The organism is Pseudomonas sp. 1L-E-NC-VB-C3, from assembly GCF_057291535.1.
The window spans coordinates 346,029-402,115 of sequence record NZ_JBXAWD010000002.1 but is presented as its reverse complement, the minus strand read 5'-3'; the positions used below and the strand labels follow the sequence as shown (position 1 = coordinate 402,115).

The following is a 56,087-nucleotide window of genomic DNA, read 5'->3' as shown; positions in this document are numbered from 1 at the left end:
GGAATGTCCTTATTCGGATTGCCTAGGGCGAACGCCATCCTCTCTGGGCAGCCGCCACCGGTCAAGCTGATACACCAGCGTCTCTCGGAGCACATGATTTCCCTGTGGGAGCGAGCCTGCTCGCGAAGGCGGCGGATCAGTCACCTGCTATGTCGCTGACATACCGTATTCGCGAGCAGGCTCGCTCCCACAGGGTCTGTGTAGCTCACAATTTGCAATGACTCCCACAGGGCCAGTTCAAGCCACATCCGAAGCCGCGGGCCACTGCCGCAAGGTGATCGGCAACTTGCACGATTCACCGCGCCCCATCGGGAAATACTGAAAGCCATTGCGCGCCAGGCGCTCGGCGTCGTACAGGTTGCGGCCGTCAAAGATCACCGGGCTGTTGAGGCGCTGTTTGATCAGCTCGAAATCCGGGGCCTTGAACTGTTGCCATTCGGTGCAGATGATCAGCGCATCGGCGCCGCCCAGTACCGATTCCGGCGTCCCCATCAACATCAGCTTCGACTCATCTGGATAGAGCTTTTGCGTTTCGACCATGGCCTCCGGATCAAACGCGCGCACGCTGGCCCCGGCAGCCCATAAATCTTCTAGCAGAACCCGGCTCGGCGCGTCGCGCATGTCGTCGGTGTTGGGCTTGAACGCCAGGCCCCATAGGGCAAAGGTCCTGCCGCGCAAGTCACCACGGTAGAACGCGTTGATGCGTTCAAACAGCTTGTGCTTCTGGCGCTGGTTGATCGCCTCAACCGCTTGCAGCAGATCACTGGAGCAATGCGCCTGTTCGGCACTGTGAATCAAGGCGCGCATGTCTTTGGGAAAACACGAACCGCCGTAGCCGCAACCCGGATAGATGAAGTGATAGCCGATCCGCGTATCGGCACCGATACCCTGGCGCACTGATTCGATATCTGCGCCGAGGTGCTCGGCGAGTTCGGCGATCTGGTTGATGAAGCTGATCTTGGTCGCGAGCATGCAGTTGGCGGCGTATTTGGTCAGCTCGGCGCTGCGCAGGTCCATGAACAGGATGCGGTCATGGTTGCGGTTGAACGGCGCATACAGATCGCGCATCACATCGCGCACTTCAGCGCCTTCGCAACCGATGACGATGCGATCCGGTCGCCGGCAATCAGCAACCGCTGAACCTTCCTTGAGAAATTCCGGGTTGGAGACAATATCGAACTGCAGCAGGCGGCCAATCTTGATCAGGGCCTTTTCGATGTGGCTGCGCAAAGCGTCGCCCGTGCCCACCGGCACCGTGGACTTTTCCACCACGATCAATGGCTGCTGGCGATGCCGGGCAATCGCGTCGCCAACCGAGAGGACGTAGCGCAGATCCGCCGAACCATCCTCGCGTGACGGCGTGCCCACCGCGATGAACGCCACCCGCCCATGCAACACCGCAAACCGCTCATCGGTGGTGAATTGCAGGCGTTTCGAATCCAGGCCTTCACGCACCAGACTGGCCAGCCCCGGCTCGTAAATACTGACGTGCCCCTGGCCCAATTGCTCGATCTTCTGCGCGTCGACATCCATGCACACGACGTCGTGACCGACCTCGGCCAGCACCGCCGCCTGCACCAGACCGACATAACCACTGCCAAACACCGTGATCTTCATGCCGCACTCCTGCTCGCAGTTCCCTGCACTGAACATAAGAGCGCGATGTTTCAGTTCGCCTACTGCTGAAGAATCAGCAAACAGACCGTTCGGGGAATGCCCGATTGACTTTTACCGCCTCGAACGGCAGGTTGTGGGCCTTTCGCGGTAACCCTTGTCATCGAGTCATGCCGTTTTTTGCGTTTCATTTCATGCATTTATTGTTTTTGTTGAATCGTTTTTTATTTCAAGGCCGTTTCGTTTGAGTGATTTGTCGAGTACCCAACCTGCACCGTCCAACAACAATCCGCTGACCGTTTACCTGGCGCGACTGGCACCTTCCAGCCAGTTGACCATGCGTTATGTGCTGCAAGACGCCGCTGACCGCCTCGGTTTCGAGGACGTCGATATCGAAGAAATCCCCTGGCACGGCCTGCAACCGGAAGACGTGGTGGCGCTGGTCGCCGCTTTGCGTGCCGATGGTTATGCACCGAACACCTCGTCGCTGTACGTGAACGCCGTACGCGGGGTGATGAACGAAGCATGGCGCATGAGCCTGATCAGTCAGGATCACCTGCTGAAGATGCGGTCGGTCAAGGGCATAGCCGGCACGCGGCTGTCCCAGGGGCGCAACCTCAAGCGCACGCTGATTCATGAACTGATGGAGGTCTGCGCTGCCGACCCGCGCCCGCAGGGCCTGCGTGATGCGGCGGTGATTGCGCTGCTGTACGGCACCGGCATGCGCAAGTCGGAATCGGTGGATCTGGATCTGAGCCAGGTCGACTTTCACGAACGCAGCCTGACGGTGACCGGCAAGGGCAACAAACAGTTGATCAAGTACGCGCCGGCCTGGGCCTTTGCCAAGCTCGACGCCTGGCTGGAACTGCGTCGTTCACAGCTCAAGGAAGGCGAGAGCGACGATGCGTTTCTGTTCAACCGTATTCGCCGGGGCAGCCACATCACCCGCGAGCGCATCACCAAACACGCGATTTACTACATTGCCCGCCAGCGCGGTACGCAGGTCGGGGTGAAAATCATGCCCCATGACTTCCGTCGTTCATTCATCACCCGGGTGATCGAAGAGCACGACCTGTCGATCGCACAGAAACTGGCGCATCACAGCAATATCCAGACGACTGCCAACTACGATGTGCGCGATGACAACGAGCGGCGGCGGGCGGTGGATCGCTTCGATTTGTAAACGGTGTCAGGTCTGCGGCGGGCAGCGCGAGCCGCTGGCACCCTGCGCGATGTGCGCAGCGAGGCGTTTGATGTTGTTCTGTTGCGCGGTTACCAGTTCGTCGATGCTCGGCCCTGAAGGCGTCTGCAACACCGAGCGACAGCTCAGCAGGGCCGCGTCCGCCGCACCTAATGGGCGCACTCGCCATTTCACGTCGATCAAGGCGTACTGACCGGGAATCGAATCGAAGCGCTGCACGTCGATTCGCACGGAAGCGCGCTGCTGGCCGACGCCGCCGCTCAATTGATCGACCAGCGCACCGCGCAACTCATCGGCAAGGGTGGCGCTCCACCAATCGGTATCCAGGATGGCCACGCCGCTGTTGCCTTGGCGAATCACGATCTGCGCGCGATCGACCTGCGGCGGCACACTGATGCTTTCGATGGCGATGTCGGCGCCGTTGCGGCTGGCACCCGGTTGCGCCGGGGTCAGCGTATGGAAGCTGATCGGGTCGCTACGGCACGCGGCCAGCAGCACGAGCGCAGCGAGCAGGGAGATCTTCAACGGTAAAACCATGGATGCAGCTCCTGTGCTCAATTGCGTGGCGGTCCTTTGAGGTCCAGCGGCGCGGCGTTGTCGGGGCGTCCGCGAATCAGCGACTCAGGGTGGCGACCGAGGTAATCCGACAGCTCTCGCAACGAGCGCGACATGCGCCCGAGTTCGTCGAGGGTTTCGGTCAACTGCTCACGTTGCGGTGAATCCTCGGCCAGGGTCGAATTGGCGGACTGCAAGGTCTTGCTGACGTCGGCGAGGGTGCTCTGTACACCCGGCAGAGTCCTGGCGTTGAACTGCTTCAGGCCCTTGCGCAGCTCGACCAGATTGCCGTCGAGGTTGCTGGCGATGCGTTCAACCGGCAATGCGTTGATCTTGTTGACCATCGCCTCGAGTTTTTCCTGCAATTGCTCGAGGCTGCCAGGGACGGTCGGAATGGTCACCGGCCGTGCCGTAGGGTCAAAAGCGACTTTCGGCGCTTTGGGGTAGAAATCCAGGGAGATATACAACTGACCGGTGAGCAGGTTGCCGTTGCGGGCCTGGGCGCGAAGGCCGTTTTCGATGAACGTGCCGATCAGGCGCGCGCCGGTGGCCTCATCGTTTTCGTCGCCATGGTAAGCCTTGAGCATTTTCGTGTGAGCGCGGCCCAGACGCTGCGGATAGATGACGATGCCGACATTCACCGGGAAGGTGCGCTTGACCTCGTCGAAGTCGAGATTGACTGCCACCACCCGGCCGATTTCAACTCCGAGGAACTCCACCGGCGCGTCAACCTTGAGCCCGCGCAAGGCTTGATCGAAGCGCAGCGCCAGATATTGTGCCTTGCCGTTTGGCGGGGCGAGGGCGGTGGCCTGGTCGGCGAACAGTTCGAAACCCTTGTCTTCACTGGCTGGCGAATCGTTGGGACTGTAATCCGGAGCGCGGAAAGCGATGCCGCCCACCAGCAGGGTCGACAGCGACTCGGTTTTCACCGCAAAGCCGTTGGCACCGACATTGATGTCGATGCCGCTGGCGTTCCAGAAACGGGTGTTTTCGGTGACGTAGGCGTCATTTGGCGAATGCACGAAGACTTCGATGTTGACCCCTTTGCCGTCCTGGTCCAAGGCATAGGACACCACTTGGCCAACCGGGATCTTGCGGTAATAGACGGGGGAGCCGATGTCCAGCGAGCCGAGGTCGGCGGTGTGCAGGGTGAAGCGCTTGCCCGGTTCGCCGTAGGTGATCGGCGGCGGGTTCTCCAGACCCTTGAAGTTTTTTGAGCGGGTATTGGCCTGGCCAATGTCGGCACCGATGTAGTCGCCCGACAGCAATGTGTCGATGCCCGATACCCCGCCGGCGCCGATGCGCGGACGTACCACCCAGAATTGCGAGTCCTCGCGGGTGAAGGCTTCGGCCTGCTTGGCGAGTTTGATCGTGGCGTTGACGTGTTTATGGTCGTTGGCCAGTTCAACATCGGAGACATGGCCGATGACTACGTTGCGGTACCTGACTTCGGTCTTGTTGGCGGTCAGGCCATCGCCGGTCTTGAAGGTGACGGTGATCGTCGGGCCTTCCTGGAGGATGTTGTGAATCACCAGCGAAATGCCCACCAGCACCGCCACGATCGGCACGATCCATACCAGCGAGATACCGAATCGGCGGGTTTTGACCGGCGCCTGACCGGGTGCTCGCGGCTCGTCGCTGGCTGACGACTTCATCCATGTCCTCCTCAATTAATCGGGCACTGAGCGTCAGGAACGCAAAAGCACTTCATAAATATAGAAGTGCTTGGCGATAGAGCAAATGTGTATAGCTGGCGTGGGACGCGATTGCAGTCCAGGAGCTGCCGAAGGCTGAGATCTTTTGATCGAGTTTGGGACGCGGAGCGTCCCGGGCTGCATTCCCACGCAGAGCGTGGGAACGATCAGTGTAAGCGCCTGTTAACCGAGCATTTCGCGCAGGCGATACCAGAACATGCCCAGCGCCAACAACGGCGAACGCAACGCCGGGCCGCCGGGGAGGGTCATGTGCGGCACGCTGCTGAACACGTCCATGCCCTGGCTATGCCCGGCGTGAATGGCTTCGCCCAGCAATTTCGCGCACCAATGGGTGACGTTGAGGCCATGGCCGGAATAGCCCTGCGCGTAAAACACGTTCGGGTGCTGTTTGAGCCGGCCAACCTGGGGGAAACGATTGGCGGTAATACCGATCTTCCCGCCCCATTGGTAGTCGATGCGCACGTCGGCCAGTTGCGGGAACACCTTGAGCATTTTCGGTCGCATGTAGGCGGCGATATCCGCCGGATCGCGCCCGGAGTAATGACAAGCACCGCCGAACAGCAGACGTCGATCCGCCGAGAGACGGTAATAATCGAGCCCGACTTTCTGATCGCACAGCGCCAGGTTCTGTGGAATCAACTGCGCGGCACGGCTTTCGTCCAGCGGCTCGGTGGCGATGATGTAACTGCCGGCGGGCAGCACTTTGCCGCTGAGTTTCGGCTCGAGGTCATCCAGATGCGCGTTGCAGCCAAGCACCAGGCTGCCGGCGCGTACTGAACCGGTGGCGCAGCGCACCTCGACGGTCGGGCCATGGAGGATTTCCAGGACCGGACTCTGCTCGAAGATCCGCACGCCCAGCGACGCGGCGAGACGCGCTTCGCCCTGAACCAGATCAAGCGGATGCAAATGGCCCGAACCCATGTCGATCAATCCGCCGGCGTACACACCGGCGTCGACCACTTGCTGCCGGATCTGCTCCGGCCCGACCAGCCTCGTTGCGTGGGCATAGTCGAGTTCGGCAAGGCTGTCCTGCTCTTGCTGGAACGCGGCAAATTGCGCGGCGGTGTTGGCCAGTTCGCAAAAGCCCCAGCGCAGATCACAGTCGATGGCGTTGTCAGTGATGCGCTGGCGCACCAGCTCCACCGAATCGATGCCGGCGCGCTGTAAATAGCGCACGCCGTCCTGGCCAACGTAACGGGCGAAACCCTCGACTTCATGGCCGATGCCGCGAATCAGCTGCCCGCCATTGCGCCCGCTGGCGCCCCAGCCGATACGTCGCGACTCGAGCAACACCACCGACAAACCGCGCTGGGCCAGCTCAATCGCCGTGTTGACGCCCGTGAAGCCGCCGCCGATCACGCAGACATCGGCAATCAAATCTCCGTCGAGCGCAGCGTAGGCCGTGCTCGCCCGCGCAGAAGCGGCGTACCAGGAGCGGGCGTGCTGTGAATTGTGCTGATTCATTTGTTCGACTTCACTTTGCTCCACGACCGGGTCATCAGACGCATGATCGCCTGGGGCGGGGTCGAGGAAATGTAGAGTTTGTCGAGCACCGACTGCGGCGGATAAACCTCAGGGTTGTTGACCAGTTCCTCATCCATGAACGGCTTGGCCGCCGGGTTCGGGTTGGCGTAGCCGACGGTGGCGCTGACCTTGGCGATCACCTGCGGATCAAGCAGGTAATTGATGAAGGCATGGGCCTCTTTGGCGTTGCTCGCGTCGGCCGGAATCGCCAGCAGATCAAACCACAGGTTGGCGCCTTCCTTGGGGATGGCGTAAGCGATATTCACACCGTTCTTGGCTTCCTTGGCGCGGTTGGCCGCCTGGAACACATCGCCGGAGTAACCGAACGCGACGCAGATGTCGCCATTGGCCAGGTCCGACACGTACTTGGAAGAATGGAAATAGGTGATGTACGGGCGGATGCTCAGGAGCTTGGCTTCAGCCTTTTTGTAGTCTTCAGGGTTTTCACTGCGCGGGTCCATGCCCATGTAGTTGAGGATGGCGGGGAAGACTTCGTCGGCGGAATCCATCATCGACACACCGCACTGGCTCAGCTTCTTCAGATTCTCCGGTTCAAACAACACGGCCCAGGAATCGATGTGGTCGATGCCGAGCACTTGCTTGACCTTGTCGACGTTGTAACCGATGCCGTTGGTGCCCCACAGGTAAGGCACCGAGTGCGCATTGCCGGGATCATTTTTCTCTAGCAATTCAAGCAATTTCGGGTCCAAATTCTTCCAGTTTGGTAACTGTGAACGGTCGAGCTTCATAAACGCGCCGGCCTTTACCTGACGGGCGAGGAAGTGGTTGGACGGCACCACCACGTCGTATCCGGTGCGGCCGGCGAGGAGTTTGCCTTCAAGGGTTTCGTTGGAGTCGAAGACGTCGTAGATCACCTTGATCCCGGTCTTGCTCTGGAAGTCTGCAAGGGTGGTTTCGCCGATGTAGTCGGTCCAGTTGTAGACGCTGACCTGGGGCTCGGCGTGGGCTGCTGCACTGAACAGCACGCTCAGCGCGACCGGGAGTACGGATTTCAATAGACGCATATCGACACCTCTTCTTGTAATGATCGTTCCCACGCTGTGCGTGGGAATGCCGCAACGGACGCTCCGCGTTCGGCTTTGGATGGGACGCAGAGCGTCCCGGGATGCATTCCCACGCGGGAGCGTGGGAACGATCAAATTCTCAGGCGCTACACAATCCCATGTGGGAGCGAGCCTGCTCGCGAAAGCGGTGTTTCAGTCGACATCTATGGTGAGTGTGCCGACGTCTTCGCGAGCAGGCTCGCTCCCACAGGGACGGCTGCGCCGTCAGACGCTCAGCAGCAGGAACTCTCGCTCCCAGGAGCTGATCACGCGCTTGAAGTTTTCATGCTCGGCGCGTTTGACCGCGACGTAACCGCGGACGAATTTGCTGCCCAGGTACTCGGCAACTTTCGGGCAGTCTTCCATCTGCGTCAGGGCTTCTTCGATGGTGATGGGCAGGCGCAGATTGCGCCGTTCGTAGGCCCGGCCTTCGACCGCCGCGCTCGGCTCGATCTTCTCGACCATGCCGATGTAGCCGCACAGCAGGCTCGCGGCAATCGCCAGATAGGGGTTGGCGTCGGCGCCGGGCAAGCGGTTTTCCACGCGCATCGATTCCGGCCCCGATGTCGGCACCCGCAGGCCCACCGTACGGTTCTCTTCACCCCATTCGACGTTGACCGGCGCCGAGGTGTCCGGCAGGAAGCGGCGGAACGAATTGACGTTCGGCGCGAACATCGGCAGCACTTTCGGGATGTACTTCTGCAGGCCACCGATGTGATGACGGAACAGCTCGCTCATGTTGCCCTCGGCATCGGCAAAGATCGGCTGACCCGTCGCGATCTCGACCACACTCTGGTGCAAGTGCATGGCGCTGCCGGGCTCGTCGCCGATCGGCTTGGCCATGAACGTCGCGGTGACGTTGTGCTTGAGCGCCGCCTCGCGCAGGGTGCGCTTGAACACGGTGATCTGGTCAGCCAGATCCAGCGCATCGCCGTGGCGGAAGTTGATTTCCATCTGCGCCGGGCCGTCTTCGTGGATCAGCGTGTCGAGGTCCAGACCTTGCAGTTCGCACCAGTCGTAGACGTCTTCGAACAGCGGATCGAATTCGTTGGCGGCATCGATCGAGAATGACTGCCGACCGCTTTCCGCACGACCCGAACGACCCAGTGGTGCCTTGAGCGGCAGGTCCGGGTCTTCACACCGTTGGGTCAGGTAGAACTCCATTTCCGGCGCGACAATCGGCTTCCAGCCCTTGTCGGTGTAGAGCTGCAGGACTTTCTTCAGCACGTTGCGCGGCGACAGTTCGATCGGGTTGCCGAATTTGTCGAAGGTGTCGTGGATGACGATGGCAGTCGGCTCGATTGCCCAAGGAATGACGTAGACGGCGTCGGAAACCGGCTTGCAGACCATGTCGATGTCAGCCGGGTCGAGCAGGTCGTAGTAGATGTCGTCGTCGACAAAATCCCCGGTTACCGTTTGCAGCAGCACGCTCTCCGGCAGGCGCATGCCGCGCTCATGCAGGAACTTGTTGGTCGGTGCAATCTTGCCGCGGGCGATGCCGGTCAGGTCGCTGACCACGCATTCGACTTCGGTAATCTTGTGATCTTTCAGCCAGGTGAACAGCTGATCGAAAGGGGCGTTCATAAAGACCTCGTTATTGGTTTTGTAGACGCCGGGGAGGGCGGGTTTCATCTTCCGCCCCTTCCCCTGTGGCGCGTTGGGGACTATCTTGGGCGCGGCTTGCGATTCCATCTATCCACTTTCAGCAGCACCAAAGCGCACCAAAAGAGTGCGCAGGGTCACCCCATGACAACGTGCAATCCGCTTCAGGTTCAAGCGTTCAATACCGCCGATGTGGCCGAGCAAATCCGCGCTACACCGGGCTGGGTCCAGCATTACCAGCAGATGTCGCCGGGGCATTTCGCCGGGCAGATTCGCTATCTGGATCTGCAGGGCGTCGAGGTTTACGAAGAACAGATGAACACCCGGGTCGAGCAGAATTTCAGTGCGCCATCCGGGGCTCTGGCGTTCTGTTTCGATCGCAGCGACAACGCGCTGTATCTGCTCAACGAAGAGAGCCGCAACATCTGGATCACCCCGGAGAACTACCGGGAAATCGCTGTGGTGTTCGGTCCGGATTTCGTCCGCGAGCACGGTTTGCAAGTGGCAAAGCTCGAAGGTTTGTTCATGGCGCCGCTGAACTGCGGACAGAACGCTTTGTTCAGCGGCTGGTTAAGCTCGATTCTCACGAAGTTGTCGCAAGCTGCTGATCCACTTGATAAAGATCGCCTGACTCAGCAGTTGCTTGAGGACTGCCTGTTCATCCTCGACAACGCTCAAACCCGTCTTGATCGTGGAGGATTGCGGCAGCGCAACAACGAACGCCAAATCATGAAGCGAGTAGGGGAGTGGGCGGCTGATTCGCCGGAAGACACGGTCAATCTGCTCGAACTTTCCCACGTTGCCGGCGTACCCCTGCGCCAGTTGCAGCAGGCTTTCAAGGCCTACACCGGGATGACCCCGAGCCATTGGTTACGCCTGAGGCGGCTGAACAGTGCACACCGTGAATTGCTCAAGCGCAGGCCTTGCGAAACCACCGTTGCCGAAGTGGCGATGCGCTGGTCGTTCTGGCATCTGGGGCGGTTTTCCAGCAGTTACCGCGCGCTTTTCAAGGAGCTGCCGAGCGAAACGCTCAAGCGCTGAGCAGAAAAAGGCTTTGTGTCCTCGCAGAAGTTAAATAGAATCAGTCTCATTTGAATCTACCTTCGCGCAGGGTCTCTTGAGATGATTGAAGCCACGTCACCGTCGGAGCAGAGCCTGCAGCAGTTGTATCGCGAGCACCGCGGCTGGCTGGAAACCTGGCTGCGCCGGCGCATGGGCAATGCGTGGGATGCGGCGGACCTCAGTCAAGACACCTTTGTCCGCGTCCTGTGCAACGCGCCGCCACTGGCTGAATTGCGCGAGCCGCGCGCGTATCTGCTCACCGTCGGCAAACGGCTACTGAGCAATTTCTACACGCGGCGCCATCTGGAAAAAGCCTACCTCGATGCCTTGGCGCAATTGCCGGAAGCGTGCGCACCGTCGCCGGAGCAGCGCTGGTTGCTGCTGGAAACCTTGCAGGCGCTGGATGAATTGCTCGATGGCTTGCCGCGCCCCGTGCGCCGGGCATTTCTTTGGAGTCAACTCGAGGGCCTTGGCTACCGCGAGATTGCCGAACGCTTGCAGGTTTCCGAGCGCACGGTGAAACGTTACATGGCCCAGGCGTACGAGCATTGTTTGCTGGTGGATCTCTGATGCGCGTTGCACCCAATGATGAAATGCGGGAAGTGGCGCGGGCAGCGGCGCACTGGCTGGCACTGCTCGAGTCCGGTTGTGCCAGCGAGGAAGATCACGCGCGATTACAGCATTGGCGCGCCAGCGACAGTCGCCACGAGAACGCGTGGCAGAAAATTCAACAACTGCGTCAACGCTTTGCAGGCTTGCCCCCGGCGCTTGCCCTGGCCACGCTGGATCGGCCGGATCCGGCGCGGCGCGCTGCTCTCAAGCGTGCCTTGGGCGTGGCGGCGCTGGTGCCGGCGGCGTGGTTGATCAGTCGGGAGCTGCCGCTGGAGGTCTGGCGCGCCGACCTGCACACCAGCACTGGCGAGCGGCGCAAAGTGCAGTTGGCCCAGGATTATTCATTGCAACTCAACACCGACAGCGCGGTTAATGTCGATCTGGCGGCACGTCAGTTGACGCTGATTCGTGGCGAGATGGCGCTCAACGTCGCGGGCGATTCAGCCTTTATCGTCAACGCGCCTTATGGGCGGATGATCGTCAATCACAGCGACATCTCGGTGCGCCTCAATTCCCGCGATTGCCAGGTCTGCGTGCTCCGTGGTTCGGTGCAATTGCAGCCGCTGCACGGCCCGGCGCTGGTATTGCAGCAGGGCCAGCAAGTCAGCCTGCAAGCTTCGGGCGCCGGGGCGGTGACGGCGTTCGATGCGTTGATGCCCGGGTGGCGCGACGGTGTGGTGATGGCGCAAAACCAGCCGCTGGGTGATTTCCTCCGCGAGCTGAGTCGCTACCGCTCGGGTGTTCTGCGCTGGGATCCGGCGCTGGAATCGCTGCGCGTCACTGGCAGCTTTCGCCTCGACGATACCGATCAAGTGCTGGCACTGCTGGCTGCCAGTTTGCCCGTCGATGTGCATGCGCGAACGCGATTTTGGGTGTCACTGGTACCGCGTGCGGAAAAAACTGGCTGAAGCCTGTCCCTTTTTTTCGCCTCGCTGGTCATTCCAGGCAAGTGAACAAAATCGAGAGCTTCTTCCAATGCCCGCAGTATTTCCAGGTCGTTTGCGTCCGTTGTTGCAGTTGAGCCTTTTGCTGAGCCTGAGTGCCAGCCCCGTGTTGATCCAATCGAGCTGGGCCGACGATGGCAGTCGCCGCAGTTATCAGGTGCCGGCCGGTAGTCTGAGTACAGCGCTGACGCGCTTCGCCGGTCTCGCCGGCGTCAACCTGTCGGTGGATCCGGCACTGGTCAGCGGCCGCAACAGCAATGGTTTGTCCGGTGAATATGGCGTGGAGGAGGGGTTCAGCCGGTTGTTGCTGGGTTCCGGTTTGCAGCTGCAACCGGTCGGCGATCAGGCTTATACGCTGGTGCCCGCAGCGCAAGGCAGCACCTTGCAACTTGCGCCGACATCGATTCTCGGCGCGGGCGGTTCAGCGGATGCCGACGTGTTTGCTGGCGGTCAGGTCGCGCGGCGTGGCTCGCAAGGGTTGTTGGGTTCCAGGGATTTCATGGAAACCCCGTTCAGCATGACCACCTACACCAGCGAAACGGTGAAAAACCAACAGGCGCGCACGCTCGGCGATCTGATCAGTACCGACCCTTCGGTACGCGCCACCAACCCTGCCGGTGGCCGCTATGAGCAATTCACCATCCGTGGTTTCAGCCTGTTCAACAGTGATGTTGCCTACAACGGCCTCTACGGTGTGTTGCCGACTTACACGATTGATATGGAAATGGCCGATCGCGTCGACATCCTCAAAGGCCCGAGCCAATTGATCAACGGGATTTCGCCACGGGGCAGTGTAGGAGGGGGGATCAACGTCGTGCCGAAACGCGCGACCGACAAGCCGATCACCTCGCTGACAGCCAATTACGCCTCGAACAATCAAGTCGGCGGCGCGGTGGATGTCGGACGGCGTTTTGGCGAAGACAATCAATTCGGGGTGCGCTTCAACGGGGTTAAACAGTCCGGTGATACAGAATGGGATCATCAGAGTGTCGATCGCGACATGGCAGTACTCGGTCTGGATTTCCGTGGTGAACGCTTGCGACTTTCCACCGATATCGGCCACACCGAACGCGACACCGACGCACCGCAGGAACGCGTGCAAGTCGCGACCAACGCCAAGGTGCCGAACGCCAATGATGTGCGCGACAACTATGCGCAACACTGGAGCCGGGCGCGAACCAAAGACACTTTCGGCACGCTCAACGGCGAGTTCGATGTCAGCGATTCGGTCATGCTGTATGGCGGCGTCGGCGCACGCAAAAGCAATCACGACTTCTTGCGCCACGCGGTTTCAGTGACCAATGACGCCGGCGACTTCAGCGTCCAGCCGCGCGACTTCACTCGCGACGAAAACGTTCGCACGGCTACCGCTGGGGTGCGCAACTGGTTCCAGACCGGACCGGTCAGCCATGAAGTGAACCTGGCGGCCAACTACTTTTATATGGACTTCGAAAACGGCGGCGCCCGTTACGCAGCCGGGCGCAGCAATCTCTACGACCCGGTGGAAATAGCCAGACCCGGCACGCCGACCCGCAATGACGCCAAGGTCTACACCGAAAATCGCTTCAGCGGCGTGGCCTTGTCCGACACGCTCGGGTTCTTCGATGATCGACTGCTGCTGACTCTGGGTGCGCGCTGGCAGCGGGTCAAAGTCGATGACTGGAGCGACGGCATCAAGGGCGACACGGCCTACGATGAGGAAAAAGTCTCGCCGTCGGGCGGCATTCTGTTCAAGGCGACAGACAAACTTTCGCTGTACGCCAACTACATGGAGGGTCTGAGCCAAGGCAAGATCGCGCCATCGACGTCGATCAACGAAGACGAAATCTTCCCGCCATTCATCAGCCGCCAGGTCGAAGTCGGCGCCAAGTACGACGCCGGCTCATACGCCCTGACGGCAGCGGTGTTCCGCATCAAACAACCTGCCTACGAAACCAATGCGACCACACGAGTCTTCGGCCCGAACGGCAAACGCGAAAACAACGGCGTAGAACTGAGCGTGTTTGGCGAACCGCTGAAGGGCTTCCGATTGCTGGGCGGTGTGATGTACATCGATAGCGAACTGACCCACACCACCAACGGCACATTCGACGGCAACCGCGCACCGGCGACACCGAAATACAACGTCAACCTCGGCGCGGAGTGGGATGTGCCGGCTGTGCAGGGTTTGACATTGACCAGTCGTGGAATCTATTCGAGTTCGCAGTATCTGGATCAGGCGAATGATAAGGAAATCGACTCCTGGGAGCGGTTCGACGTAGGTACACGCTATGCTTTCAAGCTGGACGAGAAGACGATTACCTTGCGCGCAAATGTTGAAAACGTGCTGGGTAAACGCTACTGGAGCTCAGCGGGCGCCTCGGATGACAGCGAACCGGGATTGACGCTTTCGACGCCGCGCACGTATCTGCTCTCGGCAACCGTGGATTTCTAATGGAGCGGAGTAAATGTAGTTAACGTCGCCGATAATACGTTAACTACACTAAATGACCGTTTAGTTGAGCTAACAGAAATTAGTCGCGAAAGCGGCCGAGGTAATGACTCAGCCCACCCAGTCGCATCTCTACATGGCTTTTCGTTATGAGCGATAACGCGAACGGGCCTAAAAAACTGTTATTTCTTACAGTTTTAAAATTGCTCTGAGGCGCAAAGGATAGTCGCTACGTAATGAGCACATTCCTCCAAGGAGCAAACGCCATGACAACGTTCAGCGATGACCAGCTCTTGAACCTGACTCCAGAGCAATTGAAACAATTAACACCCGCGCAACTGGCACGCCGAAACAATTTAATCAACGAACCGGTGGATCAGCGTGCTGTTACGAAGATTATTAATGCGCAAACGACCGGGCCTATAAACCCGGTGAGTGACGAGTAAATTTTCCAGAAGTGTAGTTGAGGCGTTTCAACCAGCTCAGAAATCCCGTTACGGTAAGTAGCGGGATTTTTTCAGTTGAATGATCGGATGGGGAAATCTGCGGCAATACCGGAGGTAGAGGTTTGGCAGTATTTATCGTGGCAGTGGATTTCGATTACCCGTGACAACCACGACAACCACGCGAAGCCCGTAACATCTTGTTACGTGTAATGTATATTATGTTAAATCGTGGATGCGAACGGCCTCAGGCTTTAGATATCACATCCACCACTCCCAACCTCTCAGTCTAAGCAACGCCATTCGTTTGCAGCTTCAACAACCAATGTCTCTCGGTAGTCCATCCGATAAAAACCTGAGCACCTTCGCTTGCTTGGCGAGCCTCGGTCAACGGTGCACCAGAAGCCGCTACTCGCAATCCTCTAATCGCCGGCAGGAACCTTTCACGAAATGCACTAGGCTGAACCGCGAAATGAGCTTCGATACGTTCAATCGCGAAACGCATTTCTGCCTCATCAAGCATCGCTAGATAAAAGACCATTTGCCGCCAGGCATAAGCCGTATTTTTGATCACCACCAGGCTGGAGTGATAAAACCGCAACTTCATCTGCTGGCGTACGCATATCCATCTGAAGCATTCCTCGGCCATCGAAGCCAGGCGATGCTGCAACAGCGCCTTCAACCCGAGCTCACCAAACAACAGCGCAAGGTTTTGCGTCGTCAGGATCTGTTGTTGCTCGATGATTTTCCCGTTAGTCGCCGGTCGCCATGTCCCCAGGCCCGCATCAGCCCGCTGGGAGCACAATCTGGCCAATGCGTCCCTGGAACTAGCGTCAGGTCTGGAGCACCTTTTCCGCCTGGATTTCGGTTGATCAGGAAGCATCGCCAATTGGCTTGCATCAATGTCGTAGTAATTGGCGTATAGCGTGCCACCTGTCAAAGATGCTGCCTGCCTGGCAGCTCTTATGTACTTGTTCGAGAAAGCGCCCATGAAAATGTCCGAGGCGACCTCTTCCACAAAAGGCAGATCCAGCTTGGCCATCGCACCAAGCGCAGCAAATTCCTGAATGAGTTTGTTGGGCAGGATCGCTTGAGGAAAAGCGCAAAGAGTCATTGCTGCGGATTGGATCAGGGACTGTTTCGCTGCCTCAGCGACCACCGCGTCCGTTTCTCGCTGGTCCTCAACAGCCGCCACCCACGGCAATTCATTCATCCTGACCTGACTTTCCAGATCCAACAGCAACAATGAGCGGCGTTGTCGAAAGGCGCGATAGGTTGCTACAGAGAGCATCCGCAGCGACATATCGCGAAATCCTGCACTGCAGATCTCAGCCGTTATCGCTGGCAGCAGCCGCGCCACGGTATCCCCGGATGTAATCAATCCCTTATCGATCAGCTCGGCAATTGTGCCCGTTCGACACCGCTCGACGCGTCGACGAATATCAGTAGGAATGCCGATACCTGTTAACAGCGAATATGCGGTCGCTTCTTCGCAGGTAACGGGTTGCAGCAGAGATGAAAAGTCGGAAACTCCGTCCGAACCGGGATACCTGCTCAGACGTGCGGCAACCGCTTTAGCAAATAGATGGTGCCCGGGTGAGGACACGTGACTGCGTTGAGACTCTCTGTGCTTTTGATGAGATTCGGATTCGGGATGACCATGCTTGCGTACGAAATCGTCGACGATCCTGCGAATTCGTCCGACTTGCCGTCCCGTAAGCGACGCCGCATCGCTAGCGCAACTCCCCAGCAATGCAAACAACTCCCCTGCCCGATCCCTTGAGCTTTCAGCTTCACCTGAAGCGCTGGGGCAAGAAGCATCGAACTGCCGCTTCAGAATATTCGCCTGCTCAAACCAGCCCTCGGGGTACCGGCGACAAGGCCAATCATCCTGATACGTCAAAAGGAAAAGCGACACCGCCGCATCGTAGAGCGGCAAGCGAGTCTCGACGACATGTTTTTGCGCTGCCAGACGCGTCTGTGCTGGGCGGTTTGAAAGCACGGTTCTGACATCACCGACAGTAAAAACCTGCACTTGCCCTGCTGAAAGCGGCGAACCGTCAGAAGCCATCGGAAAGAATCGCAGCTCTTCAAAGAAAGGCGCTATCGCTTCAACCAGATCCCATGCGTTCTCTGTACGTTGCTGCCCCAGCAACCAGGCCACCGTCAGCAGTGCAGCTTCTTCTGGCACCTCGATTCGATAATCCCCGCTCGCCAGCTTCGTTTGCAGTACCTCAATCCCCTCCTCCGTAAGGTGCCAAGTGTTGAGATCGAGTCGCTCGAAGCCAGGACGGATACCAGGAATCGAAGCAGCCAAATGTCGCTCGTACTCGGTCAGTGCGCCACCGGCCATGTACTGCCCAGTGGCAAAACCACCCGTGGCGACTTCCAGCGTGACCCACTCAGGCACATCCGCGAATGGAGTTCGTGAGCCATACGACGCAGATCCCTGCAATATGTGCTCGATTACATTGTGCCAGCGCTCGATGCGCTTGCTCGTCTGTCCGTTATCGTCGAGGCCCGATGCAGCGAGTGCCCGAGACAGTTGAAAGGCTGCATAGCCGGCACCTATGCCGGCATTCGCATTCGATTCCCTATCGTCCCTGAGCATGAGTTCTTCCGAGCCTGCGATGTTGTGGGTCCGGGGGCTGGATTCGAACCAGCGCCCACCCGGTTAAGAGCCGAGTGTTCTACCGCTGAACTACCCCGGAACAGAGCGCGGATTGTCCACCAGCGCTGAACGATTGTGAAGATCGAAAACATTGCCGCTTGTGAACCTGAACGTAATCAGGTGATCTCGGGAAGAGTCGTCAAGACCAGCGCAGTCCGATCGAGTCCTTTGCACCGGCGTCGCGAACCAATACGCCTGGAGCCCGACGCCTTTATTTCGGGTTGCGGGATTGTCAGCGAGTTTAGCGCTACTGTGCGTAATCGATTACTTCGCCGTTCCAATAGCAATTGTACGGGCTGGAGCGGCCGCGATTGGTATTGCACTCAGAATTCGTTTGAGTTCGATCCCCAGTGCCTCCCCTTCTGATTCTGCACTGATTTGCCAGGCTCCGACCCCATAGTCCGCATGATAAGTCGGACTGATAAGCGCCGTTACTTTGTCTGCCCTAGGTATCAGCAGCAATGAAACGTCAGGCTTGATGCCCTTCCACTGGAGACTGTCGTGATAAATGTGCGCTGACTCCATTGCATCCAGGACGCTGGCGCGGGCGCTGCGATACTTCGCGTCGAAAACCAAGAAGCGCTTCGTCGAAGGCGAGTCCAACGTCACGACGATGTCCAGATATCGCTCTCGCGATAAGCTTTGAAAACCGCGATGCGCAGGTTGATCACTCGCTGGGCATCGGACTTGGTAACATGCCTCAACGGTCACAAGCCGCTATTCCCCGCCACACGATTTCTTTTAAACCCACCGATCGATATTCACGACTCCAGACGAGTTCAGGAAACTGACGTTGCAGCTGTGAGACTACAGTTACAAAGCACCACCGCTCATAAACCTCCCATGTTGGGCTGACCCACAGCGTCTCATCAGGATCCTTTCCCAACCAACCTGAACGCAACGCGTACCAACCAAACCGATAAGCTCGCGCGTATGCAGACGGATGCGGAGTCCAACCGCTTGACCGTGTGCGCACTCACCGACGTGCGATCACTCTTCAAGGTTGTTAACGGCCGCTGAGATATCTGTTTGAGCGCGCGGTGAAACCGATCCCCATAGCGCCTCAGCCTCGCAAACCAAGTCGTTGGCTGGCGCTCAGGCCATAATCGCTCGAACCAGAAAATCACCTTGGCCGGACACCTACCTGAGCTCTCAGTCGGCAAAGTTCATATCACTGCACATGAGTTCGTCTTTAGCATGGCCGAGAGCAATCGTTGGCGCGCTGACATGTGCCTCTCACCACACTCGCTTCGCTCTTGGGGGCTTCACCCGCCTTAAACCCGGAGAGGCTGCGGACTTCTGAAGCTTTCGATGCCTCTCCGAGTAAAGGACGAAGAAAGATATGGAAATGCATGGCATCAAAAGCTACGGCGAGAGACTTCAGTTCGCATATACCCTTCGTGGGTTTCCAAAACTCTACGCGCTGTCACACCGAATCGGTGTGACGGACAGCGCTCTTAGTCGGTGGTTTCGTTCAGAGCCAATCAGTATGGAGAACTTCGCCAAGCTGTGCGTCGAGTTGAACGTCAATGCCGATTGGCTTCTGCTCGGCCGTGGACAGCACACGCTCGGCGCCATGCATGACGCGCCGCATCGCAAAGCGCTCGCGGACGTGATTGAAAGAATGGCCGACAACGATGTTCGTAACCTCGCCAAGTTTCTTGATGAAGTGACTACTCCAGCACCTTGAGCGCCACGCAATATTTTCAGGGCAATTCGTGAGCCCTGCTCAACCGACTGAGCTTCACGAAGGGTCCGATATTGATAACTTCTAGATGCCCAAGCAATGACGCCTGGGTATGAGCTGGAGATCATCATGTGCACTAAGGAATCTGCAAAAGCTGATGTAGAAGTGAAGTTCGAGTCCCAGAAAACGTTCAGCCTTTTCGGTCGGAACATCTCAACTTGCCAAGCGGCCCTGGGGGCTGGTGCTCACGTGCAAGTCACCAACACAGAAGGCCTGAACTACCATCTGAATGTTTTCGCGAAATGCGAGTGCGACGGGCTTCTGAAGAGACTCAACGTGGCAATCGACAAGTCCATAGGTAACCCTCCCGAAGGCTTGCGTGACGTCCCTTTCACTATCGACCGCACTTCCCATCCCGACTGGCGCTCTCGTCAAGCCTATCTTCGCGATGGTGTGGGATTTACGAGCAGGATCATCACCTGCGCATGGCCTGCCCTTGCGCCGCCTAAGCTGGGCAGCGTGCTAACCGGTGGAACTACGACGACAATCGACGCCACAGCCATCGACTCGCAGTTGGTTTATGCGATGACCGATGCTACCCCGGAGCAGGTCAGCGCATACTCTCACCTGAACCTCTACGCACAGGGGGCTGCGCGTGCGGTCCTGAAAAGCAAGGGCGTGGACATCACCAATACGGACTATCTGCAGACGAAGCAATGGTTCGATGCTGTGGTTTACCAACTGACCGATCTGGGCTTTACCGTGAAGGCAGCGAGTGGCGGCCAGGTCAGGCAGGATGTCTCTTCAGGTGACGTGGACATCGGTAGTTTGCTGACCACCATCGTTGGCACGTATCTGGGAGCGACGGAACTCGAGAGCTTCAAGCAGCTCGCGACGCTCTTGGCCAAGGATCCCAACGATTCGGGCACCCACGACTTCATGACCTTCTGGTGGAACAAGGCAAGCACTAAGGACGGCCGCACGACTGTCGCCTTTGGCCCCATCAAGAACGACCAGGGCATGGCTTCGGTGACGGTGGTTTACCTCGTGTTGGATGTGGAATTCACAGACTGGCACTCACTGTTTGTCAGCTACCACCATGAAGGTGTATTGATCCGCAGCGCTGCCATTACCCTGGATCTCGACATGGAGGTCTACAGCAACAATGAAAAAGCAATCTTCGACGCCATCTCTGGCGCAGTGGCCAATCACATCAAGACTCAGGAACTGAGTTTCGACTGATAGCCCATAAATACGGGGCTCCAGCACATATTCGCAACGCTGGAGCCCCGTTTTTTTGTGCAATGGCACTTTCCGCGCTGCCTGTCTTAGTCGACCGTGATCTGCCTTGAGGGACTGGCGCTAAGGAACGCGCAGGCGGCTCATCACCCGATTAATCTCCCCTACCACCCGCCCCGTCGCCTCCTCGATCGTTCCCTCATTGCGGCAAATAAACCAACCCTGATCGGCAGCGACTTGTTCAAAAGCCTGGGTACAGTCGACATGCTCCTCCAGACCGCGAAGCACAGTACTGCTCAAGCCACGCCGTCGCGCCCCCGCCCTCGCCCACGAAATCTCCGCCGCCGTGACCACGCCAACATGCAGGTCGGGCACCTGAACGTTGCGATCACGGTTTAATTGCAGGATTTCAGCAAACGGGACTATCCGGCGAAACGCCGCATCGGATGGATACCAGCGATCGATCAGGATGATGCTGTCGGTGGGTTGTCTGGTCAGCACGTTTCGGGAAATCCAGCTGCGGCTATCAGCGAGGCGTTGGCAGACTTCCAGTTCCAGATCCCGGTCAGGATGACGGACGAGTCGGTTCACCAGATGCATGGTCTCGCCCCTGAACGGGTCGCTTTTTTTCTCGCACAGTCGGATCACTTTCTGGTTGTCTGCCCTCAGGACTTCAGTGATGGCCTCCAACAGCGAGGTTTTGCCGACGCCTTTGGGGCCATCAAGTGAAACAAACAGCGGACGAGTCATTGTTCACAGGCTTTAACGGGGAGTGGGGAACACTCTAACGGATTTTCAGGTTGAACCTCTTCTGCTCAGGCGGACTCCCAAACCTGAATTCAGGAGAAACCTATGACCCAGACAGCTCTAGTCGTGGGCGCCAGCGGCATTGTCGGCAGCGCCATCACCCAGTTACTCATTGACAACCAGTGGCAGGTCGCCGCCCTTTCGAGGCATCCGTCGCAAGCGCCAGGCGTGATCCCTGTCGCGGCGGACCTTCAGGATCCAGCCTCTTTGGAACAGGCGCTGAGGGATGTGAAACCCACTCATGTGTTCATTACCACATGGTCGCGGCAAGCCACGGAGGCCGAGAACATTCGCGTCAATGCCGCCATGGTGCGCAACGTCCTCGCCGCCATTCGCCCAGCCAAAAGCGTCAAACACGTAGCACTGGTTACCGGCCTGAAACACTACCTTGGTCCGTTCGAAGCCTATGGTAAAGGCAGCCTGCCGCAGACACCGTTTCGCGAAGAGCAGGGTCGTCTGGATGTCGAGAATTTCTATTACGCTCAGGAAGACGAACTCTTCGCCGCGGCTGAAAAGGATGGCTTCACGTGGAGCGTTCATCGCCCGCATACCGTCACTGGGGTGGCCGTGGGCAATGCGATGAACATGGCGACCACCCTCGCCGTCTATGCCTCGATTTGCAAGCACACCAATCGCCCTTTTGTGTTTCCCGGTTCCAGGGTGCAGTGGGACAGCCTCACCGACATGACCGATGCGCGGCAGTTGGCGAAACAACAACTGTGGGCGGCCACCACACCGGCTGCGGCGAATCAGGCATTCAATATCACCAATGGCGATATATTCCGCTGGAAATGGATGTGGAGCCGAATTGCCGAATACTTCGACCTGCCTGCTGCCGATTATCCCGCTTCAGCCTCACCCCTTGAAAAGCAGATGGCTGACGATCAAGCCGTTTGGACGCAAATAGTCGCGGAGCACGGTTTGAAAGAATCCGATATCGATCGCCTGATTTCCCCATGGCATACCGATGCAGATCTCGGTCGCCCTATCGAAGTGGTCACGGATATGTCGAAAAGCCGCCTGATGGGCTTCACTGCCTACCAGGCGAGCGATCAGGCATTTTTCGACGTGTTCGACAAACTGCGGGAGATGCGCTTGATCCCCTAGGCGGTTCCAGACAGATAAGGTGGGCACCTGGCGTGCCCCCTCATTCAACAGTAATTTCCACGCCCTCGCCCCCCACATCTGCGACTTTCATTCGCCCTGTGAAATCCTCCTGCCAGTCACCGGCAGAACGCAGCCAATCGTATAGCCCAACTCCAAAATAGCGCCTTCGACAGGCACTGCTCTGTATCCAAGTGTGTACGGACGCAAACACGTTACACAACATTGATCTTCCCGCCCCCTCAGACACAAGCGAGATACACCAACAGGATGAACTGCGCCCACGGCCAGCGCAGTGCTGCTGTGCCTGACACCTGTCATTGGGAGCACCTTAACGGCTTCCACTTTCTTGACGACAAGTCGGAGGATTAAACCCATGCAAACAAACGCGTCATCGGTCTTGAATCGGCTCCAGCATAACCTCGATCGCGCTGGAGACTGGGTCGCCCCTTTAAGCCTGCGCGTGTTTCTGGCCTGGGAGTTTTTTGAAGCGGGATGGGAAAAGTGGAACGGTGAGAACTGGTTCCCGAGCATTCAAGGGGCCTTTCCTTTTCCCTTCAATCAGCTGCCGGCTACGTTCAATTGGCAGTTATCCATGTGGGCAGAACTGCTCTGTTCCATCGCTTTGCTTGTAGGCCTGGGAACTCGGCTATCGGCGCTCATCCTCATAGTGGTAACCGTCGTGGCAACTGCCGCAGTTCACTGGCCAGCAGAGTGGTCGACGTTGAGCGAACTGGCTATGGGCTACTCCATCAGCAACAAAGGCTACGGCAATTTCAAGCTGCCGTTGATCTATCTCGTCGCACTTCTGCCACTGGTATTCACAGGCGCCGGCAAGCTAAGCCTGGATGCATTCATCGGTCGGTATCTCAAGCGTTTGAATGCACGCTGAGTGTTATCGCGTCACCGAGGTTATCGCTCTCAACCCCCGCTAGTTAATCAGGAGTTTCACCATGACCCATATTGATAAAGTGCTGTACACCGGCAAAGTCCATACCTCTTCGGGTGGACGCAATGGCACCGCCCTCAGTGACGATGGCCGACTGGATATAAAGCTGTCATCGCCTGGCACCTCTGGCGCCGGTACCAACCCAGAGCAGTTGTTCGCCGCAGGTTGGTCGGCCTGTTTTATCGGCGCGATGGGGATTGCGGCGAGCAAGCTGAAAGTCACCCTCCCGGGTGACCTTGCCGTCGACGCCGAAGTGGATCTAGGCACAACAGATGGTGCGTATTTCCTCCAGGCTCGCCTCAACGTCTTCCTTCCCGGGCTGGATCGCAACGTCGCCCAAGACCTGATCGATACCGCACACCAGACATGCCCGTACTCCAAAGCGACGCGGAACAACATCAACGTGGTGATCAACCTCGTTTGAGCAGAACCGTGGCGGGTTTCAACCGCCCGATCCATGCCCGCCCGGCTGCCATAGGTGACCGTGGAGGTGGCGTGGATCGGGCGTTTCAGACGTCGAATCGGAGTATTTAGCTCATGCAAACGAACACTTCATCATCAACGCATTTAGATCCACAGCTTCCCCCTGCGGCGACCGTCGGGCTCGGGTTGCGCCGTGCGCTGCTCAACACGCTTCGTGACGCTCCAGTCGGTGATTTCGATTTTCTAGAGGTTGCTCCAGAGAACTGGATCGGCATCGGCGGCGCGCATGGAGCGGCCCTGCAGATGCTAGCTGAACGTTATCCGCTGTCATGCCACGGCTTGTCACTGTCGCTGGGTGGCAGTGCACCGCTGGACGAACCTTTTCTTGAGCAAGTCCGCGGGTTCCTCGATCGCTTCAACGTGCCGTTCTATAGCGAACATCTGAGTTACTGCAGTGACGATGGCCATTTATACGACCTGCTACCGTTGCCATTCACTGAGGAGGCCGTTCATCACGTTGCTGCGCGCATCCGCCGTGCACAGGACATTCTCGGTCGTCGTCTTGCTGTAGAGAACGTCTCTTACTACGCCGCTGCTCATCAGGACATGGACGAACTCACTTTTACCAATGCAGTGCTTCGCGAGGCCGATTGCGACCTGTTGCTCGACGTTAACAATGTGTACGTCAACTCGGTGAACCACCGCTTTGATCCAGCGGTTTTCCTCGCCGGCCTGGAACCAGAACGCGTAGTCGCCATGCATGTGGCTGGGCATTACGACGAAGCCGAGGACCTGATCATCGACACCCATGGTGCGTCGGTCAAACCGGTAGTCTGGTCATTGCTGCGGCAGGCTTATGGCCTTTTCGGCGTGAAGCCAACCCTGCTGGAGCGCGATTTCAACTTTCCGTCCTACGACGAACTGGTGGCTGAGTTGAACACCATCAGGCGCTTGCAACGCGACGCCAATGCTTTGGTGCGGGTGACCGTCGATGGCTGACTCCCCTTCAAGTCTGCACAGTCAGCAGCTCGCACTGACCCGGTACCTGCGTGACCCGGACAGTTATGCGCCGCCTGCGCAGATGAATCCCGCAAGAGCGCAGGTCTACCTCAACCTGGTGTTGAACAATCTGTTGGGGTTGCTGGGTGGGACGTTTCCGGTGCTGGTTGCCGTGCTGGGTGATGCCGGTTGGCGTGCGCTGGTACGGCGTTTTTTGCGTGACTACCGCGCGCAAACGCCACGCTTCGGAGAAATAGCTCGTGAGTTTGTAGACTTCGTAGCGAGCCTGGAAGACTCGCCCGGTCACGAACACCCCTGGTACCCGTTCTTGCCTGAATTGGCTCATTACGAATGGGTGGAAATGGCGCTGCAACAGTTGGACGCTGCGCCTTTAAAGCCCAGTGATGCGGCGCATTTACTCGATCGTCCCCTCAGGCTTTCCCCGCTCGTCTGGCCGCTGGCTTACACCTGGGCCGTACATCGTCTCGGCCCAGGCCACTTGCCTTCTGAACCGCCAGAACAACCGACGTTGCTGCTGATCAGCCGTGTGCCGAGTGGCCAGGTGCAATTCTCCCAGGTCAGCCCTCTCGCGTTCCGTTTGTTGCAGCGGATCGAGCACTTCCCTGACATGGATGGACGAGCGCAGTTGCACGCTTTGGCTGCGGAGGCTGGGGCATCAGACGTGACCAGCTTCGTCGCTGACGCACTGGTGCTGCTGCGCCAACTGCATGCGCAAGCTGCCGTCGGCGTAGCCGCGACACCTGTTTTAAAGCTGTTGTCCTGACTGACGCGCAAAGGCTGAGGTCAGTTTTTGTATCTCTATGTACCCAAACGCGAAGTCTTGGGATTGGCTTACAAATGCTCCTCTCGCCGATACATCGCCGATACATGACTCCCGCTAAATAGGCCTGCCCGAATAAGGTCGCTCTGTCGAAGTGGAAGACGCTTGCGCCCTTTGCCTTGAGCTTCCTTGAGGGTCTATCCGCCCTGTGGCATGAACCGCGGCCTCGCCGCGCAAAGCATCTGGAGAAGCACTATGTACCGTAAACCAATGTCGAACAAAACCAGTCTCGGCCTGGCCGCAATTGCTTTAGCCGGTGGCATGAGCCTGGCATCGTCTGCCGCTTTTGCTGTTGAGCCATTGCCCCAAGGCTACCAACTGGCATCGGCCGATAAAACCGGCGAAGGCAAGTGTGGCGAAGGCAAATGCGGCGCCAGCGAAGCCAGCGACAAGTCCGCTACTGCCGAAGGCAAGTGCGGTGAAGGCAAATGTGGGGACGACTCTTTCGCCCGCACAGATACCGACCATGATGGCCTCGTCTCTCTTAAAGAGCTGCTGGCTGTGGCACCTCAGGGCGGTGAAGAATTCAAAGCGATGGACACCAACCACGATGGTTTTCTTTCGGAAGGTGAGGTCTACAAGTTCAGAACCAACCAGTACATCTCCAATGGCAAAAAAGTCCCAACCGAGCTATTTACCCGCATGAGCAAAGCGCAGAACTGATTCCTCCCGCCGTAGCATTCGCCCTCCCCGCGCCTGCAGCCAGGGAGGGCGATCTACTTTCTGCAAAGCGCTCAATGTTAAATGCGGATTGATTACACAGCGTTATAAGTGATGTTCTCCGCCCCTGATTTATCCCCTGAACGCAACACTCTAAAGTCGATCCCACTGCTCCCCTTCATATCGATGGGGTGCCTACAGGAGACTTATCCCATGCCTTTCATCAGCGTTCGTATCACTCGCGACGGCGTTACCAAAGAACAGAAATCCCAAGTCATCGCCGAGATCACCAAAACCATGCAAACCGTCCTCAACAAGGACCCGCACCTCACCCATATCGTCATTGAAGAGGTCGACACCGATAACTGGGGCTATGCCGGAATTACCACCACCGAGTACCGCCAACAGCTGGCGGAGTCGAAGAAATGACTTTCCCCGTCCGTATCGACTTTGTGTCGGATGTGGTGTGCCCCTGGTGCGCACTCGGCGCCACAGCGCTGGAACAAGCCATCGCGAACGTTGCCGGCGAGGTTGCCGTAGAACTGACCTTCAAGCCGTTCGAACTGAACCCGGACATGCCGGCCGAGGGCGAGCACGCCATCAAGCACATGATGCGCAAATACGGGCGCAGCGCCGAAGAAGTCGCCTCGCGCAATGAAATGATCGTCGCGCGTGGCAATGCCATCGGTTTTCAGTTCGACCTGGACAAGCGCAGCCATTTCTACAACACCTTCGATGCCCATCGCCTTCTGCTCTGGGCCGTGCAGGAAGGCCGCCAGGTCGCGCTGAAGAAAATCCTGATCGAGGCTTATTTCACCAATGGCGAGAACCCCAGCGATCACGAAACACTGGTGCGCCTGGCCGGTGAAGCTGGACTTTCAACCACCCGCGCCCGCGAGATTTTGACTAGCGAGGCATTCGCTCTCGAGGTCCGTGAACTTGAAGGTTTTTATCTTGAGCGCGGGATTAACTCGGTCCCGGCCATGGTGCTGAACGGTCGTCAGTTGGTGTCCGGATCGCTATCCGTCAAGGAATACGAACAAATCCTCAGGCAAGTCGCACGAGAGTCCGCCACTGCCTGACAAAGCGACTTAACTGCAATCTCAGTTATTAAGCATTTCGCCGGGGCTTGTTGAAGTGACCGCCCCACTTCCTTCCATCAACGTCAAGTGAACCGTCATGCCTCACGACTTGAATCAACTGGAAACTGCGCTGGCTGCTTACCCCCGAGTGGCGCTGCTGGAAGGCCCGACACCGATTCAGAAGCTGTCCCGCCTGAGCCGGGCCGCCGAGCTGCATGGCTGCGATCTCTACGTCAAACGCGATGACCTGATGGGCCTCGGCGGCGGTGGCAACAAACTGCGCAAACTCGAATTTTTGCTTGGCGAAGCATTGGCCGAAGGCGCGGACACACTGGTTACCTGGGGCGGTTTTCAATCCAATCACGCCAGGCTGACCGCCGCCGTCGCGGCCCGCCAAGGTTTGGCCTGCGAGCTTATCCTGACCCCGTCTGCGGTGCGCAGCGATGATGATTTTTGTCATAACGGCAACGTATTGCTCGATGGCCTGTTTGGCGCAAAGGTCCATCGACTGCCGCGCGGTTTGACGCCGGACAGCTACGCTGGCGAATTGCTCAGCGCGCTCAAAAGCCAAGGCAAAAAACCCTTCCTCATACCATTGGGCGGCTCCAGCCCCAGGGGCAGTCTGGGCTACGCCGCTTGTGCGGGAGAGATCCTCCGCCAGGCAGACGCGCTCGGTGTGCAATTCGAGCGGATCATCATCCCCAACGGCAGCGCAGGGACCCATTCAGGACTGCAGGCGGGTCTGGCACTGGCTCGATCATCAACCGAAGTGATCGGCTACTCGGTGTTGGCAACTGAGGAGCAGGCCACGGCCGCGACCCTGGAAAAAACTCGGGAAACCTTGCAGCTCCTGGACCCGTCCGCAACCCTTCTGCAAAGCGCAATCACTGTGGATGGCAGTCAACGTGGCGACGCCTATGGCGCCCCCACCGAATCGATGCTCGAAGCGGTTCGACTGCTGGCCTCCGTTGAGGGCTTGCTGACGGATCCGGTCTACGGTGGCAAGGCCTTCGCCGGGTTGCTCGCTGCCGTGCGCCGGGGTGACTACCCGCCAGGAAGCAATCTACTGTTTGTGATGACCGGCGGCTTGCCTGGCCTCTTTGCCTACCGCAGCGCCTTCAACTGACTTGAGCTTTTTCGTCGTCATAAAAAACTGATGCCCGGGCGAGCCCACGGCATCGGTCATTCAACTTGCGTGGAGTACATTGTCATGTCGAACGCCCCTTATCCGCTGAACCGCACCGCTTATCTGCTGGTCGATCCATACAACGATTTTCTCTCGGAAAACGGCAAGGTCTTCCCCTTGATCAAGCCGATTGCCGAGCAGGTCGGGCTGCTCGACAACCTGCGAGCCCTCGATCGCGCCGTACGGGCGCAGAACATTCCGGTGGTCATCGTGCCGCACCACCGCTGGGAACATGGCGACTACGACGGCTGGGATCATCCAACACCGACCCAATGCAAAATCATGCACATGCACCACTTCGCACGCGGTGAATGGGGCGGCGAATGGCATCCCGATTTCGCGCCGAAGGACGGCGACATTGTCGTGCAGGAACATTGGGGCTCCAGCGGCTTTGCCAATACCGACCTTGATTTTCGTTTGAAGCAGAAAGGCATCACCCACGTCATCATCGTCGGCCTGCTCGCCAACACCTGCATCGAAGCGACCGCCCGCTACGCCTCGGAACTGGGCTACCACGTCACGCTGGTGCGCGATGCGACCGCCGCTTTCCGTGCGGAAATGATGCACGCCGCCCACGAGTTGAACGGGCCGACTTTCGCTCATTCAATCGTGACTACCCAAGAACTGATTGAGGCGCTTGCAGCGCAGGTGTAATGGCGAGGAACCTCACCGATTTCGCCAGTTTGCCGTAGCGCGCTCACTCCAAGGACAACTCAGCGCTTGATCGACCGCCAATAAGAGCTGTGCAGAAATCAGCTTGAGCCACCTGTTCGTGTCGGCTTCAATGGCAGGAAAATTCGCTGATGGTCGATGTAGATCCGTCTTCCCGGCGAAACGCTTCTACAACAATTGCTCGCGTAGAAAATCGATGAACGCCATCGTCCGCGCTGAACGTCGCCGCTCGCGGCTGAGTACGGCGCTGACAGGCAGCGCGCTGGTCTGATAGTTGTCGAGTACGGTACTCACCCTGCCCTGCTCGACGTCAGCTGTGAACAGCCATTGCGGTGAGAGGGAAATACCCAAGCCGCAGAGCACCATTTCGCGGATGGCCTCGCTGCTGTTGCTGGTGACGTTACCCTGGATAACTACATCGAACGCCTGGCCGAGGTGCGTAAAGTGCCAACGGTCGTAATGCTCCAGCAACGTGAAGCCGATGCAGTTGTGATCGGACAGTTCGCTGGGCTCACGTGGCACGCCGTGCAGAGCCAGGTAAGCGGGCGCGGCATAGACACGCCGTGGGCTATTGCCCAGTGGTAGTGCCACCAATCCCTCGCTCTTCACTACGCCAATGCGGATCGCCAGATCGATGTTTTCCTTGAGCAGGTCTTCATTGTGGTCACTCAGCCGCAGGTCAATCCGCACATCAGGATGGCGTTGCAGGAAAGTCCCTATGAGCGGCGCAATGCATAACCTTCCATAACTGACCGGCGCGGCGACTCGTAAAGGGCCGGCAATCTGCTCTTGGCCACTGGTAAAGCTCCGTGTAGCAGTTTCGACGTGGCCGAGGATTTCCTGGCAGTGGTCGTAGAAGCGTTGACCTTGGTCGGTCAGGGCCAAGTGCCGAGTGCTGCGTGCGAACAATGGCCCACCCAGGTACTGCTCCAGCGCGCGCACTTGTTTACTCACCGCCGGCTGCCCCATGTTCAGTTCACGGGCGACCGCCGAGAAAGACCCGCGCTCCACGACGCGAACAAAGACATGCATGCTGTCGAACAGATCCATCGACGATTGGTTCTCTTTGGGGAATAAGTCATATGCACATTGGGTTTCTTATCGGAATGATTAAAGCGCGGCAATCTGTAAGCGTCCATCCCAACACAGGTTCCCGTCATGAAACATTCCATGCTTGCCGCCATCGCCGAATCCGCTCAATCCCCGCTGGCCATCCGTCACATCGACCGCCCTGTTCCCGGTAAGGGGCAAGTCCTGGTCAAGGTTCACGCCGCAGGGGTCAATCCGCTCGATACCAAAATTGCCGCCGGCGCAGGGGCCCACGCCCGCCAAACGCTGCCGGCCGTGCTCGGCCTTGATCTTGCCGGTACGGTGGTCGAAGTGGGCGAAGCGGTCGACGGGTTCACCCCGGGCCAGGAAGTCTTCGGCATGCCCGGCGGGATCGGCGGTGCCCAAGGCACCATGGCCGAGTACATTGCCGTGGATGCCCGCCTGATCGCGGTCAAGCCACAGACCCTCAGCATGCGTGAGGCGGCTGCATTGCCTTTGGTATTCATCACCGCGTGGGAAGGTCTGGTCGATCGCGCCAATATCCGCTCCGGTCAGCGTGTCCTGATTCATGGCGGCGCGGGTGGGGTCGGCCAAGTGGCTGTGCAACTGGCCAAGGCTCGTGGTGCCGATGTCTACGCCACCGGTTCGGCGGGCAGTCTCGACTTCATACGCTCGCTGGGGGCCACGGCGATCGACTATCAGGCACAGAGCGTTGAGAATTATGTCGAGCACTACACCGCCGGCGAGGGGTTCGACATTGTCTACGACACCGTCGGCGGCAGCACGCTGGATGCATCATTCAAAGCCGTGAAAGCCTATACCGGGCACGTGCTGAGCTGCCTGGGCTGGGGCCAGCACAGCCTGGCACCGTTATCGTTCAAAAGTGCCACCTACTCGGGGGTTTTCACTCTGGCTCCGCTGCTCACCGGCAAAGGACGCGAACACCACGGCGCTATCCTGCGCGAGGCCGCTGCGCTGGCCAATGCGGGTCAACTGACAATCCGCGTGGATCAACAGCACTTTGCGCCGCAAGACGTCAACGAGGCATTTCGCCAAGTCGCCGAAGGCCGCGGCAAGGGGAAGACGGTTATCGAGTTTGTGGCTGCATAGTTCCTTGTAATCTCTTTAGAGCGCACTCGGCCAAAAGCGTGCGCAATGGTCCGCAACGTCCTCGCCGCCATTCTCCCAGCCAAAATCGTCAAACACGTAGCACCCCACGAGTTGAACGGGCCGACCTTCGCTCATTCAATCGTGACCACCCAAGAATTGATTGACGCGCTGGCAGTGCAGGAGTAATGGCCGATGACCCTCATAGGATAGCTGATCGATCACCGGCCCATTTCTACACGGCCCAACAGGAGCAGCCCAAGGCACCAAAAAAACTTCGGGGGTCCGATACTGGAGCATTGGATCCCCATGCACCGGCATGATCGTGACCGTGCAGGCCGCAAAAGCTTGCGCAGCCGCACGAGGCCGCGACTTGGGCGCGCAGCGGAGCCAGCGAGTTTCTGCCTGCTCCGTCTGGGTCTCCCCAGGCGCCATAACCTTTAAAGGTACGCGTCGGCGACCAGTCAGGCATGGCGGGCGGTAGCGGGTTGTCGTCAAACCTGGCGAATTGGCCGGCCCCGTAAACCACGCGCCCGCCAACCACGGTCATATCGGCGGTAAGAAATGAAATCTCCTCTTCAGGCACAGAGAAGTAGTCCTTACTTGGCACAATCAGGTCAGCAAAGTGACCGGTCTGGATGCGACCACGTTTGCCCTCTTCGTTAGAAAACCAGGCGACATTCTCTGTCCACATCCGCAACGCCGCTTCGCGATCAAGCAGGTTTCGTTGAGGGTACAGATTCAGACCGCCCACCGTTTTACCGGTTACCATCCAGGATAGCGAAACCCAGGGGTTGTAGGAGGCAACCCGGGTGGCATCGGTGCCTGCAGACACTTTCACCCCTTTTTCCAGTATGCGCGCTACGGGCGGGGTCGCTTGCGCCGCACGGGCGCCGTAGCGCTCGACGAAGTACTCCCCCTGATAAGCCATACGATGTTGTACAGCGATGCCACCGCCGAGCGCGGCGATACGGTCGATCGATTTGTCCGAGATGGTTTCGGCATGATCAAAGAACCAATTGATGCCAGCGAGGGGGATGTCCTCGTTGACCTTCTCAAATACATCCAGCGCTCGGGTAATGGTTTCGTCGTAGGTGGCATGCAACCGCCACGGCCATCGGTTCTCTGCGAGGATGCGCACAACTTCCTCCAGTTCTCCCTCCATCTCGGGCTGCAGGTCCGGTCGCGGCTGGCGAAAATCTTCGAAGTCGGCAGCGGAAAACACCAACATTTCGCCCGCGCCGTTGTGACGGAAGTAGTCGTTTCCTTGCTTGTACTTAACGCTGGAGGTCCACTTGAGGAAATCCTCCTTCTCTTCCTTGGGTTTCTGAGTGAACAGGTTGTAAGCCAACCTGACCGTCATTTGCCCATCGTTGTCCAACTTCTGGATCACTGCGTAATCGTCGGGATAGTTTTGGAAACCGCCGCCCGCATCAATAACCCCTGTCACACCCAAGCGATTGAGCTCGCGCATGAAATGGCGAGTGGAGTTGACCTGATAGTCGAAGGGCAACTTCGGTCCCTTGGCCAACGTGGCGTAAAGGATCGTCGCGTTGGGCGTGGCCAACAGCAGGCCCGTAGGCGCACCATTGGCATCGCGGTAAATTTTCCCGCCTGGTGGCTCGGGGGTATCTCGGGTGTAGCCGACCGCGCGCAAGGCCGCACCATTGAGCAAGGCCCGGTCATAGAGATGCAGAAGAAATACAGGTGTATCGGGCGCGATCGCATTGATCTCGGCTATGGTTGGCAAGCGCTTTTCAACGAACTGGTGTTCAGTGAAGCCACCTACCACGCGAACCCACTGCGGTGCTGGTGTGTTAGCCACTTGGCGCTTGAGCATGTCCATGGCGTCAGCCAGTGAACGCACACCGTCCCAGCGCAATTCCAGATTGTAGTTAAGGCCGCCGCGGACCATGTGGGTATGGTTATCGACTAAGCCAGGGAGCACACAACGGCGCTTGAGATCGACAACTTTTGTGGCTGAGCCAGCCAGCGCCATGACTTCCTGGTCTGACCCTACAGCCAGAAACTTGCCGTCTTTGATTGCAACGGCGTGGGCGACTGGGTTGGCGCGATCCAGTGTAGTGATCTCGCCATTGTGGAAAATGATGTCCGGAATGGAATCGGTCATATTCGGCCCTTCCCTACTTAGAGTTTCGGAAAAAGCGCTGCGTCCAAAGACACCCCCTAACGCTAAGGTGGAGGCGGCCTGGAGAAGTTTTCGGCGCGATGTCATAGGTAGAGGCCTCACAGATATAAAGCCCGTTTCCAGGGCCTTCAGGGAATAGCGAACCTTGAGAACCGGTTACTCACGTCTGACTGGACTTTTTAAACTGCATACATCCTCATGCTCCACCTCGTGTTTTGGACAATAACGCCGATGGGTGGAGCTATCGCGTCAGCGCTGCGCGACAGCTCTTGCATAACGGATTTATTTAGCAGGGTTTGGACCGATGTGCTCGCCGTGTTGCACCCGCTCAGGCGCCTTATGCACCATGGTGTAGGCATAATCCACACCCATCCCGTAGGCGCCGGAATGTTCCTGCACGATCCCCATCACGGCTTCATAGGTCTCCTTGCGCGCCCAATCCCGCTGCCATTCGAGCAGCACCTGTTGCCAGGTAACCGGTACGATACCGGCCTGAATCATGCGGTCCATGGCGTAGTTGTGCGCGTCGATCGAGGTGCCACCCGAGGCGTCGGCAACCATATAGATTTCATAGTCTGTATCGCGCAGGCAGGACAGTGCGAAGGTCGTGTTGCAGACCTCGGTCCACAGGCCGGATACGACGATCTTCTTACGGCCGGCAATGGCGGACTCTGCCAGGGCATCACGAACGTTTTGGTCATCCCAGGAGTTCATTGAAGTACGTTCGAGGATTTTGTTCTGCGGATATACCGCTAGCAACTCGGGGTATGTATTACCAGAGAAACCCTCGGTTTCCACAGTCGTGATGGTGGTAGGTATGCCGAACGCTTTGGCAGCCTTGGCCAACCCCACGACATTATTTTTCAGCACCTGCCGATCTATCGACTGCACACCAAAGGCCATTTGGGGCTGGTGGTCGATGAAAATCACTTGGCTGTTTTGCGGGGTCAGTATTTCTAAGTACTTGTTGGACATGGCGGATTTCCTTTGGTAAGTAGAGCAATACGAAAGCGGCGTTATGCGTGGCTGCGCAAGCAGAACGCTACCCGTCCTGGTAGGGCTAAAAGCCACTTTCCGGACGAGTTCAGGGGTGCCGAAAAGCCCCTTGAATTTACGAATGCAGCATTGTTCAGCTGCGTTCGCGGGGTTCAGTTAAATGCCCGAAAAACGCTTGGCAAGCTGCTTTTGCAAGTGCACATCATCTGCGGCTAATTCGCTCCCACCTTGAAGGGAAGTGCATCTTTGGATGTCTTCACGGTCCATGAACCGGACTGCCGGAACGAACTGGCAGACGCGTAGGTATCTTCCATGAACTGGAAATAGGTCATCTTTCCATCCTGAACTTTCGCATGGATGGAAAACGGTGATGTGAACAGATGTCCGACCGCCACGGAGCGGTAGGTGAACTTACCGAAAATCGCGACATCTTCGCCGGAAGCGATTTTGGTAGTAATCGTAAAGTCTTCGATTTTCCAGTAGTTTGAGACCTGCAAAAACAAAGAGCTAAAGGCTTTGGGACCTTTGTTTGTGCCGGTCCACGGCATGATTTTTCTGAGTTCTGGATTCTCAAAGTTTAGAGAAACATAGGTGGCGTCTGGAGCTGCCAACCTCATTGCCGCGGCTTCGACTTTATCGGGTGCGGTATTGGCCAGGAATTCCACGACAACCGCTAGTGAAACAGCAGATTGCGCTTCAGTAGCTGACTGCGCCGACGCTGGAGTGATTGTTACTAACCATGAGGCGAGCGCCATTGCTGCAGTGATCAATTTGATGCTTCGAGTATTCATGAACTCTCCATTTATGAGTACGATTTTGCAATTCGCGGTCATCCAACCCATGTTGCAAATAGCTACGCGTCGAAAAGCGACAATTGGTACTGGAGCAAGGGCTATGCCAATTTTATAAAACTTATATAAATAGATATTTATCAATGACATACAACTTAATGTGATGTCGCGAGTATCGGGCTCGGAGTTTATCGAAGGGCTTGTTTGATCATTTGATGAAGTCTCGGCGAGGTTTTGTTGATTTGATCAATCCAGCTCAAGCGTGGTCCACGGTGAACCGCCAGGCGGCCACGCAAAGTCACTCAAGACTCTCGTCATGCAACAAGCCGCTTTTCTTCAGGCGATAGGCCAGTGCCGGCCGGGTCAAGCCGAGCATGCGAGCGGCTTGCGAGACGTTTTGGTGTGAAAGCTCCATGGCGCGGCGCATCAGCCGTTCTTCCACAGCATCCAGGCTGATGTTTTTATCAAAGATCTGCGTAACCCAATCGGGACAAAGTTCTTCACCGCCAGCCTGAACCAACGCGCCATCAGAGTTGAGACGATCACCGTGCGAATCGTCTGTTTTTGGGAAGACTGCAAAGAGTGCATCCTGGCCTATGGTCTCGTTGCTGTCGGTCAGGATGACGCCACGCTCAATCGTATTTTCCAATTCGCGAATATTCCCCGGCCAGGCGTAGCGGCGACACAATTCAAGAGCTTTGTCTGATAAACCCAGCGTTCGCTTGTGATATTGCAAGTGAAATTTGCTTATAAAGTGCTCGGCCAGCAGTGGCAGATCTTCAAGTCGCTCGCGCAGTGGGGGAATCTGCACCGGAAACACATTCAAGCGGTAATAAAGATCGGCGCGAAACCGGCCCGCTTCGACGGCGTCGGCGAGGCTTTCATTGGTAGCAGCGATGACTCGCACATTGATCTTGCGGGTTCGGGAATCGCCTACCCGTTCCAGTTCACCCTCTTGCAGTACCCGAAGTAATGTCGCCTGCGCTCTGGGCGTCAGCTCCACCACCTCGTCTAGAAAAATCGTCCCTCCGTTGGCCCGTTCAAAGCGTCCTGGGCGGGTTTGATTGGCGCCGGTAAAAGCGCCTTTCTCAACACCAAACAATTCGGCTTCAATCAGGTCCTGAGGAATGGCAGCGCAGTTCACTGCGACAAACGCTTGCTCGGCGCGATCACTGCGCAGATGCACGCTCCGTGCGATGACCTCCTTGCCGACGCCAGTTTCTCCGAGCAGTAGGACGGAAATTTTTCCTTTGGCAGCCTTGTCGATCATCTTGCATACCTTCAAATAGGCAGGCGAGCGCCCTACTCCATAGAATTGAGCTTCCTGCTTCTCCAGGCTTCTACGCAGAGAGCTGATCTGTGATTGCAGTTCATACAGCTCCTCGATGATTGGGTCGGCTTGAAAGTACTGTCTGAATTCTGCGGCGTTCTCCCATTCCTCGGCAGGTTTACCAATAATGATGCAGCGCTCATCCCCGCATCCGCGACAGGTGGTTTCTTGGATGATGATTTCGCGTTTCATGAATGAAGAACTGTACGCACAGGCGTAGCCCAACAAAGACCAACAGACTGGTTCCTCCATCAGGCCGACTTCAGTCAGGCAAGTCTCGACCTCAAAGGAGTCAATCCATTCGAGCTCGCAATAAAAATGGCCGCTCTCCTGATCCAGCTCTAACTGAATGGGTTTCGCATTGACCATACCTTTGAGGGAATGCAGTTGCGGGCCGACCAGAAACATCTGCAACTGCGGACTGTCTGGTCTGAGCTTGCGGGCCATTTCCGCATCCTTGAGTCCAGACTGGTAGCCAAGGCGCAAGAAGAACCCCTTGGCGCGGTCGACGCCGAGGCTATTGATGAGTTCACGGCGAAAATTAGCCATCGCCGATACCTGCATCAACAACATGCGCTGCTCGCCAAACCAGATCTTGCCTTCCGTGCTTTGAAAACGAACCTGGTCGCTCAGGTCGTGAAAGCCGGAATAGTGGAGCTCAGGGTTGTAACTGACAGCCATTGAGAGAGACCTCGATTATTGTTTTGAGCGGTCTTGATCAAGCTGTGGCGCCGAGTGAAAACACCGAAACAATCGATCGCGATATGAAGGGATTTTAGTGCATTGCTACGCAGAGCCAGCGGGCCTCCCGATGCAAAGACATGACGGTGCACGGGCTTCGCGGGCAGATGAAGGCAGTTACCAAGCGCCAAAGTCACAGCCAGGCTTAATGTTGGTGATCTGGCCCGAGCCGGCCATGTGCTGTGTTGGACTAGGTATTGGTCATTCGCAATATCCCAGCAGATTGCGAATGCACGCCTTCAGTATCGGCCGTCGATGAACGCGGGAATGGGGCCCCTCCCTGGCAAAGCGGTACTTCACTGGCCCCTCACTTCCGTGCTGATCAACCTTCAGCGGGTACCGGCGTGTCGAGCAATTGCTGCTCCCACAGATAAGCAATGCCGCTACCTGCAGCATGCTGGAGAAGCACATCGGTTACAGCGCCTGCCGTATCGAGGCGTGCCCAGTCGCGTTGCCATTCAGCCATGACTGCCAACCAGGTCATGACATTTGCCCCGGCGCCGACCATGCGTTGGATGGCGACTTGATGGGCTTCGACCGAAACGCCACCGCACGCGTCGGTGACCACGGTAACGTCCCAGCCCTCGCCTAGTGCTTGAATCGCTGGCATGGCGACGCAGACCTCAGTCCACAGGCCAGCCAGGACCAATTGCTTGCGGCCTGTTGCCTTGACCGCGTCCACTACTTTCTTGTCTTCCCAAGTATTGATGAGCGTTCGGTCAATCACCTCCTGACCGGGGAAAACGTCGGTGATTTGCGGAAAGATCCAACCGCCACGCTCGGCAATCACACTGGTCAGAATGGTCGGGACGTTAAACGCCTTCGCAGCCTTCGCCAATGCTGTCGCACAGTTGACCGCTGCGTGCGGATCGTGGCTATTGAGATTGGTGAGTTGAAAAGGCTGGTGGTCGATCAACACAAGTACGGAGTCTTCTGGACGAAGAAGCGAAGCAAGACCGTTACGAAAAGCCATTAATCCATCCTCTTGTTGTCGTGGGTTGGCACGTTTATTTGCGGGATCAGTTTCCGTGCAGCGCGCCTTATGAGCGGCGATGCCTCATGCACTGTGCAGCGCCCTCAAACCTTCGGGTAGTAGCAGCGAATGACTAACTGTGTCGCGGAATGAGGAACGCCACGGTTTTTGCTGCCATTCTCTGGCGATGGCTTCACGGCTTCATGACGACGCGCCCCAGCGGTTTGCTTCGCTCCGCGAAGTCATGCGCAGCAGCCTGCGATAGGGTAAAGGCCCGTTCAATGACAACCCGTATACGCCCCCGCAATACATCCTGTAGCAGCTTGTCGACACTCGCACGCACTGCCGGCCGCTCGAAAAGCGGCCCCATGTACGCACAGATCAGGACGTCCCCGGGAACCGCTATTGGCGCCAAGGCGCGAACTCCGTAATGTGCAGTTCAGATGTACGTTCTGGTAGTCGCATTCCGTGCGTAGCTGCGTGACAAAAAAAGGAACGTGGAAATGGATATAGAAGAGCTTGAAACCTTTGTAGAAGTGGCCGATGCCGGCGGCATTTCCCGTGCGGCAACGCGCCTGGGCACGTCGAAATCTATCGTCAGTCGCCGGCTTGCCCGCCTGGAAGCAGAGCTGGGCGTGCAACTGATGGCGCGTACCACCCGCGGTGCGGCCCTTACCGAAGCTGGGGCGACCTTCCGCGACTACGCCGCCAGAATATGCGCTGAGGCCGAGTCGGCACGCGATGCGATCTTGCCTTCCGGCGAGCTTTGTGGCCGCCTGCGGATCGCCGCGCCCCTGACTTTGGGGCCAATACATTTCGCGCCGATCCTCGCGGAAATGGCCAGGCGTCACCCACAGCTTCATGTGCAAACGAACTACACCGATCGTTTCGTTGACCTCATCGCCGAGGGGTATGACTGCGCGATACGGGTGGGCTACCTGCCCGACTCCAACATGATCGCCCGGTGTATCGGACCGATCTTTGGCCAATTGGTGGCAAGCCCCGTCTATATCAAGGCGCATGGAGCGCCCGAAACACCCGACGAAGTCGTCAGCCACCAAGCACTGATGCAAGGCAATGAATCGTGGTCATTCATGGATGGTGACACGATGGTTACGGTGCGCCCGCAGGGAACGTTCAAAGCCGACAATGGCACCGCATTGCTGGCCGCAGCTTTGGCCGGCATCGGCATTGCCTGGTTACCTGACTGGGTCACGCATGAGCATTTGGCGAGCGGCGCACTTGTAGCGATCATGACGGATTATCCGCCGCCTCCAGCAGGCGCTTATGTAGTTCGACCGCCAGGCCAGCACCCTGCGCGAAAGATAAGGGTGCTCACCGAATTGCTGCTTGAATACTGCGACCAGGCGGCACATATTCCTGAGTCGCCACAGAGCTGAAAGACCCGATTGCAAGCTCCCTTCGAGTGAGTCCTGAAAGCAAAGTATGGATACCAGGCTTACTTATTGATCCATCAGAGCTATCGCGGCTAATACGTCCAGTCCTGATCAGCGCACCCGAATATTTCTCCAAAGTTTCATTCCTCACTCGCGAATAACGCCAACACCCGGTTGGATGTTCCGATTTGTGCGACACAGTAATACAACCCACGAGACTACAAACCAAGGAACTGGATCCCTAATATCCGCCCCCGTATCGGCACGCTTGCACCATCCCTGGTGAATGCGCGCGGCCAAATAACTGCATGCCAGACAGGTGAGTAATGATCGATTTGGAAGGAAAACGTGCGTTGGTGACGGGAGGAGCTCGCGGGATCGGCGCCGCTATCGCAGTGGCACTGGCAGAGAATGGCGCCGATGTTGCGTTCACCTACCAGCAGTCGACGGAAAAAGCTGAGGCAGTGGCCAAATTCATCGCTGATAAAGGGCGTCGTGCTATCGCGATTCAAGCCGACAGTGCCAACCCGCAAGCCATTGAATGCGCAGTCGCGCAGGCCATCTCGACGCTGGGCGGCCTCGATATTCTCGTCAATAGCGCGGCTATCGGCTTGAACGGAATGATCGCCGACATTGATGTAGACGACTATCAAGCACTGATGGATATCAACGTGCGAGGCCCCGTCCTGTTCGCAAAGGCGGTCATCCCGCATCTGCCCGCTGGCGGAAGAATCATCACAATTGGCTCGGGACTGGCAGAGCGGGTGCCCTTTGCGGGTGTAACAGCCTATGCAATGTCCAAGTCGGCGTTGCTCGCATTCACCCGGGGTTTGTCACGTGAACTCGGCCCCACCGGCATAACCGTTAATCTTGTTCAGCCGGGATCGGTCGACACCGACGCAAATCCAGCCGACGGCCCCGCCGGCGACTTTCAGCGGAGCCTGTCGTCCTTGGGACGTTTTGGCGAGCCTCGCGAGGTTGCGAGTGCGGTGGTCTATCTGGCCAGTCCTGCCGCGAGCCTGATCACTGGCGCCATCCTGACCGTGGACGGCGGTGCGATCGCTTGACTAACGCTCAGGCAGCTGTCCGCAGTGGACGGCAGCCATGGACTGTTGGTCAGGGGTTGAAACGCACTAATGGCCATTTGCAGAGGCAGGAAGCATTGGATATTGATGATCTTCGAACCTTCGTCGAGGTAGCCGACGCGGGCGGTGTTTCGTCGGCGGCCCGGCGACTGGGTGTTGCGAAATCGATAATAAGCCGCAGGCTTCTGAAGCTGGAAACCCAACTGGGTGTGCAGCTATTGGCCAGGACAAGCCGTGGTGCTGCTGTCACCGAAGCGGGAGCCGCCTTGCGAGAGTATGCGGCGCGGATCGTCGCTGAGTTTGACGCGGCAAGGGACGCCATTGTTCCAGATGGAGACCTTCGAGGCCGCTTCCGGATCGCAGCACCGATCTCGTACGGCCCGACACATATTGCCCCCGTGCTTGCTGAAATGGGGCGACGCCACCCTCTCCTGCACATTCATGCAAGTTACAGCGATCGTATCGTCGATCTGATTGGCGAGGGCTTCGATTGTGCTATTCGGGTCGGCCATTTACAGAGCTCCAATTTCATCGCAAAGCGTGTGGGCAGCATTCACGGCAAACTCGTGGCAAGCCCAGGCTATGTGAGTACACATGGAGCGCCAGAGGCTCCCCACGAGATTCTTACGCATGAATCTCTTATGCAAGGTGCGGAAACCTGGCGGTTTATGGATGGCCAAAAGTCCATCATGGTTAATCCCCAAGGGCGCTTCAAGGCTGACAATCCTGTCGCGCTCGCCGCGGCAGCCGTTGCAGGTCTGGGTCTAGGGTACCTTTCTGACAGCGTCATCGACGAGCACATCAAATCTGGCGCATTGGTGTCCGTCATGCACAGATATCCCCCTGTTCCGGCGGGTATTTACATTGTTCGCCCCCAAAGCCAGCACCCTGCGCGAAAGATACGGGTGCTGACGGACATGCTGGTCGATTGGTTCGCAGATGTGAGCCCAGGCAACGTCCTCTCCCTTTAGAAGGCAAGCCACTCGGGACGGCGAGCGTTCAATCTATCCAATTGCCGGACGCATCTTCCACTCGTAGTTCCTGCACAACCATGCCATTCGCCTGCATGCAGGCGCTGAGCTGCGCATGTTTGCCTAAGATCAATCGCCTGAGTAGAATGCGATTCATTATCAATCATGTATGTCCCGGGATGCCGATGCGTAGCGACGAAACACTAGGTACTGCAGATCCAGGGCTGCTCTATCGCACCCACTTCTCGTGGTTACAGGGCTGGCTGATTCGGCGCATCGGCTGTCGCGACAACGCCGCAGATCTGGCGCAGGACACCTTTGTGCGAGTGCTCAAGCACCGCCATCAGTCCGGCGCCCTGCGCGAACCACGTGCTTATTTGAGCAGCATTGCCCGAGGGTTGATGATTGATCAGTATCGTCGTCGCGAACTGGAACGTGCCTACCTGGAAAGCATCACCTTGCTGCCTCAACACGAGGTTCCATCGGAAGAAAGCCGGCTGATGATTCTCGATGCGCTCGAGCGCATAGACCGTCTGCTTGACTCGCTTAAACCAAGAGTACGCCAGGCGTTTTTATTTGCCCGACTCGACGGTCTGACCTGCGCGCAAATCGCCGAAAAGCTCGGTGTTTCCCGCGCGACGGTGGAGCGCGATCTGGCCACGGCCCTGCAACATTGCTATCGCTTGCGTTATGTCGAGGCCTGAGCCCGAGGCGCTGGATCCGGCCATTGTCGAGCAGGCGATCCAATGGCTGGTGCGCCTTCGCTTCAATCAAGCCGATGAACAGACACAGCGCGCTTTCGAGCACTGGCTGCAGCAGCGCCCGGAGCATGGGTTGGCGTGGCAGCGTGTGGAAACGCTTGGCGATGAATTCGAAGGCGTGCCGCCTCAACTGGCTCGACAAACCCTTAAGGGCGCCCAGCATGGAATGCGCCGACGGGAAAGCCTGAAGCTACTGGGCGTATTGGCAACGGTTGGCACGGCAGCCTGGCTCGGCCGCGACTACACCCCCCTGCCCTCCATGCTGGCACAACAACGCAGCAGCACCGGCGAGCAACGACGTTTCCAACTCGATGATGGCAGCCTTATTCAGCTCAATAGCGATAGCGCCGTCGACAGCGATTTCGACGCCCAGCGGCGCCTGATCATCCTGCGCCGTGGTGAAATCATCGTGAATGTCGGTGCGGATCAATACTCGCCGCAAGTGCGACCGCTGTGGGTGCAATCACGCGACGGAATGATGCGAGCCCATAGCTCGCGCTTTCTGGTCCGCGAGCGTGACGACGGCACTCTGGTCGCGGCCCAGGAAGGATCAGTCACGGTGTTCCCCGGCTCCAGTCAAACGCCTGCGAGCCGCAACGTCCTGGCAGGAAACCAACTGCTGTTCACCCCAAGCGGCACCCGAACGTTCAGGGACAACGGCCTTGATCCATGGGGTTGGGGTGACGGAGTGATCAGTGCGAACCATATGCGCCTTGGGGACTTTATCGCGGAGTTGTCGCGTTATCGCCCCGGAATCTTGCGCTGCGCCGAAGAGGTCGCTGATCGTCGCGTTTCCGGCACTTTCCAGCTCGCCGACAACGACCGGGTCCTGGCATTGATCGCGCAGTCACTGCGCCTGCACATTGATTACCGAACCCGTTATTGGGTCACCGTAACCGCTGCCACCTGACTCCACACGAATATATTTTCGCTACCTGAAAAATAATGAGGTGGTTTCTCATTCTCGTTCGACCTGTAAGGAAGGCCGGAATACAGGCCAGTCTGCCGATGTCCTTTCTTGGAGCGAGAAAATGAGTTCGTCCCCGGTTTCACAGCGCCATCCATTAAGTCGTGCCATGCACGGTGCGATCTTGGGTTTGATCGTGAGCAGCTACGCATTGCCATCGCTGGCGCAAACCTCGGGCGCTGATCACAGCAATCAAGTCAAACAGTGGAATATCGCCCCCGGGCCACTGGCGCCGGCGCTTGACCGTTTTGCGCGTGAGGCTGGCATCAGCCTCTCCTTCGACGCCTCGAGTGTGGCGAACCGCACCACGGCTGGCGTGAATGGCACGCTCGATACATCGGCAGCGCTGTCATCCTTGCTCCAGGGCAGCGAGTTGCAGATCGAACAGCAAGGCCCGAATGCTTACCTGCTGACCCCTCAAGCAAAAACCGCCGGCCCGCTGGAGCTCGATGCAACGGCCGTCGAGGACTACCGCCTCGCCCCGCTCATCATCAATGCCAAGGTTCGGGTCAGTGCCGACGACGACGCCAACTCGGTGGTCGCCAAGGAACTCTGGGTTGGCGGCAAGGTGGCCACCAGCATTCTCAATACACCGGCATCGGTGTCGGTGGTGACCAACAAGGAAATGCAGCAACGCAGCGTCAGCACTACGGAAGAGGCGCTGCAATATACGCCGGGCGTGGTCAGTGACTTTTATGGTACGGATGATCGTAACGACTATTTCCAGATCCGCGGCTTCCAGGCCACCACCTACCGTGACGGCTTGACCCTCAGCTCAATGCGCGGCGTACGCGAAGACCCATTCGCCTATGAGCGCATCGAGATTCTGCGTGGCGCCAACTCCACCCTGTTTGGCCCTGCGGACCCGGGCGGTTCGGTAAATTTCGTGACCAAACAGCCGCGCTTCGAGAAGTTTGGCCAAGGCTATGTGACCTACGGTTCGTTTGACCATGTCGAGACCGGCATCGATGTCGGCGATGCGCTGAACGACGAAAAAACCCTGGCCGGCCGCTTTACTGCCAAAGGCCAGAACAGCGACCGCGAGTACGATCACTCGCAGGACGACAACCAGTTGTTTATGGGTGGCCTCACCTGGGCACCGACGGATTACACATCGGCCACGATGATTCTGGATTACCTGAAAACCGAAAGTTCGCCCAACAGCGGCGGCTATCCACTGGATCGGGAATACGACCGCAGCAAGTTTTATGGCGAGCCCAGCTACAACTTCCACGATGTCGAGCGCACCAGCCTCAGCGGTAACGTCACCCATGATTTCGACAACGGTTTCGTGCTGCGCAGCAATCTGCGTTACAGCAAGTTGACCGATGATTTCGGCTACGTCTACCTCAGCGACAGCGCCGCACGTGTCGGTACCACCGTCGATCGCTACCTGTTCGGAACCGACACTGAAGCCGACCAGTTCAACGGCAATCTGATGCTGCAATACGATGCCCGCTTCGAGAACATCGACAGCAGCAGTCTGGTGGGCGTGGAGTACCTCGATTCGACCACCAAGGAAAGCTCGGTCTACGCCCTGACAACCCCGATCGACATTGCCAACCCGGTGTTTACTGGCGTTCCACGCTCAATCGCGCCGTATGCCGTCAACAAGCGAGACGCGACCACCAAGGCTGTGTTTCTTCAGCAGAACCTGTCGTTCTACGAGCGTTTCATCGTCACCGGAGGTGTGCGCAACGACTCGATGGACCTGACCAGCAAAGGCTTGCAATCCACCGAGAAAGACAACTTCTCCGAAACCTCCTACCGAGGTGCGTTGACCTATATCGTCAACGATGAAGTCTCCACCTATGTGAGCATGGTCGAATCCGTCTCGCCGCCGCAGGTCGGCGTGACACCGCAGACAGGCAGGCAGTACGAAGTCGGCGTGAAGTATGCGCCGATGGGGATGGATGCACTGTTCTCCGCCGCCGTGTACGACCTGACCCAGGAAAATGTCACCATCGCTGTGGTGCTGCCGAGCGGCATCATCGAGCAGCAGACGGTGGGCGAATCGAGGGCGCGTGGCCTCGACCTGGAGGCCAAAGCGCAGGTGACGCAGAACCTGAGCCTGATCGGTGGCTATTCCTACATGGAGTCCGAGGTACTGCGCGGTTCGTTGTATGACGGCAGTTCCCTGAAGGGCAACGAGTTCGCCACGGCACCCAAGCATTCCGCTTCGCTCTGGAGTTACTACGACGTACCCGCCACTGATGTCAGCGTGGGCCTGGGTGCGCGCTACGTCGGCGCTTATTACTTCGATGCAGCCAACTCCGGCAAAAGCGATGGCACTACCCTGTTCGACGCCGCCTTCAACTACAAGATCGCCAAGGGCACCGACCTGGCGGTGAACGTCAGCAACCTGCTGGATGAGCAGCACGTGGTCGGCTCCGGCACGGCGAACTTCTACAACCCGGGCCGCGAGATTACCGCCAAGCTGAGCTACAACTGGTAATTAGGCGGGTAGCCTATTTTTGCGTAAAGGAAACGGTGCCCGCGTTACCGCGAGCACCGTTAACTACGGGCATACTCAGCTTGATCTACGCTTGAATGAAATCACGCGGAGAACCAGATCATGTCCCTCGCTCCCGGAAGTCTATTGGCCCTGGCTGTGGGTGTCTGCTTTTGCACATCCGTGCTCGGACAAGGGGCAGCAGACAGCGATTCTCCACCGGCGATACTGCCATTGGCATCCGAGAGTGCGCCGAGACTCATTGCCTACCCGCCGCTTGCCGAGCCACTCGCCCGCGGAGTGGTCATCATCCAGTTTCGAACAGAGCACGCCAGGATCATGCCGGTGTTTGGCAAGGTGGCTGCCGAGGTATCACCACGCTTAGGTCACCTTCACGTGACCGTCGATGACTGGAAAGGTACGTGGGCGCACACCAGTGAAGACCCGATTATCCTGGTCGGGCTAACCCCCGGTCCTCACAAGGTTCTCTTGGAAGTGGCCGATCCGACGCACCAGATCATCACCAGTACGACAGTGAGTTTTACAGTACCGGAGAAGAAACCGATGGACGCTCCCCGTACTGACGATCATCACGCGGTAAAACCATGACTGCCGTGCTATTCACCGAAACAGGCAACGATCGGCGTCTCTGCCAACGACTGCCTGGCTCAATATCTCCAGAAAACCGGGGTCACGAGCACCAACACCGTCAGGATTTCCAACCGGCCCAGAAGCATGCCGACAGTCAGTAGCCATTTGGCCGCATCGGGCAGTGACGAGAAATTGCCTGCCGGCCCGATTATTGTGCCCAGGCCGGGCCCGACGTTACACACCGCCGTCGCGGCACCGCTCAGGGCGGTAATCCAATCAAGCCCGATCAGCGCCAGGCCCAAAGCGATGGCGGCAATCGTGATGGTGAAAAAAAACGAGAAGGTCAGCAGCGAACGGACGATTTCCTCGTCGATGGGATGGCCGTTGTATTTTTTCTGAATCACGGCTCGGGGATGGATCAACTGTTTCAAGCTGCTGACCAGAAGCGCGGCGGCCACCTGAAAACGGAAGATTTTCAGCCCGCCTGCCGTTGAGCCGGAACAGCCTCCGACGAAGGTCAGATAGAAAAACAGCAAAACAGCGAAGCTGCCCCACAAGGTGTAGTCGCCAACTGCAATTCCGGTGGTCGTGACGACCGAGGTCACATTGACCGCCACGATACGAAACGCATCCCACCATCCGTAGTCGCTGTGCAAATACAGCCAGGTACCTACCGCCAACGATGTGACGAGCAGGAATCCAATAAACCCGCGTACCTGGTGGTCCCTGATCAGCGCACGCCGATTGCCGCGACAGGTTGCGACGTACAAGGTGAATGGCAGGCTGCCCAGGATCATGATGACTACCGCCACCCAGTGAATTGCTGGCTGCTCCCAGTGCCCGAGGGAGGAGTCCGACGTCGAGAACCCGCCGGTAGAGATCAACGACATTGCGTGGTTGATCGCTTCGAATGGGGTCATTCCTGCGAGCCAGAGCGCCAAAGTGCCGACACCCGTCAGGCCCAGATAGAGCAAAAGGATGTACTTGGCTGCAACATGAGAACGTGGTGTCACTTTCTCCGACCAGTCCGAGGACTCTGTCTGGAAAAGACGCATGCCGCCGACTCGCAAGAGCGGAAGAATCGCGACAGCCATGCCGATAAAACCGATGCCGCCTAGCCAGTGCAGCATGGAACGCCAGATCAACAAGCCGGGAGAGGCGCTATCCAGACCGGTGAGTACCGTCGAGCCAGTGGTTGTGATGCCCGACATCGTTTCAAAGAACGCATCGGTGTAGCTGATATCGCTGATGAAAACCATGGGTAACGCTGCGAAGGCGCACACAACAACCCAGCTCGCGGTAGTCAACAGGTACATGTCCCTGGGCCGAAGATTGCCGGTCTCCGGACGCCCTCGCATGATCAACAGCAGACCACAGATGAAGGTAATCAGACTCGACCAGAGAAAGGCCGACAGTTCGTCGCTATGCTCATAGATCACCAGCGTCATCATGGGTATAGCCATGCTTACCGCCAGGGTGATCAAAAAAATACCCAAAATGAAGCCGATAAGCCGAATTGCTGCGAGGGACATCACGATACCGTTCCAAATTAGCGCCGCGCAGTATCGGATGCCCTCAATAAAGACTGCGTAAATTCTCCGTAAAATTTTGACCTGCAATCAGTCAGGCTGCGGGAGTCAAAGCGTGGCTATGAGTCAATTACAAGCCATCGCAACAGGCCGGAAACGGCAGAAGCCGCCAGTGCCGGCCCTCTTCGCATCAAACGAGTCCCGGCCTGACGCTGCATGTTGCGCGTAAAATCTGGCTGCAGCATGCAGCGCCGTGCAAACGGGAGTTGATCTGCGCTGATCGCTCATCAGGAGGAAACGAGTTTCTCGTAATCAGAGAAGGGCTTGAGCGCGCAGTACTGCACGTGTAGCAGATTCCCTTTGACGTAAGGCAGCGCCTCGATGTAATCACGCGCCTCTTCGAAGGTGACGGACTCCAGTTCAAACGCGGCACCGGGACCATCGGCCAGCCCATGAACTGCGCGCACGATACCGCCAGCGAAGCCTTGCCAAACGTGCACTACCTCCGGTTTCGCCAGCCGCTTGAAGTCTTCTGCCGCTCCATCAGCACGGCGAGTCAGAATCACGAAGCTTTTCATGACACCTCCTCCGTTTTCAGCTGCTTGCGCTGGGTTGTTTCACCATACGCGACGTGCGCCATTATGCCGCTCTGGCCCACGGCCACATGCGGTTTAAGCTCATTGCGGGGAGTGTAGTCCCCACCGTTTTGGGGCCGGAAAGGTATTGGCGCATCTGTGAACAAATCCTCGAGTCGGGTGCGCCAAGCCTCTTTGGCTGCGACGGCATCTGCCGCGGTCAAGTTGCCAGTGCCGTATATGGCGAACGTCGGCAGCACATCGAACCCAGGAAAGTAGAGCGAGCCGTGCGTGATCGGAAACAGCAATTGCTCGAGTGGTCCGTTGATGCCGCGCGGCGAGTAGTCTTCTGCGGGGCCGCCGACAGCGACTGACAACATGGCCCGCTTGCCCTTGAAGGCGCCGTCACCATAGCGGTAGGCGTTGCCAGCGTCCTTGTAGCCGTGGGCGAGTCCGGCTGCCCAGACGCGATCTATCCATCCCTTCATGATGGCCGGCATGCCGTACCACCAAAGCGGAAACTGGAAGATGACAACGTCTGCCGCTAGAACCTTGTCTTGTTCCGCCGCCACGTCAGGACTTTGGCGGCGATGACGATAGGCGTGGGCGGACTCTGCTCCGAACGACAGTCGCTGAGGGTTGGCCCGCTGAGGAAAGTCGTTCTCGTCAAATATCGCTTTCCAGCCCATGGCGTATAGATCGGATTGCAGGACCTCGTGTCCTTGCGCAGTCAAGCATTCAACAGACACATCCACCAGTTGCCGCGTTAGCGACGAAGGCTCGGGATGGGCATAGATGATCAGTACTTTTTTCGACATGAAGGACGGCTCCGCTGTGATTTCGAAGGAGTGTCGCGGGGCTCGGGCCATCTGTGAAATCGCAAAATTTTGCTGCTAACATAAGATCGATGGATACCAGACGCCTTGATCTAAATCTGCTTGTGACGTTGGAGGTCCTTCTCATTGAGCAGAACGTGACCCGGGCTGCCGCCCGTCTGCATTTGAGCCAGCCAGCAGTCAGCGCTCAGTTGAGCCGTCTGCGCGACGTCTTCAACGACCCTCTTCTGATCCCCGCGCAGCGTGGAATGACGCCCACCGTCAAAGCCTTGGAGCTGCTCGTGCCGCTTCGCCAGGCACTTGACCAGGTAAGGGCGACCGTCACTACTCATCTGAATTTCGAGCCCGCGACGGCGAGCCTGACGGTATCAATCGCCTGCACGGATTACGTGCAGGCGGTTTTGATCAAACATCTCGTTGTCGCCATGCGACGCGAAGCGCCGGGTGTCCGCATCGCACTGCGCGTCCTGGACGTACCACAGCTGGAGCTGCAGATGACCCGCGGCGAGGTGGATCTGGCCGTGATAAACATGAACGGGGTTCCGCCCGCACTGCACTCGCAACACCTCTATGATGAGAGTTACGTGCTGATCGGGCGTCGTGGGCATCCAAGCCTGCGCGCGGGCCTGACCGTGGATGAGTTCGCGCAGCTGGAACATGTCGTGGTGTCACTGCGCGGCGGAGGCTTCTCTACCTCGGTGGATCACGCCTTGGTAGCGCACGGGCTGCGGCGTAACGTCGTTCATTCAGCGTCGTCATTTCTTCCAGTACCGGAGTTGGTCGCGCAGTCGGATTGTGTGGCCCTGGTTCCAAGTCGTCTTGTAGACGGTCGCAGCGAGCAACTGCTGTGCGTAGCCCCTCCCTTGCCGGTGGAAGGTTTTGCGATTGGCTTGTTCTGGCATGAGCGGTCGGATGGGCACGCCGGCTTCAAATGGGTACGTGAGTTCATCACTCGCGTGGCCGATTCTCGTGCATCCGATTATGGCAACCCAAGAACTCTGACAACCTTAAAACCCGTCCAGACAAGCTAGCGTGTCGAGTACTCGATAGGTCAAAGGCTCGCTGGTTGGCTCGCTCTTGCAAGCTCGCTGAGGCAATAAATTTCCATCCATCTACGTATGGCCGATTATGGTTTTATCGGCATACCTGAATGACTGTTTTTGGCCGGAAGCTGCCTCCCAGGCAGCGAACCGTGAATGGTCACTCGTCAAACAAGGTCCAGCCATGGCAAATGCCGGCAAAGTCTTTTGCCGTAAAAAATAATGTCAGTTCCTTTGGGTCAAATTCTTTGTAGAGCCAATGCCCAGGAATGGGGCCTCTCGTTATCGCGTATTCCAAGCGGTATTTTTGAACAGGTCCAAAACCGATGGAGCGTGAGTTCAACTCAAACCTGTCACCTCTGTTGAGCGCCCATAGCTTTTCAACAAGGCAGTCATCAAGCACCACCTCTCCCGCTACCTCAATGAGATACTTTGAATGAAGTTTCTGTTGAAGCCTAATGCTTCTGGCCATGCATCAACCTACCTATGAATAGTCCGAGCATCGACGCAATAATACTTGAACATGATGACGAGCGCTTTGGGTTGAAAAAAGTTCGCTGGGCGTACGCTCTGGCCGATAGCTGCCATCCGCCACCGGCAGCTATGAGCTGAGACGCCCGCACATCGGCGCCAAGCAAGCCACTCACCAAACCTGGCCCCAGGTTTTTCCTGCCTGCAATCCCAAACCCGCACAAAAAAACCACCGATGCGTTGTCAGTTGATCCTTTTCAGCCTATCTTCACTAAAACCTATACAGCCAGCGTGTATTCGTACAACCTTTTCACCCGACTGTGTCCTTAACCCGCACCGCCACGAGTAACCCGAATGAGCCCACTACTAGCCAGCCATTACCGTGAAATCCTCGTTGGCGTCGGTGAAAACCCGGAACGCGAGGGGTTGCTGGACACGCCCCAGCGCGCCGCCAAGGCGATGCAATACCTGTGCAACGGATACGCGATGAGCCTAGAAGACGTCACCAACGGTGCGCTGTTCGAGTCGCAGAGCGATGAGATGGTGATCGTCAGCGACATCGAGCTCTATTCGCTGTGTGAGCACCATATGCTGCCGTTTATCGGCAAGGCGCATGTGGCGTATATCCCCACTGGCCGGGTGTTGGGGCTTTCGAAGGTGGCGCGGGTGGTCGACATGTTCGCGCGGCGCCTGCAGATCCAGGAAAACCTTACTCGGCAGATTGCTCAGGCGATCCAGCAGATCACCGATGCTGCCGGTGTCGCGGTGGTTATTGAAGCCAGGCACATGTGCATGATGATGCGCGGCGTCGAGAAGCAGAATTCGATCATGACCTCCTCGGTCATGCTCGGTGCCTTTCGCGACAGCTCGACGACGCGGCAGGAATTTCTCCAGCTGATCGGCCGGCGCTAGGCCTATACACAGCCTGTTAACTGTACAAGCTCAAGGAGTAGGAAGATGACCCGATTTCTGCTGCTGTTAGGACTGGCGCTCAGCATTGCAAGCTGCGGCAGTGTCGATGTTGCTCGTTACGCGGATCAGCAACCGGCATTGAGTCTGGAGCAGTTTTTCAGCCAGCCCGTCAAAGCCTGGGGCATGTTTCAGAAGCGCAACGGCGAAGTGGTCAAGCGGTTTGAGGTCGATATTGCCAGCCGTCGTGAGGGTGAAAACCTGATCCTCGACGAGCGCTTCCGTTACAGCGACGGCACTCGTGAACGTCGGGTCTGGACCCTCACTCCCGGGGGCAATGGTCAGTGGAGCGGTCGCGCGCACGATGTGGTCGGGGTTGCGCAGGGCCAGATCGCAGGCAACACCTTCCACTGGCGTTATCGCCTGAATCTGCCGGTCGACGACTCGACCTACGAGATGAGCATGGACGACTGGATGTATCTGGTCGACGAAGACACGTTGATCAACCGCACCCGTATGTCCAAGTGGGGTTTCGAAGTCGGTCAGGTGACGGTGTTCTTCCGGCGCCAGAACGCTGGAGCGAACCCATGAGCAGTGGGTTGACCCTGGCCTCGTTCGGCGACGGTTATCGCGCTCTGGTGATCGGCGCCAGTGGCGCCCTCGGCACGGCGTTCTGCCAACATTTGAACCAGGATCCACGCTGCGCCAGCGTCCGTACGCTGGGACGCAAAACTGTGCCGAAGCTCGACCTCGAGCAGCCCGAAACGATCGCCAGCGCGGCCGCCGAACTGGCAGCCGAAGCGCCCTATCACCTGATCATTCACGCGGCCGGCCTGCTCCATCGCGACCAAATCAAGCCGGAAAAAAGTTACAGCGCGATCGAAGCCGAGTCGCTGCAGGCCGTGTTTCAAGTCAACACGCTGGGGCCGGCATTGCTGCTGCGCGACTTTCTGCCATTGCTTGCGCCTCAAGGCGCGATGGCGATGCTGTCGGCAAAAGTCGGCAGCATCGGCGACAACCGTTTGGGCGGCTGGTACGCCTATCGCGCCTCCAAGGCTGCGCTGAACATGCTGATCAAGACCGCCGCCATCGAGCTTTCGCGCACTCGACCGCAGAGCCGCTTGCTCAGTCTGCACCCAGGCACGGTGGTCTCGCCGTTGTCGCAACCTTTTCGCGGAGCCTCGAGCGCCCGCCCGGCAGACATTGCCGCTGCGCAATTACTGAGTCTGATTGACACGCTGACGCCGGCCGATAGCGGCCATTTCTTCGCCTACGATGGAGAACGCCTGCCCTGGTAGGCAAGGAGTGAAGCATGAATCTGCAAACCCTCACCGAACGTGCGGCCAACAGTGAAGTTCGCGAACTGGAGCTGCTGTCACTTGAAGGTGGATTTTATCTGGCGAGAATTCGCGTGGATCAAGGCCAGTTCACCTTGCTCGATGACGCGGCCAAGCCAATGCACCTGCGTTCGATCACCCACCTGCGCGACTTGCTGCAAACCGTGCCGGCGTTTCCCTGCGTGCTGGTGCAGCAATGCGTGCACGACGAAATGTGTGGCCGGGATTCAGGGCCGGTCGAAGAGCTGCGCATTCCATTTTCGCTGACCACGCCGTTATGACGCCGAAGCGAGGCAAGCGCTGCATGGCAGGCTGATAAGGCGCGCGTCGCCCACCGGCAACGCATTTATCGAACCCCTGCCCCGTCCACGGGTCTGCTTCACATCGATTCCCTGGAAGTAAACCCATGTCCACTCAACACACGCTTGTCCTGCTTGCCCGAGGCGGATACGCCGCGCGCGGCGTTCTGTATCTGATAATCGGCATCTTCGCGCTGTTGGCAGCGCACGACTCCACCAAACCGAAAGACAGCCACAAGAGCCTTGAAGCATTGCTCAGCCAGCCCTTCGGCTACGTGCTGATCGGTGTTGTGGTCGCCGGCCTGCTGGCCTTCGCCGCCTGGCGTGCGCTGCAAGCGATCCGCGATGTCGACCATCACGGCAGCGAGTTCAAAGGTCTGGTCATTCGCGCAGGTTTGCTCGCCGGCGGTCTGGTCAACGCGGCGCTGGCCTTCTTTGCCTTGGGCCTGGTGGTGAGTGGCCTCAGGAGTTCAGGTGGTTCCGGCGATGGCAAGACCAAGGATCTGCTCGCGCAGCTGCTGTCATTCGAGCATTCGAACCTGTTGATCTACCTGATTGCGCTGATCCCGCTGGGCGTCGGTATCGCCCACATCATCAAAGGCTGGAAGGCCACGTTCGAGAAATACTTCGAAGCGGATGACGAAGTGATGCGTTACGTGCGGCCGGTGTCGCGCTTTGGCTTGATCGCCCGAGGCGTGGTGTTTATCGAGATTGCAGTGTTGATGGCGGTCAGCGGCTCGGTTTACCAGGCAACCAATCCACCCGGCATGAAGGAAGCGCTGGATGCTTTGCAGAATCTTCCGGCAGGCGGCGTGCTGTTGATGCTGATGGCGTTGGGGCTGATCGCGTTTTCGGTGTACAGCTTTTCCGAAGCGGCCTGGCGCCGGATCGAAATGGATGTGCCGTTGTAAGCGGCGAATCTAGGGGGCGTGTGCCCCCTCGACTGCTTCCCGTCAAGTAAACAGATCAACGCCCAACTGGAACGCTACCCAGAGCGCCAGCCCGGTAGCGAAAAGCAGCGCGATGTTTTCAAACAGGTTGTTGCGGTATTGCTTGTCCAGCAGCGATTTCTGGTTGGACATGATCAGCAAGCCCAGTGAAATCACCGGCAAACCAATGATGTTCAATGCGCTGACACCAATGGTCAGAGTCACGAAATCCGGCATGCCCGGCATCGACCAGATCAGCGGCGTGACCAGGATGAACAGCATGAACCACTTGTGCATCGGGTCATGATGGAACTCTTTGCCGTACTTCTCGCGACGCTCAGGACGAACGTGCTGGAAGGCATCGGTGATCAGCATCGGAAACGCCGTGGTCTTGCCTGAAATACTGGCAAACAAGGTCGCGAACACGCCGATGAAGAACACATACCAGCCGATCGGGCCGAAGAAGATTTCCAGCGCCTTGCCCAGATCGCCCAAGGTTTTCACCTCGATGCCGTTGGGCCGCAGGATTTCCGCACCGACGATCCAGATCGCCAGGTTGATGATGATCCCGACGAACACCGCAAACAGCAGATCGTTACGCTGAATGCGCTTGTGCTGCGGCCCGGTCCAGCCTTTCTGGCGCATGACATAGGGGTGCACGAAGTTGGCGATCGAGCCGGCAACCGCGCCGATCACTGAAACCGCCACCAGCAACGCGCCATGCACGCCTTCGTCCGGTGGAATGCTGAAGCCGATGGTGCCTTTGATGATGCCGCTGACATCCGGACCGGACATCACCGCCAAGGCGATGAACGCCAGGGTCATGATCGCCAGCAGCAGCTTCATCACGCCTTCGATCATCGTGTAGATGTTGCGTCCGACCAGCATCCAGACCGCCAGCACCACCGCCACCGAGCACAGCAATGGCTGATCGATCTTGAACAGCATCGCCAGCGACTCCCCTGCCCCCTTGATCATGTAGGCGTTCATCAAATGCCCCATCAACAGGGCATAAACCAGCATGAACCAGGCAAACACCGGGTTGAGCTGGGCGTAGCCCTGCAGGATGGTCATGCCTTGGTTATTACACAGCTGGAACCGGGCAATGATGTTGACGATCAGGTACCTGAGCAACAGCGAGACCGCCAGCACCCACATCATTGCGTAGCCGTAGTTCGCACCGGCCACGGAGGATGTGATCAGGTCACCCGCACCGAGCCACGACAGCACGGCGATAATGCCGGGGCCGAGCAGTTTCAGCGTACGCAGGAAAAGGTTTTGCGGTTTCGCAGCGGCCTGATGATCGAGTGGAGCCATGCTCGTCATAGGGGTATCTCCGTTATTGTTTTTGTGAGAGTTGTTGCACTGCGCACATTAGGTAGGATGTCGTACAACAACGCTAACGGGAGAGTATGTAGAAATGTGTCAAACCTCAATGACGACGGCCCTCTCCGATCATTTCTGCTGATCAAAATCATCTAGAACAAGCATGTGAAATAAGCGTAGCGACGTTACAGGCCGACGAAATAGCCATTGATGCCCCAGGCAATCACTCATAGGATGACTGATCACAACAACAATAAGGCTGGGAATGATGAAAAGAACCCTCTTGATCGCTGCGCTCGCCTCTACGTTGAGCGTGACGGCTAACGCCGCTACCTACGCGTACATCTCAAGCCCCGGCGACGGTCTGATCTCGCAATATCGCCTTGAT

Annotated in this window: 54 protein-coding genes, 1 tRNA gene and 1 pseudogene (1 of these 56 only partly in view); 34 read left to right on the top strand and 22 right to left on the bottom strand. The window is 57.8% G+C overall.

What is annotated here, in order from left to right:
• Positions 1-237: 237 nt before the first annotated feature.
• A complete protein-coding gene (locus tag AC0Z5Z_RS05155) occupies positions 238-1,617 on the bottom strand; it encodes a UDP-glucose 6-dehydrogenase (protein WP_485610806.1) in 1,380 nt (459 codons plus the stop codon).
• Positions 1,618-1,858: 241 nt separating this feature from the next.
• On the opposite strand from AC0Z5Z_RS05155, the gene AC0Z5Z_RS05150 reads away from it, so the two are divergent.
• Complete coding sequence (locus AC0Z5Z_RS05150; protein ID WP_305965242.1) at positions 1,859-2,797, top strand: site-specific integrase; 939 nt, start codon at positions 1,859-1,861, stop codon at positions 2,795-2,797.
• 6 nt (positions 2,798-2,803) lie between these two features.
• Here AC0Z5Z_RS05150 and AC0Z5Z_RS05145 read toward each other — a convergent pair whose 3' ends face one another.
• The 5 genes from AC0Z5Z_RS05145 to AC0Z5Z_RS05125 form a co-directional block, all read right to left on the bottom strand.
• Positions 2,804-3,352, bottom strand: coding sequence for a PqiC family protein (locus AC0Z5Z_RS05145; RefSeq protein WP_095180019.1), 549 nt, complete (start codon positions 3,350-3,352; stop codon positions 2,804-2,806).
• 17 nt (positions 3,353-3,369) lie between these two features.
• Entirely contained in the window at positions 3,370-5,025 is a 1,656-nt protein-coding gene (locus AC0Z5Z_RS05140; protein ID WP_056786000.1) for a PqiB family protein, read from the bottom strand.
• 222 nt (positions 5,026-5,247) lie between these two features.
• Positions 5,248-6,549: an NAD(P)/FAD-dependent oxidoreductase gene (locus AC0Z5Z_RS05135; RefSeq protein ID WP_485610805.1), complete on the bottom strand. Its 1,302-nt coding sequence runs from the start codon at positions 6,547-6,549 to the stop codon at positions 5,248-5,250.
• Complete coding sequence (locus AC0Z5Z_RS05130; protein WP_323167711.1) at positions 6,546-7,634, bottom strand: polyamine ABC transporter substrate-binding protein; 1,089 nt, start codon at positions 7,632-7,634, stop codon at positions 6,546-6,548. Before AC0Z5Z_RS05130 ends, AC0Z5Z_RS05135 begins: the two co-directional genes overlap by 4 nt.
• A gap of 264 nt (positions 7,635-7,898) precedes the next feature.
• The gene (locus AC0Z5Z_RS05125; RefSeq protein WP_041480368.1) at positions 7,899-9,257 is read right to left on the bottom strand and encodes a glutamine synthetase family protein; all 1,359 of its coding nucleotides are present in this window, start codon (positions 9,255-9,257) and stop codon (positions 7,899-7,901) included.
• Between the two features lie 162 nt (positions 9,258-9,419).
• Here AC0Z5Z_RS05125 and AC0Z5Z_RS05120 point away from each other — a divergent pair, with 162 nt between their 5' ends.
• From AC0Z5Z_RS05120 to AC0Z5Z_RS05100, 5 genes are all read left to right on the top strand, one after another.
• Positions 9,420-10,316 carry a helix-turn-helix domain-containing protein gene (locus tag AC0Z5Z_RS05120; protein ID WP_485610804.1) on the top strand — a complete coding sequence of 299 codons (897 nt, stop codon included), beginning with the start codon at positions 9,420-9,422 and terminating at the stop codon, positions 10,314-10,316.
• 81 nt (positions 10,317-10,397) lie between these two features.
• Positions 10,398-10,907, top strand: coding sequence for a sigma-70 family RNA polymerase sigma factor (locus AC0Z5Z_RS05115; RefSeq protein WP_056786013.1), 510 nt, complete (start codon positions 10,398-10,400; stop codon positions 10,905-10,907).
• Positions 10,907-11,857 carry a FecR domain-containing protein gene (locus AC0Z5Z_RS05110; protein WP_252876300.1) on the top strand — a complete coding sequence of 317 codons (951 nt, stop codon included), beginning with the start codon at positions 10,907-10,909 and terminating at the stop codon, positions 11,855-11,857. The genes AC0Z5Z_RS05115 and AC0Z5Z_RS05110 overlap by 1 nt, the downstream gene beginning before the upstream one ends.
• A gap of 67 nt (positions 11,858-11,924) precedes the next feature.
• Positions 11,925-14,327 (top strand): TonB-dependent siderophore receptor, encoded by a 2,403-nt coding sequence (locus AC0Z5Z_RS05105; protein WP_485610803.1) that lies wholly within the window; start codon positions 11,925-11,927, stop codon positions 14,325-14,327.
• A gap of 263 nt (positions 14,328-14,590) precedes the next feature.
• Positions 14,591-14,770 (top strand): hypothetical protein, encoded by a 180-nt coding sequence (locus tag AC0Z5Z_RS05100; protein ID WP_485610802.1) that lies wholly within the window; start codon positions 14,591-14,593, stop codon positions 14,768-14,770.
• A gap of 286 nt (positions 14,771-15,056) precedes the next feature.
• Here the strand turns inward: AC0Z5Z_RS05100 and AC0Z5Z_RS05095 are convergent, their stop codons facing one another.
• From AC0Z5Z_RS05095 to AC0Z5Z_RS05080, 4 genes are all read right to left on the bottom strand, one after another.
• Positions 15,057-17,378: a hypothetical protein gene (locus AC0Z5Z_RS05095; RefSeq protein WP_485610801.1), complete on the bottom strand. Its 2,322-nt coding sequence runs from the start codon at positions 17,376-17,378 to the stop codon at positions 15,057-15,059.
• A 25-nt stretch (positions 17,379-17,403) separates the two neighbouring features.
• Positions 17,404-17,478, bottom strand: a tRNA-Lys gene (locus AC0Z5Z_RS05090).
• A 224-nt stretch (positions 17,479-17,702) separates the two neighbouring features.
• Positions 17,703-18,047: a hypothetical protein gene (locus AC0Z5Z_RS05085; RefSeq protein WP_375123716.1), complete on the bottom strand. Its 345-nt coding sequence runs from the start codon at positions 18,045-18,047 to the stop codon at positions 17,703-17,705.
• A gap of 260 nt (positions 18,048-18,307) precedes the next feature.
• Positions 18,308-18,565 carry a DUF2357 domain-containing protein gene (locus AC0Z5Z_RS05080; protein WP_353956547.1) on the bottom strand — a complete coding sequence of 86 codons (258 nt, stop codon included), beginning with the start codon at positions 18,563-18,565 and terminating at the stop codon, positions 18,308-18,310.
• Between the two features lie 221 nt (positions 18,566-18,786).
• Between AC0Z5Z_RS05080 and AC0Z5Z_RS05075 the strand changes: the two genes are divergently transcribed.
• Both AC0Z5Z_RS05075 and AC0Z5Z_RS05070 read left to right on the top strand, forming a co-directional pair.
• Positions 18,787-19,128 (top strand): helix-turn-helix domain-containing protein, encoded by a 342-nt coding sequence (locus AC0Z5Z_RS05075; protein ID WP_159894614.1) that lies wholly within the window; start codon positions 18,787-18,789, stop codon positions 19,126-19,128.
• Positions 19,129-19,254: 126 nt separating this feature from the next.
• Entirely contained in the window at positions 19,255-20,367 is a 1,113-nt protein-coding gene (locus tag AC0Z5Z_RS05070; RefSeq protein ID WP_485610800.1) for a hypothetical protein, read from the top strand.
• Between the two features lie 120 nt (positions 20,368-20,487).
• Here AC0Z5Z_RS05070 and AC0Z5Z_RS05065 read toward each other — a convergent pair whose 3' ends face one another.
• Positions 20,488-21,114, bottom strand: a complete 627-nt coding sequence (locus AC0Z5Z_RS05065; protein ID WP_485610799.1) for a dTMP kinase — start codon at positions 21,112-21,114, stop codon at positions 20,488-20,490.
• 102 nt (positions 21,115-21,216) lie between these two features.
• On the opposite strand from AC0Z5Z_RS05065, the gene AC0Z5Z_RS05060 reads away from it, so the two are divergent.
• From AC0Z5Z_RS05060 to AC0Z5Z_RS05015, 10 genes are all read left to right on the top strand, one after another.
• Positions 21,217-22,278, top strand: coding sequence for an SDR family oxidoreductase (locus tag AC0Z5Z_RS05060; protein ID WP_485610798.1), 1,062 nt, complete (start codon positions 21,217-21,219; stop codon positions 22,276-22,278).
• Positions 22,279-22,651: 373 nt separating this feature from the next.
• Positions 22,652-23,167, top strand: coding sequence for an HvfX family Cu-binding RiPP maturation protein (locus AC0Z5Z_RS05055; protein WP_485610797.1), 516 nt, complete (start codon positions 22,652-22,654; stop codon positions 23,165-23,167).
• A gap of 61 nt (positions 23,168-23,228) precedes the next feature.
• Complete coding sequence (locus AC0Z5Z_RS05050) at positions 23,229-23,648, top strand: organic hydroperoxide resistance protein (RefSeq protein WP_056786037.1); 420 nt, start codon at positions 23,229-23,231, stop codon at positions 23,646-23,648.
• A 113-nt stretch (positions 23,649-23,761) separates the two neighbouring features.
• Positions 23,762-24,646 carry an HvfB family MNIO-type RiPP peptide maturase gene (locus AC0Z5Z_RS05045; protein ID WP_485610796.1) on the top strand — a complete coding sequence of 295 codons (885 nt, stop codon included), beginning with the start codon at positions 23,762-23,764 and terminating at the stop codon, positions 24,644-24,646.
• Positions 24,639-25,430: an HvfC family RiPP maturation protein gene (locus AC0Z5Z_RS05040; protein WP_485610795.1), complete on the top strand. Its 792-nt coding sequence runs from the start codon at positions 24,639-24,641 to the stop codon at positions 25,428-25,430. The genes AC0Z5Z_RS05045 and AC0Z5Z_RS05040 overlap by 8 nt, the downstream gene beginning before the upstream one ends.
• 252 nt (positions 25,431-25,682) lie before the next feature.
• Positions 25,683-26,150 (top strand): HvfA family oxazolone/thioamide-modified RiPP metallophore, encoded by a 468-nt coding sequence (locus AC0Z5Z_RS05035; protein ID WP_041480354.1) that lies wholly within the window; start codon positions 25,683-25,685, stop codon positions 26,148-26,150.
• A gap of 210 nt (positions 26,151-26,360) precedes the next feature.
• Positions 26,361-26,576, top strand: coding sequence for a tautomerase family protein (locus AC0Z5Z_RS05030; protein ID WP_024012974.1), 216 nt, complete (start codon positions 26,361-26,363; stop codon positions 26,574-26,576).
• The gene (locus AC0Z5Z_RS05025; protein ID WP_150742177.1) at positions 26,573-27,229 is read left to right on the top strand and encodes a DsbA family oxidoreductase; all 657 of its coding nucleotides are present in this window, start codon (positions 26,573-26,575) and stop codon (positions 27,227-27,229) included. The genes AC0Z5Z_RS05030 and AC0Z5Z_RS05025 overlap by 4 nt, the downstream gene beginning before the upstream one ends.
• A 97-nt stretch (positions 27,230-27,326) precedes the next feature.
• Positions 27,327-28,355, top strand: coding sequence for a D-cysteine desulfhydrase family protein (locus tag AC0Z5Z_RS05020; protein ID WP_150635235.1), 1,029 nt, complete (start codon positions 27,327-27,329; stop codon positions 28,353-28,355).
• 84 nt (positions 28,356-28,439) lie between these two features.
• Positions 28,440-29,069: a cysteine hydrolase family protein gene (locus tag AC0Z5Z_RS05015; RefSeq protein ID WP_236168807.1), complete on the top strand. Its 630-nt coding sequence runs from the start codon at positions 28,440-28,442 to the stop codon at positions 29,067-29,069.
• 186 nt (positions 29,070-29,255) lie between these two features.
• Here the strand turns inward: AC0Z5Z_RS05015 and AC0Z5Z_RS05010 are convergent, their stop codons facing one another.
• Positions 29,256-30,137 (bottom strand): LysR family transcriptional regulator, encoded by an 882-nt coding sequence (locus AC0Z5Z_RS05010; protein WP_485610794.1) that lies wholly within the window; start codon positions 30,135-30,137, stop codon positions 29,256-29,258.
• Between the two features lie 108 nt (positions 30,138-30,245).
• Between AC0Z5Z_RS05010 and AC0Z5Z_RS05005 the strand changes: the two genes are divergently transcribed.
• Positions 30,246-31,247, top strand: a complete 1,002-nt coding sequence (locus AC0Z5Z_RS05005; RefSeq protein WP_485610793.1) for a zinc-dependent alcohol dehydrogenase family protein — start codon at positions 30,246-30,248, stop codon at positions 31,245-31,247.
• Positions 31,248-31,292: 45 nt separating this feature from the next.
• A pseudogene (locus AC0Z5Z_RS05000) lies at positions 31,293-31,433 on the top strand (cysteine hydrolase); the annotation flags it as partial.
• Positions 31,434-31,479: 46 nt separating this feature from the next.
• Here AC0Z5Z_RS05000 and AC0Z5Z_RS04995 read toward each other — a convergent pair.
• From AC0Z5Z_RS04995 to AC0Z5Z_RS04975, 5 genes are all read right to left on the bottom strand, one after another.
• Positions 31,480-33,480 (bottom strand): amidohydrolase, encoded by a 2,001-nt coding sequence (locus AC0Z5Z_RS04995; protein WP_375123728.1) that lies wholly within the window; start codon positions 33,478-33,480, stop codon positions 31,480-31,482.
• A 195-nt stretch (positions 33,481-33,675) separates the two neighbouring features.
• Positions 33,676-34,368 (bottom strand): hydrolase, encoded by a 693-nt coding sequence (locus tag AC0Z5Z_RS04990; RefSeq protein WP_071172469.1) that lies wholly within the window; start codon positions 34,366-34,368, stop codon positions 33,676-33,678.
• A gap of 233 nt (positions 34,369-34,601) precedes the next feature.
• Complete coding sequence (locus AC0Z5Z_RS04985; RefSeq protein WP_485610792.1) at positions 34,602-35,180, bottom strand: nuclear transport factor 2 family protein; 579 nt, start codon at positions 35,178-35,180, stop codon at positions 34,602-34,604.
• A gap of 298 nt (positions 35,181-35,478) precedes the next feature.
• A complete protein-coding gene (locus tag AC0Z5Z_RS04980) occupies positions 35,479-37,191 on the bottom strand; it encodes a sigma-54-dependent Fis family transcriptional regulator (protein ID WP_256809819.1) in 1,713 nt (570 codons plus the stop codon).
• Between the two features lie 382 nt (positions 37,192-37,573).
• Positions 37,574-38,224: a hydrolase gene (locus AC0Z5Z_RS04975; RefSeq protein WP_071172471.1), complete on the bottom strand. Its 651-nt coding sequence runs from the start codon at positions 38,222-38,224 to the stop codon at positions 37,574-37,576.
• Between the two features lie 503 nt (positions 38,225-38,727).
• On the opposite strand from AC0Z5Z_RS04975, the gene AC0Z5Z_RS04970 reads away from it, so the two are divergent.
• The 7 genes from AC0Z5Z_RS04970 to AC0Z5Z_RS04940 all read left to right on the top strand — a co-directional run bounded on the left by AC0Z5Z_RS04970 (position 38,728) and on the right by AC0Z5Z_RS04940 (position 46,466).
• Positions 38,728-39,624, top strand: a complete 897-nt coding sequence (locus AC0Z5Z_RS04970) for a LysR family transcriptional regulator (protein WP_016774759.1) — start codon at positions 38,728-38,730, stop codon at positions 39,622-39,624.
• 323 nt (positions 39,625-39,947) lie between these two features.
• Positions 39,948-40,688, top strand: a complete 741-nt coding sequence (locus tag AC0Z5Z_RS04965) for an SDR family NAD(P)-dependent oxidoreductase (RefSeq protein ID WP_125927060.1) — start codon at positions 39,948-39,950, stop codon at positions 40,686-40,688.
• A 95-nt stretch (positions 40,689-40,783) separates the two neighbouring features.
• A complete protein-coding gene (locus AC0Z5Z_RS04960; protein WP_485610791.1) occupies positions 40,784-41,677 on the top strand; it encodes a LysR family transcriptional regulator in 894 nt (297 codons plus the stop codon).
• A 185-nt stretch (positions 41,678-41,862) separates the two neighbouring features.
• Positions 41,863-42,381, top strand: a complete 519-nt coding sequence (locus AC0Z5Z_RS04955) for a sigma-70 family RNA polymerase sigma factor (protein ID WP_051600722.1) — start codon at positions 41,863-41,865, stop codon at positions 42,379-42,381.
• Positions 42,368-43,348: a FecR domain-containing protein gene (locus AC0Z5Z_RS04950; RefSeq protein WP_485610790.1), complete on the top strand. Its 981-nt coding sequence runs from the start codon at positions 42,368-42,370 to the stop codon at positions 43,346-43,348. Before AC0Z5Z_RS04955 ends, AC0Z5Z_RS04950 begins: the two co-directional genes overlap by 14 nt.
• Positions 43,349-43,469: 121 nt before the next feature.
• Positions 43,470-45,860: a TonB-dependent siderophore receptor gene (locus tag AC0Z5Z_RS04945; RefSeq protein ID WP_423519300.1), complete on the top strand. Its 2,391-nt coding sequence runs from the start codon at positions 43,470-43,472 to the stop codon at positions 45,858-45,860.
• A gap of 120 nt (positions 45,861-45,980) precedes the next feature.
• Entirely contained in the window at positions 45,981-46,466 is a 486-nt protein-coding gene (locus AC0Z5Z_RS04940; RefSeq protein WP_056786081.1) for a DUF6130 family protein, read from the top strand.
• Positions 46,467-46,525: 59 nt separating this feature from the next.
• Here the strand turns inward: AC0Z5Z_RS04940 and AC0Z5Z_RS04935 are convergent, their stop codons facing one another.
• The 3 genes from AC0Z5Z_RS04935 to AC0Z5Z_RS04925 form a co-directional block, all read right to left on the bottom strand.
• Positions 46,526-47,980 (bottom strand): TrkH family potassium uptake protein, encoded by a 1,455-nt coding sequence (locus tag AC0Z5Z_RS04935; protein ID WP_485610789.1) that lies wholly within the window; start codon positions 47,978-47,980, stop codon positions 46,526-46,528.
• A 284-nt stretch (positions 47,981-48,264) separates the two neighbouring features.
• Positions 48,265-48,555: a hypothetical protein gene (locus AC0Z5Z_RS04930; RefSeq protein WP_485610788.1), complete on the bottom strand. Its 291-nt coding sequence runs from the start codon at positions 48,553-48,555 to the stop codon at positions 48,265-48,267.
• A complete protein-coding gene (locus tag AC0Z5Z_RS04925; RefSeq protein ID WP_186569606.1) occupies positions 48,552-49,370 on the bottom strand; it encodes an NAD(P)H-dependent oxidoreductase in 819 nt (272 codons plus the stop codon). The genes AC0Z5Z_RS04930 and AC0Z5Z_RS04925 overlap by 4 nt, the downstream gene beginning before the upstream one ends.
• 89 nt (positions 49,371-49,459) lie before the next feature.
• On the opposite strand from AC0Z5Z_RS04925, the gene AC0Z5Z_RS04920 reads away from it, so the two are divergent.
• Positions 49,460-50,419, top strand: coding sequence for a LysR family transcriptional regulator (locus AC0Z5Z_RS04920; RefSeq protein ID WP_485610787.1), 960 nt, complete (start codon positions 49,460-49,462; stop codon positions 50,417-50,419).
• 169 nt (positions 50,420-50,588) lie between these two features.
• On the opposite strand, the gene AC0Z5Z_RS04915 is transcribed toward AC0Z5Z_RS04920, so the two are convergent.
• Positions 50,589-50,900 (bottom strand): hypothetical protein, encoded by a 312-nt coding sequence (locus AC0Z5Z_RS04915; protein ID WP_130927275.1) that lies wholly within the window; start codon positions 50,898-50,900, stop codon positions 50,589-50,591.
• 353 nt (positions 50,901-51,253) lie between these two features.
• On the opposite strand from AC0Z5Z_RS04915, the gene folE reads away from it, so the two are divergent.
• From folE to AC0Z5Z_RS04890, 5 genes are all read left to right on the top strand, one after another.
• Positions 51,254-51,811, top strand: coding sequence for a GTP cyclohydrolase I FolE (gene folE, locus AC0Z5Z_RS04910; protein WP_016774771.1), 558 nt, complete (start codon positions 51,254-51,256; stop codon positions 51,809-51,811).
• Between the two features lie 45 nt (positions 51,812-51,856).
• The gene (locus AC0Z5Z_RS04905; protein ID WP_122746185.1) at positions 51,857-52,399 is read left to right on the top strand and encodes a DUF3833 domain-containing protein; all 543 of its coding nucleotides are present in this window, start codon (positions 51,857-51,859) and stop codon (positions 52,397-52,399) included.
• Entirely contained in the window at positions 52,396-53,106 is a 711-nt protein-coding gene (locus AC0Z5Z_RS04900) for an SDR family oxidoreductase (RefSeq protein ID WP_122507411.1), read from the top strand. The genes AC0Z5Z_RS04905 and AC0Z5Z_RS04900 overlap by 4 nt, the downstream gene beginning before the upstream one ends.
• A 14-nt stretch (positions 53,107-53,120) precedes the next feature.
• Complete coding sequence (locus AC0Z5Z_RS04895; RefSeq protein ID WP_016774774.1) at positions 53,121-53,426, top strand: DUF6482 family protein; 306 nt, start codon at positions 53,121-53,123, stop codon at positions 53,424-53,426.
• Positions 53,427-53,551: 125 nt separating this feature from the next.
• The gene (locus tag AC0Z5Z_RS04890) at positions 53,552-54,355 is read left to right on the top strand and encodes a DUF1206 domain-containing protein (protein ID WP_485610786.1); all 804 of its coding nucleotides are present in this window, start codon (positions 53,552-53,554) and stop codon (positions 54,353-54,355) included.
• Between the two features lie 42 nt (positions 54,356-54,397).
• Here AC0Z5Z_RS04890 and AC0Z5Z_RS04885 read toward each other — a convergent pair whose 3' ends face one another.
• The gene (locus AC0Z5Z_RS04885) at positions 54,398-55,690 is read right to left on the bottom strand and encodes an Nramp family divalent metal transporter (protein WP_370695140.1); all 1,293 of its coding nucleotides are present in this window, start codon (positions 55,688-55,690) and stop codon (positions 54,398-54,400) included.
• Between the two features lie 274 nt (positions 55,691-55,964).
• Here AC0Z5Z_RS04885 and AC0Z5Z_RS04880 point away from each other — a divergent pair, with 274 nt between their 5' ends.
• Positions 55,965-56,087: the 5' end (the start) of a lactonase family protein gene (locus AC0Z5Z_RS04880; RefSeq protein ID WP_485610785.1), read on the top strand. The gene runs 1,011 nt beyond the window's last position; the window shows 123 of its 1,134 coding nt (coding positions 1-123); its start codon is at positions 55,965-55,967; its stop codon lies off the right edge, out of view.

Bases quoted from the DNA above. Each gene is read 5' to 3' on its own strand.
- AC0Z5Z_RS04925 (WP_186569606.1), bottom strand. From the start codon at position 49,370: ATGTCGAAAAAAGTACTGATCATCTATGCCCATCCCGAGCCTTCGTCG.
- AC0Z5Z_RS05145 (WP_095180019.1), bottom strand. From the start codon at position 3,352: ATGGTTTTACCGTTGAAGATCTCCCTGCTCGCTGCGCTCGTGCTGCTG.
- AC0Z5Z_RS04995 (WP_375123728.1), bottom strand. From the start codon at position 33,480: ATGACATCGCGCCGAAAACTTCTCCAGGCCGCCTCCACCTTAGCGTTA.
- AC0Z5Z_RS05045 (WP_485610796.1), top strand. From the start codon at position 23,762: ATGCAAACGAACACTTCATCATCAACGCATTTAGATCCACAGCTTCCC.
- AC0Z5Z_RS05100 (WP_485610802.1), top strand. From the start codon at position 14,591: ATGACAACGTTCAGCGATGACCAGCTCTTGAACCTGACTCCAGAGCAA.
- AC0Z5Z_RS04900 (WP_122507411.1), top strand. From the start codon at position 52,396: ATGAGCAGTGGGTTGACCCTGGCCTCGTTCGGCGACGGTTATCGCGCT.
- AC0Z5Z_RS05115 (WP_056786013.1), top strand. From the start codon at position 10,398: ATGATTGAAGCCACGTCACCGTCGGAGCAGAGCCTGCAGCAGTTGTAT.
- AC0Z5Z_RS04985 (WP_485610792.1), bottom strand. From the start codon at position 35,180: ATGAATACTCGAAGCATCAAATTGATCACTGCAGCAATGGCGCTCGCC.
- AC0Z5Z_RS04970 (WP_016774759.1), top strand. From the start codon at position 38,728: ATGGATATAGAAGAGCTTGAAACCTTTGTAGAAGTGGCCGATGCCGGC.
- AC0Z5Z_RS05005 (WP_485610793.1), top strand. From the start codon at position 30,246: ATGAAACATTCCATGCTTGCCGCCATCGCCGAATCCGCTCAATCCCCG.
- AC0Z5Z_RS04895 (WP_016774774.1), top strand. From the start codon at position 53,121: ATGAATCTGCAAACCCTCACCGAACGTGCGGCCAACAGTGAAGTTCGC.
- AC0Z5Z_RS04905 (WP_122746185.1), top strand. From the start codon at position 51,857: ATGACCCGATTTCTGCTGCTGTTAGGACTGGCGCTCAGCATTGCAAGC.
- AC0Z5Z_RS05030 (WP_024012974.1), top strand. From the start codon at position 26,361: ATGCCTTTCATCAGCGTTCGTATCACTCGCGACGGCGTTACCAAAGAA.
- AC0Z5Z_RS04955 (WP_051600722.1), top strand. From the start codon at position 41,863: ATGCGTAGCGACGAAACACTAGGTACTGCAGATCCAGGGCTGCTCTAT.
- AC0Z5Z_RS05070 (WP_485610800.1), top strand. From the start codon at position 19,255: ATGTGCACTAAGGAATCTGCAAAAGCTGATGTAGAAGTGAAGTTCGAG.
- AC0Z5Z_RS04980 (WP_256809819.1), bottom strand. From the start codon at position 37,191: ATGGCTGTCAGTTACAACCCTGAGCTCCACTATTCCGGCTTTCACGAC.
- AC0Z5Z_RS04950 (WP_485610790.1), top strand. From the start codon at position 42,368: ATGTCGAGGCCTGAGCCCGAGGCGCTGGATCCGGCCATTGTCGAGCAG.
- AC0Z5Z_RS04920 (WP_485610787.1), top strand. From the start codon at position 49,460: ATGGATACCAGACGCCTTGATCTAAATCTGCTTGTGACGTTGGAGGTC.
- AC0Z5Z_RS04940 (WP_056786081.1), top strand. From the start codon at position 45,981: ATGTCCCTCGCTCCCGGAAGTCTATTGGCCCTGGCTGTGGGTGTCTGC.
- AC0Z5Z_RS05075 (WP_159894614.1), top strand. From the start codon at position 18,787: ATGCATGGCATCAAAAGCTACGGCGAGAGACTTCAGTTCGCATATACC.
- AC0Z5Z_RS04885 (WP_370695140.1), bottom strand. From the start codon at position 55,690: ATGGCTCCACTCGATCATCAGGCCGCTGCGAAACCGCAAAACCTTTTC.
- AC0Z5Z_RS05020 (WP_150635235.1), top strand. From the start codon at position 27,327: ATGCCTCACGACTTGAATCAACTGGAAACTGCGCTGGCTGCTTACCCC.
- AC0Z5Z_RS04935 (WP_485610789.1), bottom strand. From the start codon at position 47,980: ATGTCCCTCGCAGCAATTCGGCTTATCGGCTTCATTTTGGGTATTTTT.
- AC0Z5Z_RS04890 (WP_485610786.1), top strand. From the start codon at position 53,552: ATGTCCACTCAACACACGCTTGTCCTGCTTGCCCGAGGCGGATACGCC.
- AC0Z5Z_RS04945 (WP_423519300.1), top strand. From the start codon at position 43,470: ATGAGTTCGTCCCCGGTTTCACAGCGCCATCCATTAAGTCGTGCCATG.
- folE (WP_016774771.1), top strand. From the start codon at position 51,254: ATGAGCCCACTACTAGCCAGCCATTACCGTGAAATCCTCGTTGGCGTC.
- AC0Z5Z_RS04975 (WP_071172471.1), bottom strand. From the start codon at position 38,224: ATGGCTTTTCGTAACGGTCTTGCTTCGCTTCTTCGTCCAGAAGACTCC.
- AC0Z5Z_RS05125 (WP_041480368.1), bottom strand. From the start codon at position 9,257: ATGAACGCCCCTTTCGATCAGCTGTTCACCTGGCTGAAAGATCACAAG.
- AC0Z5Z_RS05140 (WP_056786000.1), bottom strand. From the start codon at position 5,025: ATGAAGTCGTCAGCCAGCGACGAGCCGCGAGCACCCGGTCAGGCGCCG.
- AC0Z5Z_RS04965 (WP_125927060.1), top strand. From the start codon at position 39,948: ATGATCGATTTGGAAGGAAAACGTGCGTTGGTGACGGGAGGAGCTCGC.
- AC0Z5Z_RS05055 (WP_485610797.1), top strand. From the start codon at position 22,652: ATGCAAACAAACGCGTCATCGGTCTTGAATCGGCTCCAGCATAACCTC.
- AC0Z5Z_RS04915 (WP_130927275.1), bottom strand. From the start codon at position 50,900: ATGGCCAGAAGCATTAGGCTTCAACAGAAACTTCATTCAAAGTATCTC.
- AC0Z5Z_RS05135 (WP_485610805.1), bottom strand. From the start codon at position 6,549: ATGAATCAGCACAATTCACAGCACGCCCGCTCCTGGTACGCCGCTTCT.
- AC0Z5Z_RS05025 (WP_150742177.1), top strand. From the start codon at position 26,573: ATGACTTTCCCCGTCCGTATCGACTTTGTGTCGGATGTGGTGTGCCCC.
- AC0Z5Z_RS04990 (WP_071172469.1), bottom strand. From the start codon at position 34,368: ATGTCCAACAAGTACTTAGAAATACTGACCCCGCAAAACAGCCAAGTG.
- AC0Z5Z_RS04930 (WP_485610788.1), bottom strand. From the start codon at position 48,555: ATGAAAAGCTTCGTGATTCTGACTCGCCGTGCTGATGGAGCGGCAGAA.
- AC0Z5Z_RS05105 (WP_485610803.1), top strand. From the start codon at position 11,925: ATGCCCGCAGTATTTCCAGGTCGTTTGCGTCCGTTGTTGCAGTTGAGC.
- AC0Z5Z_RS05010 (WP_485610794.1), bottom strand. From the start codon at position 30,137: ATGGATCTGTTCGACAGCATGCATGTCTTTGTTCGCGTCGTGGAGCGC.
- AC0Z5Z_RS05065 (WP_485610799.1), bottom strand. From the start codon at position 21,114: ATGACTCGTCCGCTGTTTGTTTCACTTGATGGCCCCAAAGGCGTCGGC.
- AC0Z5Z_RS05040 (WP_485610795.1), top strand. From the start codon at position 24,639: ATGGCTGACTCCCCTTCAAGTCTGCACAGTCAGCAGCTCGCACTGACC.
- AC0Z5Z_RS05060 (WP_485610798.1), top strand. From the start codon at position 21,217: ATGACCCAGACAGCTCTAGTCGTGGGCGCCAGCGGCATTGTCGGCAGC.
- AC0Z5Z_RS05015 (WP_236168807.1), top strand. From the start codon at position 28,440: ATGTCGAACGCCCCTTATCCGCTGAACCGCACCGCTTATCTGCTGGTC.
- AC0Z5Z_RS05095 (WP_485610801.1), bottom strand. From the start codon at position 17,378: ATGCTCAGGGACGATAGGGAATCGAATGCGAATGCCGGCATAGGTGCC.
- AC0Z5Z_RS05155 (WP_485610806.1), bottom strand. From the start codon at position 1,617: ATGAAGATCACGGTGTTTGGCAGTGGTTATGTCGGTCTGGTGCAGGCG.
- AC0Z5Z_RS05110 (WP_252876300.1), top strand. From the start codon at position 10,907: ATGCGCGTTGCACCCAATGATGAAATGCGGGAAGTGGCGCGGGCAGCG.
- AC0Z5Z_RS05120 (WP_485610804.1), top strand. From the start codon at position 9,420: ATGACAACGTGCAATCCGCTTCAGGTTCAAGCGTTCAATACCGCCGAT.
- AC0Z5Z_RS05035 (WP_041480354.1), top strand. From the start codon at position 25,683: ATGTACCGTAAACCAATGTCGAACAAAACCAGTCTCGGCCTGGCCGCA.
- AC0Z5Z_RS05130 (WP_323167711.1), bottom strand. From the start codon at position 7,634: ATGCGTCTATTGAAATCCGTACTCCCGGTCGCGCTGAGCGTGCTGTTC.
- AC0Z5Z_RS05050 (WP_056786037.1), top strand. From the start codon at position 23,229: ATGACCCATATTGATAAAGTGCTGTACACCGGCAAAGTCCATACCTCT.